Source organism: Rhizobium sp. WYCCWR 11146 (assembly GCF_013591995.1).
GTDB classification, from domain to species: domain Bacteria; phylum Pseudomonadota; class Alphaproteobacteria; order Rhizobiales; family Rhizobiaceae; genus Rhizobium; species Rhizobium indicum.
The window spans coordinates 327,664-384,119 of the sequence record NZ_JACCEY010000019.1 but is presented as its reverse complement, the minus strand read 5'-3'; the positions used below and the strand labels follow the sequence as shown (position 1 = coordinate 384,119).

General features: G+C 60.8%; 58 protein-coding genes and 1 pseudogene (1 of these 59 running past the window's edge). 41 read left to right on the top strand and 18 right to left on the bottom strand.

The annotated features are described in order from the left end of the window. Positions 1-53, bottom strand: the start of a protein-coding gene (sdhC, locus tag HX899_RS15035) for a succinate dehydrogenase, cytochrome b556 subunit (RefSeq protein WP_012559217.1). Its footprint begins 343 nt before the window's first position; 53 of the gene's 396 nt are visible here — the first part of the coding sequence; it begins with the start codon at positions 51-53; the stop codon falls past the left edge of the window. Between the two features lie 315 nt (positions 54-368). Here sdhC and HX899_RS15030 point away from each other — a divergent pair, with 315 nt between their 5' ends. Continuing rightward, a complete protein-coding gene (locus tag HX899_RS15030; protein WP_181292753.1) occupies positions 369-860 on the top strand; it encodes a hypothetical protein in 492 nt (163 codons plus the stop codon). Between the two features lie 122 nt (positions 861-982). On the opposite strand, the gene HX899_RS15025 is transcribed toward HX899_RS15030, so the two are convergent. From HX899_RS15025 to HX899_RS15000, 6 genes are all read right to left on the bottom strand, one after another. Continuing rightward, positions 983-1,336 (bottom strand): RidA family protein, encoded by a 354-nt coding sequence (locus HX899_RS15025; protein WP_138389497.1) that lies wholly within the window; start codon positions 1,334-1,336, stop codon positions 983-985. Positions 1,337-1,514: 178 nt separating this feature from the next. Next, positions 1,515-2,384 carry a LysR family transcriptional regulator gene (locus tag HX899_RS15020; protein WP_173883589.1) on the bottom strand — a complete coding sequence of 290 codons (870 nt, stop codon included), beginning with the start codon at positions 2,382-2,384 and terminating at the stop codon, positions 1,515-1,517. A gap of 131 nt (positions 2,385-2,515) precedes the next feature. Next, positions 2,516-3,580 carry an ABC transporter ATP-binding protein gene (locus HX899_RS15015; RefSeq protein ID WP_181292752.1) on the bottom strand — a complete coding sequence of 355 codons (1,065 nt, stop codon included), beginning with the start codon at positions 3,578-3,580 and terminating at the stop codon, positions 2,516-2,518. A 10-nt stretch (positions 3,581-3,590) separates the two neighbouring features. Next, positions 3,591-4,430, bottom strand: a complete 840-nt coding sequence (locus HX899_RS15010; RefSeq protein ID WP_138389495.1) for an ABC transporter permease — start codon at positions 4,428-4,430, stop codon at positions 3,591-3,593. Further along, positions 4,427-5,311 carry an ABC transporter permease gene (locus HX899_RS15005; protein WP_181292751.1) on the bottom strand — a complete coding sequence of 295 codons (885 nt, stop codon included), beginning with the start codon at positions 5,309-5,311 and terminating at the stop codon, positions 4,427-4,429. Before HX899_RS15005 ends, HX899_RS15010 begins: the two co-directional genes overlap by 4 nt. A 93-nt stretch (positions 5,312-5,404) precedes the next feature. After that, positions 5,405-6,481, bottom strand: a complete 1,077-nt coding sequence (locus tag HX899_RS15000; protein ID WP_064649722.1) for an extracellular solute-binding protein — start codon at positions 6,479-6,481, stop codon at positions 5,405-5,407. A 261-nt stretch (positions 6,482-6,742) separates the two neighbouring features. On the opposite strand from HX899_RS15000, the gene speB reads away from it, so the two are divergent. From speB to HX899_RS14905, 19 genes are all read left to right on the top strand, one after another. Beyond that, a complete protein-coding gene (speB, locus tag HX899_RS14995; RefSeq protein ID WP_181292750.1) occupies positions 6,743-7,804 on the top strand; it encodes an agmatinase in 1,062 nt (353 codons plus the stop codon). An 84-nt stretch (positions 7,805-7,888) separates the two neighbouring features. Then, positions 7,889-8,686, top strand: a complete 798-nt coding sequence (locus HX899_RS14990; protein WP_171600182.1) for a transporter substrate-binding domain-containing protein — start codon at positions 7,889-7,891, stop codon at positions 8,684-8,686. 143 nt (positions 8,687-8,829) lie between these two features. Beyond that, on the top strand, positions 8,830-9,498 hold the full coding sequence (locus HX899_RS14985) for an amino acid ABC transporter permease (protein ID WP_011653827.1): 669 nt from the start codon (positions 8,830-8,832) through the stop codon (positions 9,496-9,498). Next, entirely contained in the window at positions 9,495-10,142 is a 648-nt protein-coding gene (locus HX899_RS14980) for an amino acid ABC transporter permease (RefSeq protein WP_181292749.1), read from the top strand. The genes HX899_RS14985 and HX899_RS14980 overlap by 4 nt, the downstream gene beginning before the upstream one ends. Before the next feature lie 156 nt (positions 10,143-10,298). Then, positions 10,299-11,270 (top strand): ornithine cyclodeaminase family protein, encoded by a 972-nt coding sequence (locus HX899_RS14975; protein ID WP_181292748.1) that lies wholly within the window; start codon positions 10,299-10,301, stop codon positions 11,268-11,270. Positions 11,271-11,548: 278 nt separating this feature from the next. After that, positions 11,549-13,399: a LysR family transcriptional regulator gene (locus tag HX899_RS14970; RefSeq protein ID WP_180194827.1), complete on the top strand. Its 1,851-nt coding sequence runs from the start codon at positions 11,549-11,551 to the stop codon at positions 13,397-13,399. Positions 13,400-13,555: 156 nt separating this feature from the next. Beyond that, entirely contained in the window at positions 13,556-14,998 is a 1,443-nt protein-coding gene (locus HX899_RS14965; protein ID WP_180194828.1) for a UbiD family decarboxylase, read from the top strand. Further along, positions 14,995-15,570 (top strand): UbiX family flavin prenyltransferase, encoded by a 576-nt coding sequence (locus HX899_RS14960; protein WP_180194829.1) that lies wholly within the window; start codon positions 14,995-14,997, stop codon positions 15,568-15,570. Before HX899_RS14965 ends, HX899_RS14960 begins: the two co-directional genes overlap by 4 nt. Positions 15,571-15,677: 107 nt before the next feature. After that, complete coding sequence (locus tag HX899_RS14955) at positions 15,678-17,288, top strand: ABC transporter substrate-binding protein (protein WP_138389487.1); 1,611 nt, start codon at positions 15,678-15,680, stop codon at positions 17,286-17,288. Positions 17,289-17,432: 144 nt separating this feature from the next. Beyond that, the gene (locus HX899_RS14950; RefSeq protein WP_017989680.1) at positions 17,433-18,371 is read left to right on the top strand and encodes an oxaloacetate decarboxylase; all 939 of its coding nucleotides are present in this window, start codon (positions 17,433-17,435) and stop codon (positions 18,369-18,371) included. A gap of 67 nt (positions 18,372-18,438) precedes the next feature. After that, positions 18,439-19,434 carry an ABC transporter permease gene (locus HX899_RS14945; RefSeq protein WP_138331788.1) on the top strand — a complete coding sequence of 332 codons (996 nt, stop codon included), beginning with the start codon at positions 18,439-18,441 and terminating at the stop codon, positions 19,432-19,434. Next, the gene (locus HX899_RS14940) at positions 19,431-20,354 is read left to right on the top strand and encodes an ABC transporter permease (protein WP_138331789.1); all 924 of its coding nucleotides are present in this window, start codon (positions 19,431-19,433) and stop codon (positions 20,352-20,354) included. The genes HX899_RS14945 and HX899_RS14940 overlap by 4 nt, the downstream gene beginning before the upstream one ends. Position 20,355: 1 nt before the next feature. Next, a complete protein-coding gene (locus tag HX899_RS14935) occupies positions 20,356-21,387 on the top strand; it encodes an ABC transporter ATP-binding protein (RefSeq protein ID WP_181292747.1) in 1,032 nt (343 codons plus the stop codon). Then, complete coding sequence (locus HX899_RS14930) at positions 21,384-22,451, top strand: ABC transporter ATP-binding protein (protein ID WP_180194833.1); 1,068 nt, start codon at positions 21,384-21,386, stop codon at positions 22,449-22,451. The genes HX899_RS14935 and HX899_RS14930 overlap by 4 nt, the downstream gene beginning before the upstream one ends. After that, positions 22,451-23,047, top strand: a complete 597-nt coding sequence (locus HX899_RS14925) for a TIGR02444 family protein (RefSeq protein ID WP_181292746.1) — start codon at positions 22,451-22,453, stop codon at positions 23,045-23,047. Before HX899_RS14930 ends, HX899_RS14925 begins: the two co-directional genes overlap by 1 nt. Beyond that, positions 23,044-23,226 (top strand): hypothetical protein, encoded by a 183-nt coding sequence (locus HX899_RS14920; protein WP_181292745.1) that lies wholly within the window; start codon positions 23,044-23,046, stop codon positions 23,224-23,226. Before HX899_RS14925 ends, HX899_RS14920 begins: the two co-directional genes overlap by 4 nt. Next, entirely contained in the window at positions 23,223-24,836 is a 1,614-nt protein-coding gene (hutH, locus tag HX899_RS14915) for a histidine ammonia-lyase (RefSeq protein ID WP_138331793.1), read from the top strand. The genes HX899_RS14920 and hutH overlap by 4 nt, the downstream gene beginning before the upstream one ends. An 84-nt stretch (positions 24,837-24,920) precedes the next feature. Further along, the gene (locus HX899_RS14910) at positions 24,921-26,111 is read left to right on the top strand and encodes an amino acid aminotransferase (protein WP_181292744.1); all 1,191 of its coding nucleotides are present in this window, start codon (positions 24,921-24,923) and stop codon (positions 26,109-26,111) included. 108 nt (positions 26,112-26,219) lie between these two features. Further along, positions 26,220-28,022: an adenine deaminase gene (locus HX899_RS14905; protein WP_181292743.1), complete on the top strand. Its 1,803-nt coding sequence runs from the start codon at positions 26,220-26,222 to the stop codon at positions 28,020-28,022. A gap of 85 nt (positions 28,023-28,107) precedes the next feature. Here the strand turns inward: HX899_RS14905 and HX899_RS14900 are convergent, their stop codons facing one another. Beyond that, positions 28,108-28,365, bottom strand: a complete 258-nt coding sequence (locus HX899_RS14900; protein WP_181292742.1) for a CrpP-related protein — start codon at positions 28,363-28,365, stop codon at positions 28,108-28,110. Positions 28,366-28,586: 221 nt separating this feature from the next. Between HX899_RS14900 and HX899_RS14895 the strand changes: the two genes are divergently transcribed. The 4 genes from HX899_RS14895 (at position 28,587) to HX899_RS14880 (ending at position 32,697) form a co-directional block, all read left to right on the top strand. Next, positions 28,587-29,585 (top strand): TRAP transporter substrate-binding protein, encoded by a 999-nt coding sequence (locus HX899_RS14895; protein ID WP_180194840.1) that lies wholly within the window; start codon positions 28,587-28,589, stop codon positions 29,583-29,585. A gap of 93 nt (positions 29,586-29,678) precedes the next feature. Continuing rightward, a complete protein-coding gene (locus HX899_RS14890) occupies positions 29,679-30,143 on the top strand; it encodes a TRAP transporter small permease (protein ID WP_062941283.1) in 465 nt (154 codons plus the stop codon). Beyond that, complete coding sequence (locus HX899_RS14885; protein ID WP_138331798.1) at positions 30,140-31,426, top strand: TRAP transporter large permease; 1,287 nt, start codon at positions 30,140-30,142, stop codon at positions 31,424-31,426. The genes HX899_RS14890 and HX899_RS14885 overlap by 4 nt, the downstream gene beginning before the upstream one ends. After that, entirely contained in the window at positions 31,399-32,697 is a 1,299-nt protein-coding gene (locus HX899_RS14880) for an aminotransferase class III-fold pyridoxal phosphate-dependent enzyme (RefSeq protein ID WP_180194841.1), read from the top strand. Before HX899_RS14885 ends, HX899_RS14880 begins: the two co-directional genes overlap by 28 nt. Before the next feature lie 92 nt (positions 32,698-32,789). On the opposite strand, the gene HX899_RS14875 is transcribed toward HX899_RS14880, so the two are convergent. From HX899_RS14875 to HX899_RS14865, 3 genes and pseudogenes are all read right to left on the bottom strand, one after another. Continuing rightward, positions 32,790-33,647: a LysR substrate-binding domain-containing protein gene (locus HX899_RS14875; RefSeq protein WP_011653844.1), complete on the bottom strand. Its 858-nt coding sequence runs from the start codon at positions 33,645-33,647 to the stop codon at positions 32,790-32,792. 124 nt (positions 33,648-33,771) lie between these two features. After that, positions 33,772-34,071, bottom strand: a pseudogene (locus HX899_RS14870) (hypothetical protein); the annotation flags it as partial. A 29-nt stretch (positions 34,072-34,100) separates the two neighbouring features. Continuing rightward, positions 34,101-34,784: a GntR family transcriptional regulator gene (locus tag HX899_RS14865; protein WP_029870938.1), complete on the bottom strand. Its 684-nt coding sequence runs from the start codon at positions 34,782-34,784 to the stop codon at positions 34,101-34,103. A gap of 112 nt (positions 34,785-34,896) precedes the next feature. Here HX899_RS14865 and HX899_RS14860 point away from each other — a divergent pair, with 112 nt between their 5' ends. The 9 genes from HX899_RS14860 (at position 34,897) to HX899_RS14825 (ending at position 42,691) form a co-directional block, all read left to right on the top strand. Beyond that, positions 34,897-35,550 (top strand): GntR family transcriptional regulator, encoded by a 654-nt coding sequence (locus HX899_RS14860; RefSeq protein ID WP_173862980.1) that lies wholly within the window; start codon positions 34,897-34,899, stop codon positions 35,548-35,550. Between the two features lie 116 nt (positions 35,551-35,666). After that, the gene (locus tag HX899_RS14855) at positions 35,667-36,503 is read left to right on the top strand and encodes an ABC transporter substrate-binding protein (protein WP_181292741.1); all 837 of its coding nucleotides are present in this window, start codon (positions 35,667-35,669) and stop codon (positions 36,501-36,503) included. 77 nt (positions 36,504-36,580) lie between these two features. Further along, the gene (locus tag HX899_RS14850) at positions 36,581-37,273 is read left to right on the top strand and encodes an amino acid ABC transporter permease (RefSeq protein WP_138331804.1); all 693 of its coding nucleotides are present in this window, start codon (positions 36,581-36,583) and stop codon (positions 37,271-37,273) included. A 15-nt stretch (positions 37,274-37,288) separates the two neighbouring features. Continuing rightward, positions 37,289-38,179 (top strand): 4-hydroxy-tetrahydrodipicolinate synthase, encoded by an 891-nt coding sequence (gene dapA, locus HX899_RS14845; protein WP_181292740.1) that lies wholly within the window; start codon positions 37,289-37,291, stop codon positions 38,177-38,179. Between the two features lie 11 nt (positions 38,180-38,190). After that, positions 38,191-41,124, top strand: a complete 2,934-nt coding sequence (locus tag HX899_RS14840) for an FAD-dependent oxidoreductase (RefSeq protein WP_407073896.1) — start codon at positions 38,191-38,193, stop codon at positions 41,122-41,124. Continuing rightward, entirely contained in the window at positions 41,121-41,849 is a 729-nt protein-coding gene (locus HX899_RS14835) for an amino acid ABC transporter ATP-binding protein (protein ID WP_003543594.1), read from the top strand. Before HX899_RS14840 ends, HX899_RS14835 begins: the two co-directional genes overlap by 4 nt. Before the next feature lie 11 nt (positions 41,850-41,860). Further along, on the top strand, positions 41,861-42,073 hold the full coding sequence (locus HX899_RS35575) for a hypothetical protein (RefSeq protein ID WP_348647914.1): 213 nt from the start codon (positions 41,861-41,863) through the stop codon (positions 42,071-42,073). Beyond that, on the top strand, positions 41,979-42,281 hold the full coding sequence (locus HX899_RS14830) for a hypothetical protein (protein ID WP_246697107.1): 303 nt from the start codon (positions 41,979-41,981) through the stop codon (positions 42,279-42,281). Before HX899_RS35575 ends, HX899_RS14830 begins: the two co-directional genes overlap by 95 nt. Continuing rightward, a complete protein-coding gene (locus HX899_RS14825) occupies positions 42,278-42,691 on the top strand; it encodes a DUF3830 family protein (protein WP_138331806.1) in 414 nt (137 codons plus the stop codon). Before HX899_RS14830 ends, HX899_RS14825 begins: the two co-directional genes overlap by 4 nt. Before the next feature lie 596 nt (positions 42,692-43,287). Here HX899_RS14825 and HX899_RS14820 read toward each other — a convergent pair. From HX899_RS14820 to tsaD, 6 genes are all read right to left on the bottom strand, one after another. Next, positions 43,288-44,967: a glycoside hydrolase family 3 protein gene (locus HX899_RS14820; RefSeq protein ID WP_180194849.1), complete on the bottom strand. Its 1,680-nt coding sequence runs from the start codon at positions 44,965-44,967 to the stop codon at positions 43,288-43,290. An 80-nt stretch (positions 44,968-45,047) separates the two neighbouring features. Next, positions 45,048-45,731: a methyltransferase gene (locus HX899_RS14815; RefSeq protein ID WP_180194850.1), complete on the bottom strand. Its 684-nt coding sequence runs from the start codon at positions 45,729-45,731 to the stop codon at positions 45,048-45,050. Next, on the bottom strand, positions 45,728-46,159 hold the full coding sequence (locus HX899_RS14810) for an EVE domain-containing protein (RefSeq protein ID WP_003543603.1): 432 nt from the start codon (positions 46,157-46,159) through the stop codon (positions 45,728-45,730). Before HX899_RS14810 ends, HX899_RS14815 begins: the two co-directional genes overlap by 4 nt. A gap of 2 nt (positions 46,160-46,161) precedes the next feature. Next, on the bottom strand, positions 46,162-46,455 hold the full coding sequence (locus tag HX899_RS14805) for a YciI-like protein (protein ID WP_138331809.1): 294 nt from the start codon (positions 46,453-46,455) through the stop codon (positions 46,162-46,164). A 9-nt stretch (positions 46,456-46,464) separates the two neighbouring features. Further along, positions 46,465-47,448, bottom strand: a complete 984-nt coding sequence (locus tag HX899_RS14800) for an NAD(P)H-dependent glycerol-3-phosphate dehydrogenase (RefSeq protein WP_181292739.1) — start codon at positions 47,446-47,448, stop codon at positions 46,465-46,467. Further along, a complete protein-coding gene (gene tsaD / locus HX899_RS14795) occupies positions 47,445-48,554 on the bottom strand; it encodes a tRNA (adenosine(37)-N6)-threonylcarbamoyltransferase complex transferase subunit TsaD (RefSeq protein WP_181292738.1) in 1,110 nt (369 codons plus the stop codon). Before tsaD ends, HX899_RS14800 begins: the two co-directional genes overlap by 4 nt. A gap of 72 nt (positions 48,555-48,626) precedes the next feature. Between tsaD and hemC the strand changes: the two genes are divergently transcribed. The 6 genes from hemC (at position 48,627) to HX899_RS14765 (ending at position 54,486) form a co-directional block, all read left to right on the top strand. Beyond that, positions 48,627-49,556 (top strand): hydroxymethylbilane synthase, encoded by a 930-nt coding sequence (hemC, locus tag HX899_RS14790; protein WP_181292737.1) that lies wholly within the window; start codon positions 48,627-48,629, stop codon positions 49,554-49,556. A 7-nt stretch (positions 49,557-49,563) separates the two neighbouring features. After that, the gene (locus tag HX899_RS14785; protein WP_181292736.1) at positions 49,564-50,271 is read left to right on the top strand and encodes a uroporphyrinogen-III synthase; all 708 of its coding nucleotides are present in this window, start codon (positions 49,564-49,566) and stop codon (positions 50,269-50,271) included. Positions 50,272-50,339: 68 nt separating this feature from the next. After that, positions 50,340-51,608 (top strand): COG4223 family protein, encoded by a 1,269-nt coding sequence (locus HX899_RS14780; RefSeq protein ID WP_181292735.1) that lies wholly within the window; start codon positions 50,340-50,342, stop codon positions 51,606-51,608. 4 nt (positions 51,609-51,612) lie between these two features. After that, on the top strand, positions 51,613-53,241 hold the full coding sequence (locus tag HX899_RS14775; RefSeq protein WP_181292734.1) for a heme biosynthesis protein HemY: 1,629 nt from the start codon (positions 51,613-51,615) through the stop codon (positions 53,239-53,241). A gap of 17 nt (positions 53,242-53,258) precedes the next feature. Next, positions 53,259-53,744 (top strand): TerB family tellurite resistance protein, encoded by a 486-nt coding sequence (locus tag HX899_RS14770; RefSeq protein ID WP_062941301.1) that lies wholly within the window; start codon positions 53,259-53,261, stop codon positions 53,742-53,744. Continuing rightward, a complete protein-coding gene (locus tag HX899_RS14765; RefSeq protein WP_181292733.1) occupies positions 53,713-54,486 on the top strand; it encodes a glutamine amidotransferase in 774 nt (257 codons plus the stop codon). Before HX899_RS14770 ends, HX899_RS14765 begins: the two co-directional genes overlap by 32 nt. Positions 54,487-54,578: 92 nt before the next feature. Here HX899_RS14765 and HX899_RS14760 read toward each other — a convergent pair whose 3' ends face one another. Continuing rightward, a complete protein-coding gene (locus HX899_RS14760; RefSeq protein ID WP_180194856.1) occupies positions 54,579-55,829 on the bottom strand; it encodes an MFS transporter in 1,251 nt (416 codons plus the stop codon). A gap of 139 nt (positions 55,830-55,968) precedes the next feature. Here HX899_RS14760 and HX899_RS14755 point away from each other — a divergent pair, with 139 nt between their 5' ends. After that, a complete protein-coding gene (locus HX899_RS14755; RefSeq protein WP_018448228.1) occupies positions 55,969-56,259 on the top strand; it encodes a YggT family protein in 291 nt (96 codons plus the stop codon). Continuing rightward, on the top strand, positions 56,256-56,456 hold a 201-nt coding region (locus HX899_RS14750), incomplete at its 3' end, for a DUF167 family protein (protein WP_181292732.1). The genes HX899_RS14755 and HX899_RS14750, both read left to right, overlap by 4 nt.

The following is a 56,456-nucleotide window of genomic DNA, read 5'->3' as shown; positions in this document are numbered from 1 at the left end:
TTGTAGATTTGCAGATGCGGCGATAGGGGCCGGTTATTTGTCACGTTCGCCATCAGAACCTCGCGGCGGCTTCTCTGCGCTCCCGGATTTCGGAGCATGCTCAGTCAACCACACGAATGACAAAATTCTCTGTGTGCGTTGCATCAATTGCGACGTTTAATCACCGGGAACGCCGACGACAAGCACAATCGCTGTCTGCTTTTAATTTAATCGATTCGCGTTACCGGGAAGTTTGCAGGCTAACGAAACTGGTCTTTTCCGCTCAAATTTTGTGCCGCTTGTCCGACCTGAATGGACAAGCTCCGGCTTTTGGCGCAATCTGGCGTTAACGATTTGTTAGGGATCGGAATTCCGGAGGCCGGCCACCCATGTTTCGCAATCTGTCCGCAGTCGCCCTGCTTGCCCTGTCCGTGCTTGCGGCACTACCCGCCGAAGCCGGCGACCGCCGTCATGATCGTCGCTTTTCCGACCACCGCCACGCTTTTCATGGCGGACTGCTTCTCGGCGAACGTGTGAACTCGCGCAATCGCGGCATCCGTTTCGACAACGCCTATCGATATGGGAACCGCAAAGAACGGATGCCGTTCCTGAAACGTTTTTCATCGCCGGCGACCAATCGCGTCACCCGCAACAATATCATCGTCGTCGCACCCCAGGCACAGAGTGACGGCGGCGACACCTATGCCGGCACGTCTTACGTCTATCAGGCCGATGGCGGAACCTATGTCGGCGGCGAGCGCTATGGCTTCTATCCCTCTGCACGGCCAGAGCTGCTGGCCCCGAAAGCAAAGGTCATCGATATCGCAGTACAGGACGATCCCTGCACCTATGAGGCCAATGTCTGCGTCATCCGGCCTTAGAGCATGTCGCGCAAAAGTGTGCCGCGGTTTTGCGATAACGACATGCGCAACAACAAAGACCTAAAACGCGAGGAGCGTCTGAAAGATCGCGACGCACTTTAGAGCACGATGACGAACGCGGCTCAAATTTGCCCGGCCCCACTCTTTCGCGACGCGGCTACGTCGATACGGATGGCACACATCGGCGGGAGATTCTTGTCCTCAAACGTCGCCCGCCGTGGCGTTCCGCTATCCGGCATCCAAGCATCCCAGGCTCTGTTCATTTCCTCGAATGAGGCAAGGTCCCTGAGCCAGATATTGGCGAGAATGACCTCTGACTTGTCGGTACCTTCGCGCAGCAGCATGTCATTGATGCGCTCCAGTATTTCGTTGGTCTGCGCCGTCACGCTCGCTCCCCTCGTCAGGTTTGCGACCTGGCCGGGCAGATAGGCGGCGTCCGCAAGGAGAGTTTCGTCAACTTTGGCTTGCCCCATCATCGTATTCGCAGACTTCCATGAATGCTTGAGATTGGGTCGTCGACCCTTCATCCGATCACTGTGGGGCTTCGCTCGCAACTCCGGTAGAGGGAATTAAATTGACCCGATATAATGGAAGCTGAACGCTCCTAGAACATGATGTCTTCCGAAAACCGATCACACTTTTCGGCATCATGCTCTAGCTGGACAATATGGCCGTATGCCGCGAAATGAAGTCCACAAGGTAGCGCGCACCTTCGGCCGTCTCGGGTTGAGCATAGAGACCGATCTCGATACGCACCGGACCGGGCAGATCCGCCGATCTGTCAAGCGTCCGGCAACCCTCCGGTTTCGTGGTGAGCATCATTGGCGCGATACCGATACCGACGCGAACCGCGGTCGCCATAGCGACCAGCGTCGATGCGACGCACGCCGTCTTCCACTTGACGTTCCGCTGGGACAGAGCCGCAATCGTCGGGAGCGTCCAGGGACACTCCTCCTCGAACATAATGATGGGAAGCGGTTTTTCCGCATCCACCACGAAGTCGGATCTGACCGTCCACATCAAATATTCGGTCCAGATCAGGGTCGGTTTTCGCGAGAGGCAGGTGATGTCGCAAACCACGAGATCCAGCTTCCTGTCTTCAAACAGTTTGGCGAGGCGGCGATTCGGCTCGACAATGATGTCGATCTCGACCTTCGGGTTCTGGGCTCTGAAGGCACTAAGAATGTCGATCAGGTGGCCGGCTGCGAAGTCCTCAACGACGCCGAGGCGAATGCGGTCCTCGATCATCTTGCCTGTCAGCCTTTTCCCGACCTCGTCGCTGAGGGCGACCATTTCGCGGGCATAAGCCAGCATGATCTGCCCATGGCTCGTGAGCTCGAGGCCCTTTGACGAACGCGAAAACAGCGTAACGCCGACAAGCTCCTCCAGCTTGCGGATCTGCATGCTCACGGCCGCCTGCGTTCTGTTCAGCTTGACGGCTGCTCCATTGACGGTGCCGATCTCCGCGACGGTCAGAAATGCACGAAGCAGATAGGAATCAAGATCAAGCATCAGAGGCCGCATTCCATACTTTGTGGCGCTCGAGAGCCGAGGGCCTCTCCGCCTATAAGTGGATATTGGACGAACCATGTCCTTCCGGCAACTGGTGACCCTTAGCCCGGGCGCAGCGCAAGCTGCGCCCCATCAATGCCAGCCTATCGCGCGAAGAGAACGCATGCCTCGGGGGCAATGGAAACGCTGATCTCCTGCCCGCGAGCGAAGGCTATGTCTGGACGGTTCGGGCAAGCCGAGATTATGCGGTCGCCACTGGCAAGGTCCAGAACGACATGCCTGAAGGCACCGAGTGTCACGACGTCGGCGACACGTCCGGGCATGGCTCCGGCAGCCGGAGCGCCGGACGATATCTCGACGCTTTCCGGCCTCACGCAAATCTCGGCGGCACCTGAAAGACTTGCCGTGGAGGCGACCGGAAACTCCCAGCCGGATTCGGAGCGAAATTTGCCGGCCGTTCCGCCCGCGGCCGAAATCGAGCCATGAATCCAATTCGTCCGACCCATGAAATCCGCAACGAAACGCGAGTCTGGACGCCAATACACATCATCCGGCCTGCCGGATTGCATGATTGTTCCACGGTTCATCACGAATATACGCTCTCCCAGGCTCATCGCCTCCTCCTGGTCGTGGGTTACCACGATGGCGGTCGAGCCGACCGCGGCGAGCACATCCTTCAATTCGGTGCGCAGCTCATGGCGAAGTTTGGCGTCGAGGGCCGACAGCGGCTCATCCAGAAGAAGGAGGCTCGGATGAGTGGCAAGCGCCCGCGCAAGCGCAACGCGCTGCTGCTGGCCGCCGCTCAACTGGTGCGGCCGCCGCTGTCCGAAACCGACGAGCCGGACGAGCTCAAGCATCTCGGCAATGCGGCGCGGTATTTGCCCCGGCGGATGGTTGCGATGGCGAAGTCCGTAGCCGATGTTCTGTTCGACGGTCATATGCGGGAAAAGGGCGTAGTGCTGGAACAGCAGCCCGACATTGCGTTCATAGGGTTTCAATCCGGCCATCGGCTCGCCGTCGATCAGGATCGAGCCTTTGTCGGGCCGCTCGAATCCGGCAATGAGCCGAAGAATGGTGGTCTTGCCGCAGCCGCTCGGTCCAAGCAGTGCGATTGTTTCACCTGGGTTCACCGAGAAGGAGACATCACCGAGGGCGACAGTTTCGCCGAAGCGCTTGCTGACCCCTTGAAATTCCACGGCAGAAATCATCGTATTGTCCTCATGAACGAAACAGGCCTTGGCCGACGACTGTGTCGAAGCCGACGACACGGTCCAGCACGACGATCAGCAACGCGGTGACGGCAATCAGGACCACGGCCGCCGCAGCGATCGTCAGATCGAAAGCCGCGCGCATGTTGCTGACCAGCGTAACAGGCAAGGTCGTTGCGGATGGATCGCTCAGAAAGAGACTGATCGATACGTCATCCATCGAAATTGCGAAGGCGAAGATCGCGCCGGTGACGACGCCCGTCCGCATCAGCGGCAGGGTAATGGTCCAGAAGGCCTGGCGCTCGGTGGCGCCGAGAATCATTGCGGCTTCCGTCAATCGTTGGTCGCTACCGAGAAGGCTGGCGAGACTGGTCCTTATGCAATAGGGCAACGTAATGATCACGTGGCCGAGGAGCAGGCGCGCCATACCATTTGTGATACCGGCCTTGGACAGGAAAAGCAGCAGGCCGAATCCAATGACAACAGGCGGGACGATGAGCGGCGAGAGAAAGGCCGAAGTCAGCGCTGCCTTTCCTGGAAAATTGCCCCGGGCAAGACCGACAGCCGCCGCAGTTCCAATCGTGACGGACAGAACCGTCGTGAGTACCGCCAGGATGAGGCTGGTGCGCAGGCTGGCAAGGATATCCGCCTGGGAGACGAGCCGTTCGAACCAGTGAAGCGACAAGGCAGGTGGCGGCATCGGGCCGAGATAGGTCCTGGCGTCGAAAGCCATGACGCAGGTTATCACCAACGGGATGGCGAGGAACGCCAATCCAAGGCCGATGACACCGTAGGCAAGGGAACCGGCGATCCGGTCTCCGGTTCTCGCTGCAAAAGACTGCATGCTCATTGGGAAACCCTCCGCGCCTGCGCAAACGTTATGACAGCGACGACCGCCAAGGCCGCGGCAAGCATGACGAGCGAGATCGCCGCGCCGCTCGGATAGTTGGCGATATCGCTGAACCGGGTGTAGATGACGTTCGACATGAAAAGCACCCGGCCCCTCCCGAGCACCATGGGAATGACGAAGGCGCTGATCGCGAAAGTCAGCGACACGAGCGTGCTTGAGATCAGGGCCGGGAAGCTCAGGGGAAGCGTGATCGACAGATGGGCTTTCCATCCCGGCGCGCCGAGCGACTGGGCTGCATCGAGCAGACGCGGATCGATCGATTGCATCGCGCCAATCAACGTTAGCGTTGCGACCGGTATGATCGAGTGAACCAGACCCGCAATAACGACGATATTGATATATTCGCGGCTGTTGGGAGAGAGGCCCAGTGTCAAGAGGAAGGGTCGGAAGATGCCGACCGACCCGAAGGTCAGTTCGATCGCATACGTCTTGATCAGGACGCTGGAAAGAACAAGCGTAATCAAAAAGCCGAGGGTGAGCGTGCGCATCCGCGGCGAAATGCGCCGCACGATGAAATAGGCCAGCGGGAATGCCACAAGCTGGCCGATGATCGCGGCCACTCCACCGATCCAGAAGGTCGTCAGCAGGACGCTTGCAAACGCCTGGTTTGCAAGCTCGTAATAGTTTTGAACCGTCGCTGCGGCATTTTCCGCGGAGCCGACGCGCCCCGGCGTAAACTCCTTCAAGCTTTCGATTGCCAGGTTGATGAGCGGTGACAGAAAACCGAATGCGAACACCAGGAGGGCTGGCCCGAGCGTCAGGGCAGCATCTCGGCGATCCGGAATAGAAATGGCAACGGGTTGCCGCCTTACCTTGGTCATGGTGGAACAGCCTTTTCCTCGCCCTTGCGGGCCACGAGAAAGGGAGATTGTCGAAGCCGCGCCCGCGCCTTCGACAACCTGCCGCGACACGCTTTAGAGCAACGGGGCGATGTCCTGCTCCCAGCGCTTGGACCAGGCATCCTGCTGTTCGAGAACGACATTGTAGTCCGGCACATAGACGAAGCTCGAAAACTCGTCCGACGTGAAGGACAGATGCTTGAGGTTGTCGGGCGTGACCGCCTTGCTGTTCAATGGCGCTTCGCCAGCCACCTTGGCGTAGAGCGAATTCATGTCCGGGCTGATCGCGAAGTTGACGAAATCGAGGGTCGCCTTGGTGTTCGGTCTATTCTTCAGCACGCCGAAACCGCTCTGGTAGAGGAAGGCTTTGAAGTTGCTGTCCTTGGTGAAACGCGTAACCGGGAAGTTCTTCGCCACGGCCGCCCAGCCGGGCTCAGCGAAGAAGCCGACGGAGGTCTCGCCCGACGTTAGCGAATTGGTGAAGTCAATATCGGTGATGGCGACGCGGCCGATATTGCCGGATTTCGCCAATTCCGTCATGAGCTTCCACCCGGGTTCCATATTCGTTTCACTGCCGCCGGCGTGAAGGGCGAGCGCGACAATCTGGAGCATCATGCTCTGTGTCGGGCCCGGCCAGCAGATCGCACCCTTGAGATCGGGGCTCAGCAGATCATCGATGGTCTTCACGGCGATCGGAGCCGTGTCGGTTCGGGCGCCGAAATACATGCCGCCAACTGCGCGCGGGACCGCTTTGATGTTGCCCTTGCCGTCACGAATGATGATTTTCTCGGGAATATTCGCAAGATTGGGAATATCGGCAGGATTGATGGTCTCGAGCCAATCCTCCTTCACCATGCTGTTGAACGAGCCTTCCCAGCCGGCGACGTAGTCGTAGTCGACATTCGGCCAGACGGCCTTGATCTTTGGCAGGATCGCGCCCGCGCCGCCCTGATGAAGAACCCAGTTGAATGTCGCCGCATTCTGGTCGGCGGCAATCTGTTTCATCGCTTCGACGACATCGCCGCCCCATTCGACGGCGGTCAGATTGCCGCTGCCGGCTGCGGCGGATCTCGCAAACCCGGTCATCGTGCCGGCAATCCCCGCGGCAGCGGCGGATCCGAGGAAGCGGCGGCGTGTCATATCGTGCAACATGGTAGGTCCCCTTTGTTGTCGGCCCTCTGCCGGACCGTTCGCATCGGAGACTGCTTGGAGGTTACCAACCGCGGTAGTGGGAAAATTCTCGCCGGGTTATAAAGTTTTCTGAACGTCCGGATGAACGCATTACCCGCTTCGCGGAGCCTCGGCAGACCTGGTCTATCAAGAATCGTTATATCCCCTCTCGAATTTTCGCGGTTCCAAGAGAAGCGGGCGGCGCCGATGATGATGGCAGCATCAATACCGTGGGAGCCTGCCTTGACCATTGACCGGGATTTTCTGGAAGACTTGAGAAAGCGCTTCGGCAGCGCTGCAGGCGGGGAGATGGAAGATCCGCACTTCCGCGCCGTGGCGGCGAGCGTATTCAAGGACGGCGACAGCCGCAAATGGCCCTTCGCCGATCCTGCGACCTTTCTGGATGCCCGTTTCATCGAGAACGGCTTGCAGCCCGAGGTGCTTGAGGCGCTTGACGTGGCTTTGATCGGCGTGCCGATGGACCTCGGCGTCACCAATCGCGCAGGCGCGCGGCTGGGGCCGCGGGCCGTCCGGGCTGTCGAGCGTATAGGCCCTTACGAGCATGTTCTGCGTGTCGCGCCAATGGGAGGGCTAAAGGTCGCCGATGTCGGCGACGTGCCGATGCGCAGCCGGTTCGACCTGGCCGAATGCCATGCCGACATCGAGGCCTGCTACCGGATGATCGCGGCAACCGGGGTCATCCCGCTGTCGGTCGGCGGCGACCATTCGATCTCCGGCGCCATCCTCAAGGGCCTGGCGGCCGGCCAGCCGGTAGGCATGATCCACATCGACGCTCATTGCGACACCGCTGGTCCCTATGAGGGCTCGAAGTTCCATCACGGCGCGCCCTTCCGCGAGGCGGTTCTGGCAGGCGTGCTCGATCCGAAGCGTACGATCCAGATCGGCATCCGCGGCGGCGGCGAATATCTCTGGGAGTTCTCCTTTGCCTCCGGCATGACCGTCATTCACGCGGAAGAGGTGGTGGAGATGGGGCTCAAGGCGGTGATCGCAAAGGCTCTGGAGGTTGTCGGTGCCGGTCCGACCTATCTCAGTTTCGACGTGGACAGCCTCGATCCGGCCTTCGCTCCGGGAACCGGCACGCCGGAAGTCGGCGGGCTTCAGCCGAGGGAAGCCCTGACCCTGCTGCGCGGCTTCAAGGGCATCAACCTCATCGGCGGCGACGTCGTGGAAATCGCGCCGCAATACGACAACACCACCAACACCGCGCAGATCGCCGCCCAGGTCCTGTTCGAACTCCTGTGCCTCGCGATGTTCAGTCCCGCGGTCAGGACAAAGATCACCTGAGAACCAGCTTCACACCGGCAGCGTGCCTCGTGCCCGCTGCCATCCATCACCTGTCGCACAACACGTCTCAAAAAGGGGAACGACATGACTGCTCTTATGAAATTGCGCTACACTGCCACCGCGGCAATTGCTGTGTTCGGCATCCTGGCAGGGGCCGCGCAGGCCGACGAACTTGCCGATATCAAGGCCGCAGGCGAGATCAACATCGGCATCTTCTCCGATTTCCCGCCCTTCTCTTCGGCAAGCGCCGATATGAGCATCAAGGGCTATGACGTCGACGTCGCCCAGAAGATCGCCGACGGGCTCGGCGTGAAACTCAATCTGGTGAGCGTTACCGGCCAGAACAGGATCGCCTACCTGAACGACGACCGCGTCGACCTGCTGATGAGCGTCGGCTATTCGAAGGAGCGCGCCGAGGTTATCGATTATGCCGCCCCGTACGCCCCCTACTACATCGCCGTCATCGGTCCGGCAGCGCTGAAGGTGAGCGGCAAGGAAGACCTCGCCGACAAGACCGTTGCCGTCAATCGTGGGACGCTCGAAGACACGTCGCTGACGGCCGTCGCCCCCGGCTCGGCCGCGATCCAGCGTTTCGAGAACTATAATTCGGTCATCCAGGCCTTCATATCCGGCCAGACCCAGCTGATGGTCGTCGGCAACGATGTCGGCGCGCAGGTTCTGGCACGACAGGACGAACTGAAGCCAGAGCAGAAATTCCAGCTCCTCAGCTCCCCCTCGCACATCGCGCTCCGCAAGGGCGAGGAAGGCCTGAAGAAGGTCGTCAATGACAGCGTCGCCGCAATGATCGCCGATGGTTCGCTCGACGCAAGCTCGAAGAGCTGGCTGAAAGCGCCGCTCAACCCTGAGAACCTGAAGGACTGACGAAGACGGCCTCCCACTCACCAGAGCATGATGCCGAAACTGTAAGCGATTTCCGTGGCATCATGCTCCAATTCTTTGGTTGAGAGGCGGATCGAGATTTCGGGCCGACCCGGCCCAGATCATCCGGCTCCAAAGGACAAGCGATGAGATACAGCCTCGATTTCAATTGGCTTTGGGACGGAATGGGAGCTCTGGCTTATGGCGCAGGCACGACGCTTGCACTGACGGTCTCCACATCGGTCCTCGGGATCGTTCTCAGCATTCTCGGCGCAGCCGCGCGCCGGGGACCTTATCCTTGGTTGCGCAAGCTCGTCGGCCTGTATGTGGAAATCATGCGCAACACGCCATTCCTGGTGCAGCTGTTCTTCATCTTCTTTGGCTTGCCTAGTCTCGGCATTCGGCTCGATCCGATCACTGCCGCCGTCCTTGCCATGACCCTCAACATGGCGGCCTACACGATCGAGGTGGTCGGGGCCGGGCTCGATGCCATACCGAGAGGCCAGAAGGAGGCGGCGCAGGCACTCGGCCTCAGGCCTCGGCTGGTGTTCTTCAAGATCATCCTGCCGCAGGCGATCGCCATCATTTTTCCGGCGCTGACGAGCCAGATCATCATCATGATGCTGGAATCGGCGGTTGTTTCACAAATATCCGTCCGCGAGCTGGCGCAGGAGGCCGATCTGCTTCAATCGCGCACCTTCCGCTCCTTCGAGACCTATCTGGTGGCGACGTTGATCTACCTTTCGATGTCCGCCGCACTTCGCCGGCTGCTTTTCGCCGGGAAGCGCCGTTTTCTGGGAGCCGGTCTGGCATGATTGAGTTCACCTTCTGGGACATTCTGCGCAATCTTGTCTTCGCGACACGCTGGACCCTTATGCTTTCGCTCGCAGCCTTTGCCGGCGGCGCCATCGTTGGCCTGGCGATCCTGTCTGCACGGATATCGAAAACGCGCTGGCCGCGCCGCTTCGCGTCCGGCTACATTGCCCTGTTTCAGGGAACGCCGCTCCTCATGCAGCTCTTTCTGATGTTCTTCGGCCTGCCGATGCTCGGTTTCCGGATCGAATCATGGACCGCCGCCGTCTGCGGCCTGACGTTCTATGCCAGTGCTTATCTTGCGGAAATCTGGCGGAGCGGCGTCGAGGCGGTGCCGCGCGGGCAATGGGACGCTGCAGCCAGCCTGGGCTTGCATCGTCTCCTAGAACTTCGCCTTATCATCCTGCCGCAGGCTTTCCGGATCACCCGCGCGCCGACCGTCGGGTTCTTGGTCCAGTTGATCAAGAGCACCGCACTGGCCTCGATCCTCGGCTTCGACGAACTGCTGAAAACCGCAAACGCCATCAACAACGCGACCTTCGAACCTTTCAAGGTCTACGGTCTCGTCGCAGTGATCTTCTTCGCCCTGTGCTATCCGCTGACGCAATACGCCAGATTTCTGGAGAAGAAAGCGACGTTTGGCTGAGCGGTGTTCAATGCTCCGCATTCCGATCGCAACGACGTGTCCAAAGGGCCGATGCCGGTTGAAAGCTGGTACGCCGCGCAGCGGCGGCGCCGCTCTCGTTCAATTACAGAGAATTCGCCTTATCCAGCAGCCAGAACTTATCGGGAGATCGTTTCAATGACCGACACACAAATCCGTATTCTCGATGCCCGGACAACGGGCGAGCTCCTCCCTTTCGGTGCGCTGGTTGCGACCCTGCGGCAAGCATTTGCCGAAGGCTGTGTCGTGCCGGTGCGGCATCACCACACGATAGCCAATAGCGGTGAGCCAGATGCGACGCTGCTTCTGATGCCCGCCTGGAATGAAACGCACCGGTCGGAGCGCTACCTTGGCATCAAGATCGTCACCGTCTTTCCCGGCAACACGCTGCGCGGCATTCCCGGTTTGACCTCGACTTACATGCTCTATGATGGCCGGACCGGGATGCAGCTTGCGCTCCTTGACGGAAACACGATCACGGCGCGCCGTACGGTCGCGGCATCGGCCCTTGCCGCGGACTATCTTGCCCGAAAGGACGCCCGCCGCCTGCTGGTGATCGGCGCAGGCCGCGTCGCGAGCCTCATACCCGATGCCTACCGCGCCGTCCGGCCGATCGCAGATGTCGATATCTGGGATATCGATCCCGCCAGCGCCGAACGGCTGGCGCAGAGCCTCCGGCAACGTGGGCTCCAGGCCACTGCCGTCACGGATCTGGAAGCAGCAGTGCGGCGAGCCGATATCGTCAGCGCGGCGACGCTGGCGACAGCACCGCTTATCCGGGGCGAATGGCTGCGGCCGGGCACCCATGTCGATCTGATCGGCGGCTTCACCCCGGCGATGCGCGAGGCCGATGACGAGGCGCTTCGGCGCTCCTCGGTCTATATCGACACGCACGAAGCCCTTCACGAAGCGGGCGATCTGGTTCAGCCGATCAGGGCGGGCGTCATTGCTGCAGATGCGGTGCGTGCGACACTTGACGAGTTGTGCTGCCGGGATGTTCCAGCGCGAACGTCCAATGACGAGATCACTCTCTACAAGGCAGTCGGAACGGCGTTGGCTGATCTTGCCGCCGCGACAATGGTGTATGAGGCAGTCTTGAGCGCAGGTTGACGTCTTTTGATCCGGGCGATCGCGAATGATCGGGACGGGAGATTCTCGATTTTTCTAAGGAGGAATGAGCACCCTCAATAGACGGGCTCCCGGTTCGACGCTCCTGGCATGTCCAGGGATTCAATCGCCAGTGCTGCGCCCGACCAAAGTCCGAAACCGACCTATGTCGGTTCGGTGGGCGAAGGGGAAGCAACGGGCCGGCGCTGATATTCGTGCGGTATAGTGCTTTGTGTGCCATAGTCGGGTAAGCTCCTTGTGCAATCCGATATAGACCCGCAGTGAATACAAATCCGCCGCGCATCGAAATCCAGCAACTGGCCCATTTCGTGCTGGCCTGTCAGAGCCCGACGCTGGCAGAGACCGCGCGCGAGCTTGGGATTGCTCCTTCGGCGCTGACATCAAGTCTGCGTACTTTGGAAAATGAACTTCAACTCAAGCTCTTCATCCGGAAAAGCGGTCACCTCAGTCCTTTACCGGCAGCCTTCTGGCTGTTTCAGCAGGCAACGGCCATCCTTCATCGCGAAAGGTTCGTGCGCCGGATGAGGAATGGGGACACGGACCATCTTCGCATCGATATTCGTCTCGATCTCAGTTTCTCCATCGGTCGATTTTCGAAGGCGATCGGACGTACCGTCGAAGATATGGAACGCCAGCGGCCCGACCTGCTGATCGACGTGATATTTGCAGACGGGCGAGGAAAATCCCTTGTTGATGACAGGGCCGCGGAAATCCCGGGCAGCACGGGTTCGATGGAAATCGAAGTCGGCTATATGACCGGCGTGCCATCTGCGAACCTGCCTGCGATGACGCCCTTTTACGATGAGGTCTGGTTTTCCGTCGGAACGGCGGAGGCCGCGGTTGATCTTCGCTCCCCCAATCAGAAATTTGTCGTTTTGAAAATGCGTCAGGCACTTCGCGATGCCGTCATCCGATATGCGGACGAGCATGGCATCCACGATCGCATGATCCTGATGGATGAGGAGCCGGCAGACCTTCATCGGCTGCTCAACGAGTTTCCGCAGATGCGGTTCCTAATGCCCCGCAGCATGGTCGCCGACCGGCTCGGACTGGCGCGCCTGCATCTGGAGCCCCTCGTTCCGCCTTTGTCGAGCACCTTGGGCGTGCGCGCAAACGGGCCGGACCAGGAGGTCGTGTCCGCCCTGCTTTGTAGCCTCAAGAAAAATCTGGAGGCAACGGAGGCCAATATCGTCTTTCGACCGCAGTTGACGGCACGTCAATTGCACTACTTCAACCTTGCGCATCTCAGCGGAGGTATTTCGGCGGCGGCGCGCGCGGCGCATATTACGCAACCTTCCGTTTCGACTCAGATTCAGAAGATCGAGGCAGTTGTCGGGCAACCCCTGTTCGAACGGCGGCGCAACGGTGCCGAGAGCACGAAGGCCGGCAAGGCATTGCTTCCCTTCACCCTGGAGATCGAAGAGCGCATCGATAGCCTCGTTCGGGCTAGTCTGGATATTGCCGCCCACACACAGGCGACCATCTCAATCGGCATGCTGCCGAGTTCGGGGCATGACAGCGTCATGACCGACAAGGTGGCGCAGGCACTGACGGCAACCCGCCTTGGCCATCCCGAATACCGGCTGAGAATCATCGAAGGTTCCAACGCTGTGCTTCACGACCAGGTACGTGCGGGAGAGCTCAATCTGGCCATTGTCGGTGCCGTCCAGACGCAGATGACCCGGATCCATCTCGGGCCGAGCGAGCGCCTGTCGGTCATTGCCAATCCGGCCTTGGACCTTGCTGGTCGAACGGAGATTCCACTGGCCGAAGTTTGCGGATTTCCGCTGGTTCTCGGAATCAAGCATCTCAGTATCCATCAGGCGTTCATGGCAGCCGCCAGCGCGCGGCATCTGCGTGTCGAGCCGGTCATGGACGTCGGTTCTCTGCCATTGGCCATCGCCATGGTCCGCCGTTTGCCGGTCTGTACGGTCCTGCCGGTGTCCTCGGTCCAGCAGGATATCGACAGCGGGCGCCTCACCGCGGCGCCAATTACGGAAGACGTCATCGCCGGAAACCTCTCGGTGATTTTCTCCGGCGAAAGGACGCTGTCCGAGGCCGAACGGACGATGATCCAGTCACTCGTTGCCGTCTTCGGCCGACAGGTGTGATCTAAAAACATATCGTGTCGAATCGCGCTCATGCGCGGAGCATTCTGATTTTCCTATCCTCCAATTCATGATTTTCGAGCTACCCAGCCTCCGGCCTGCGGCTGATACTTGCCGCATCAAAACAGCCCTCGAAAATGACTTTCACAGGATTGCCGGATGAATGATCACCCTGATCCGCTTGAAAACGCGGCCATGACATCCAGGACGGCCGGCGCTGCAATGCCACGCAGCGAAAGCGATCAGTCGTGTCGGGGCATTCTTCAGGAGCTCGACCGTCGCGGTCGGCTGCTGGTGATTTCGGAGGAAGTCGACCCGATCCACGACGTATCGGCCATTCTTTCCATCGTCGATGAAAAGGCGGCGGTGCGGCTCGACTGCATCAAAGGTCACGACATGCCGATCTTCGGCAACATCCTGTCGGATCTCGATCGTGTCGCCCTGGCGCTTGACGTTGCGAAAAGCGATATCCAGGAAAAGCTGCTGTCCTCGATCGCGTCTCCGGTGCCGCCGGTATTCGTGGACGATGCACCGGTACAGCAACAGCTCTTCCAGGACGACGTCCTGACCCGGCTTCCAGTCCCAACGTTCTTTTCCAAGGAGACCGGTCCCTACATTACCGCGGGTCTGATCGTCGCGCGTGACCCTGAAACGGGCTTGGGCAACGCGTCCTATGCCCGCATCAAGGTGCTTGGTCCGAACGAGGCGATGATCGGAATTGCACCGAACCATCATCTCGCCATCATGGCCCGCAAGGCGGGCGCCAAAGGCGAGCCGCTCCCCTTCGCCGTCGTCCTCGGCGCGCATCCAGCCATTCAGCTTGCCGCCTGCTTTTATCTGGGGCTCGGTGACGACGAAATGCACTGCGCCGGATCGCTGCTCGGAGAGCCGGTGCGCCTTGTCCGCTGCAAGTCGATCGATCTTGCCGTGCCTGCAGAGGCGGAGATCGTGCTCGAAGGTCATATTCATATCGACGAGCCGATCCTTGAAGGGTTGGTCTCGGAATATCACGGCATGTACGAGGACTACGGTTCCGGGGTGCGCGTCAGATTTGAATGCATGACTTGCCGCTCCGACGCGATGTTGCAGGTGATCGAGCCCGGTTACCATATGGAGCACCTCTATCTCGGCGCGGTGCCGATCGCTGCCAGCCTCAAGGCCGTCATCCGGCGGTCCGTTCTCAATGTCGGCGAGGTTGCCGTCACCGCGTCAGGCAGCGGACGGAACAATGTGGTCGTGCAGATCGATGCGCCCCGCCCGGGACAGGCACGCCGCATCATGTCGATCTGCTGGGGTGCGGTCAGCATCGTCAAGAACATCACGATCGTCGACAGCGATGTCGACCCGTGGGATCTCGATGCCGTCGAATTGGCGAAGATGACGCGCATGCGCGCGGAGCGCGACATTCTCATCGTCACGGACCTTCCGGCAGACCGGTCCGAGCCTCAGGAAGACGGCGGCGTGATCGCCAAGGTCGGTTACGACGCCACGATGAAGGCAGGCGATCGAAGTGAAGGGTTCGACAAGGCGCTTCCGCCGCCGGATTCTTACGAACGGATGCGCCAGCTGCTGTTGCGCGTCAAGCCGGAGATACTGATTTGAGACGATTGATCATCGGCATATCAGGGGCTTCCGGTGCAATCTACGGACTGCGTGCACTGGAGATGCTCCGGGATTTCGACGATGTCGAGACGCATCTCGTCATATCGCCCTCGGCGATCCGCACGGCACTGGCCGAAGGGACGGGAAAGACCGCGGACGAAATCCGTGGCCTCGCCGACCGGGTCTACAGCCACGGCGATATCGGCGCCTCGATCGCCTCCGGCTCCTTCCGGTGCGACGGCATGTTGGTTGCGCCATGCTCGATCAAGACGCTGAGCGGGATCGCGCATTGTTATGCTGACGATCTGATTGTGCGCGCCGCCGATGTCTGCCTGAAGGAACGCCGCCGGCTGGTGCTGATGGTGCGGGAAACGCCGTTGCATGCGGGCCATATCGCGCTGATGGACCAAGCAACACGCAACGGCGCCGTCATCATGCCGCCGGTGCCGAGCTTTTACACGTTGCCGAAATCAATCGCCGAAATGGTCGACCAGACCGTGGGGCGTGCGCTGGATCAATTCGGGCTTCATCATCCGACGGTCAGGCGCTGGACGGAGGATTATAGCGACTGAGCCATGAAGAGCAGCGCTGAAAGCTGCCGGGCCATCATGTCAACCGCATGCAAAACAACGACGCACAATCACTCCCCCAGGGGAACTCAAAAAAAGGAGATAGAGTGATGTTGTCAGACAATCGTTCCAGAAGGTTGCAGAGCCTGTTCATGCGCGGCGCCGCCGCCTTGCTGTTGTCGCTGACGACGGCCGCACCCGTGATGCTCGCCGCGTCTCACGCGAGTGCGCAGACGGAAAAACCCGTGAGCGGCGGCACGATGACCATCATCAACGGTTCGGACATCAAGAGCTGGGATCCGGCGATCACCGCCGGCACCTATCCCGGCGGTCCGATGGATGTGCTCGACGCCGTCTACGGCTTCATCGTCTACGTCAACGACAAGGGCGTCGTGACCGGCGGCATGGCCGAAAGCCTGACCAGCAGCGACGCCGTGACCTGGACCCTGAAGCTTCGCAAGGACATGAAGTTCACGGACGGCGCGCCCTATGACGCGGAAGCCGTCAAATACAATTGGGACCGCGCCGCCGATCCGGCCACGCTTTCGCCGGCGCAACCGTTCATCTCTTCCTGGAACAAGGCGATCGCCGTCGTCGATCCACAGACGCTGACGATCAAGCTGTCCTCCCCGAACGCCAATTTCGCAGCCCAGGTCGCCGAGCTGTGCCCCTTCATCGCCTCGCCGGCAGCATTGAAGGCCGCCAAGGAAAAGACCGACATCAAGCCGGTGGGCGCCGGCGCCTTTACGCTGACCGAGTGGAACCAGGGCATATCGATGACCATGGCCCGCAATCCCGGTTATTGGGATCAGCCGCGCCCCTATCTGGATACGATCAAGTTTGCGATCATTCCCGAAACCAACAGCCGCATCGCCACCGTCGTGCAGGGCGGCGCAACGATGATGGCCGGTTATCCCTATCAGTTCGGCTCGAACGCAACGGCGCCGGGGGTTGCGACCCGCGAGATCCCGATCCGCGGCATCAACCGCGCCTATCTCAACCAGGCCAAGGGTATCTTCACGGATGTTCGCGCCCGCGAGGCCTTCTATTCCGCCATCGACCGCGCGCGGCTGATGCAGGCCTTCACGCAGATGCCCGGATACAAGGCACCCAGCAATTACTTTGGAGAGAATTCGCCCTATTTCGACAGCGCTTCATCTCTTCCAGCCTATGATCCGAAGAAGGCGCAGGAACTGTTCGATGCTCTGAAGGCGGACGGCAAGCCATTCTCGATCAAGATCGTCACCTATACCAACTCGGACCTGAAGCGTCTTGCCGCCTACATCCAGCAGGTGCTGACCGGCTATGAAGGCGCCTCGGCCGAGATCGTCGAGGTCGACCAGGCCTCGCTGATCCAGCGGTGCAAGACGCAGCTCGACTTCGACATCTGCGTCGAAGGCGGGGTGCTGGTGTCGAACGGTGCCGAGCCGAACATTTCCAATCTGCTGAGTTCCGGCGGAGCTTTCAACTGGGGACAGTACAAGAGCGCCGAGATGGACGCTGCATTGAAGGAGGCCAGCTCCACCCTCGACCCTGCTGCTGTCAAAGCCGCCTATGTCAAGGTTCAGAAGCTCGTTGCAACCGAAATGCCGGTCTACATCTTCGGGGAACAGACGCGCTCGCTGCTGCTGCGCAACAATACCGGCGGCGTCGTTCCCTCGAATGGCGGCATCCTGCAAAAGCAGTTCCTCTACGTCTGCGCGGATGCCTGCCAGAAATAGCAGGTCCCGGATCAAGACGCGCAGGCTCGCCCGGAAGATCCGGGCGGGCGGCGAAGGCCGGGCGATGGGCTGGACGACCGTACACGCCAGAGACGTGAAGACGACAGAATGAGCCCTGCGACGCGGGGCGATCGGAAAAGGTGGATGACGATGATCGGCAATCGCGAGAAGGTGAAGTTTCGGGATCTGGTTTCCCGCAAGCAGGTGTTCACGCCCTGCGTCTGGGATTGCTACTCCGCCAAGGCGGCGGAAATGGCCGGCTTCGAGGCGATCCTGCTCAGCGGCGCCTCACTGGGATTCAGCATGTCCGGCGTGCCGGATCTCGGCCTGCACAATCAGGAGGAACTGGTCTACGCGACCGACCGCATCGCCGACTACTCGCCTTTGCCGCTGGTCATCGATGCCGATGACGGCTTCGGCGATGTCGTCCAAACCTTCCGCACCTGTTATCGTCTCGCCAAAGCCGGCGCCGGAGCGATCCTGATCGAGGATACGCCCAATGAACGCGGCTATGCGCGGTTCGGCCGCGCCATGGAGGCGGCGACGCTGGCCGGCAAGGTCGATGGCAACGTGCCGCATGAGGTCGTCTCGCAGGAGCTCTGGCTCGCCAAGATCAAGGCCTCGATCGAAGCCTGTCAAGGCAGCGATTGCGTGGTGATAGCGCGCACCGAATCCAAGCTCGAAAAGGGGCTGGACGACGCAATCGAACGCTGCGTGCGCGCCGCAGCACTCGGTGCTGAAATGACCTATGTGCACGGCCTACGCACGCTGGAGGAATGCCGGAAGGTGGCCAAGGAATTGCCCGGCTGGAAGATGTTCGGCGATGTCGCGACCGTCAACGGCGTGCCCTTCGTGCGGCTTGAGGAAATCGAGGCGCTCGGCTTCAACCTGGTGACCATGCACTATCTCGAGAAGGGATCGATGTATGGCATGATGGATTACGGTCGGCATGTCTTCAAGGACCGCAGCACACGCTATGCGGACGAGCATAGCATGGGCGGCATGACGCCTGCCGAGCAGAAAGCCTCGCTGGAGCGGGACAGCGGCTGGCTCGATGCCGAGGACAGATGGAAGGCGCTCTGATCCCGGAGACCGGCCGCTCTGCCGTCTCGTTTTGCGAAATCCGGATGCCGGTCCAGTCCGGCATCGGATGTTCCACCTAACAATCGGAGTCCGATCGTTGCGAATTGCCAAGCTCTCCTATCTGAAAGCGGTTGGCGTCCGGCTTCTGGCCGGCATTCCGGTCTTCCTGCTGGTGACGTTCTCGGCGACGGCTCTGTCGAGCCTGATGCCGGGGTCGGCGGCGCAGCTGATCCTTGGAGAGAACGCGACGCAGGCGCAGATCGATGCGCTGAACAGCCGTTACGGTTACGATCTGCCGGTCTGGGAACGTTATCTCGGCTGGCTCGGGCGGCTTCTTCAGGGAGATCTCGGGCAAACCATGTTCAGCCAGCAGTCCGTGGCAAAACTCCTGGTCGACCGGGCGGCGGTGACGTTCGAGATTGCGCTGCTTGCGATGTTCGTCTCGCTCCTGATCGGCGTGCCGCTCGCCATGTATACGGCCAGCCGGTCGGGCGGCATCGTCGATACGGTGCTGCGTGCGGTCTCCTCGGTCATGCTGTCGATCCCGACTTTCGTCATCGTGGTTCTGCTCGGCTTCGTCTTCGCAATCGTGCTGCGCTGGCTGCCGGCGACCGGCTGGGTCACCTTCAGCGACGATCCGATCGGCAATCTCTATTACGTCGCCTTGCCGGTCATGTGCCTCAGCGTGCACCAGGCAGCCTATTTCTACAGGGTGAGCCGCAGCGAATTCGTCGCGATCCTCCAGGAGGACTATGTCCTCGTTGCCAGAGCCAAGGGCCTGCCGACGCGTTACATCCTGATGCGCCACGTGCTCCGCCCGGCCTCTCCCCAGGTGCTGACGGTGATGGGCCTGTCCATGACCTATCTGCTCGGCGGTTCCTTCATCGTCGAGAGCTATTTCGCGGTGCCCGGCATCGGCTGGACCGTTCTCAATGCGGTCAGCAGCCACGACCTGCCCGTCATGCAGGCCATTCTGTCGCTGACAGTGGTGATCTTCGTCGTGATCTTCATCCTGGTCGATCTCGGTTACGCGCTTATCGATCCGCGGGTGGACGTGTCATGAGCCGCCTCCAGCCGACACAAACGGACCTCGTGCCCGGCGAAGCGGCCGCATTGGCGGAGACGTTGAATGCCGCGATGCCGAAGACCGCGCGGTTCCGTATGCCGAGCGGCCATCCGATGGAATGGTTCGCCTTCGGGTTCCTGGCGGTCCTGATCATCTCCTCGGTTTTCGTGGAGTTCATTCCAGGCCTCGTTCGGGCAAGCTTTCCCTATGGCGATTTCTCGCAAGGTCCGGAATGGAGCCTGAACGGCCTGTTCGGAACCGATGCGCTCGGGCGCAGCATCCTGTCCCGTGTGCTCTACGGCGCGCGAACGACGCTCGCCATCGTCTCGGTCGCGACTCTGATCTCGCTGGTGATCGGCATGACCCTCGGAATGCTGGCCGGCTTCTATCGCGGTCCGGTCGAGCGGATCGTCGATCTCTATGCCAATTCCATGGCGTCGCTTCCGCCGATCCTCGTCATCCTGGCGCTGATATCGGTGACCGGAAATTCAGTTTTCACGATGATGCTGGCGCTTGGCCTACTCGACATCGGAACCTATGCACGCATCGCCAAAGGCGGCGTGATTGCCCAGAACGATCGTGATTACGTGTTGGCAGCACGCGCCATGGGCGCGTCGGACATGCGGCTTCTGCTACGCGAGATCCTGCCCAATCTCGTTCCGGCGTTGACGGCCATCGTTCCGCCGCTGATGGCGGGGCTGATCATCACGGAGGGGTCGCTGAGCTTTCTCGGTTACGGCATTCCGGCGCCGGCGCCAAGCTGGGGCGGGATGATCGCCAGCTCGACCGACCTGCTCAGCCGCTTTCCACTGCTGATCTTCGGACCGATCGTCGCCATCGTTCTAACAGTTTACTCGCTCAACACGGTCGGGGATTGTCTGGCCCGTCGCATGAACCATCGCGGCAGGGAACTCTGATATGAATGAGGCGGCAAACACCACCCCGGTCCTCGATTGTCACGAGCTCTCCTGTCATTTCAGGTCGCCGTTCGGGCCGATCCGAGTGCTGCATGACGTGAGCTTCAGCATCCCGCCGCGCACGACGCTCGGCATCGTCGGAGAATCCGGCGCGGGCAAATCCATGCTGGTCAAGACGATCATGAGCATTGCGCCGGAGGGCATGAAAACCAGCGGTCGCATCCTCGCCGACGGGACCGATCTTTCGACGCTTAACGAGACGAAACGCCGCGCCTTTCTCGGCCGCAAGTTCGGGATGGTTTTCCAGAACCCGATGACATCCCTCAACCCCTTCGTGCGGGTGGGGCGGCAGATCGAAGAGGCGAGCCGCTTCCATCTGCGGCTTGGAAAAGCGCAGGCTAAGGCACTTGCGATCGAACTGCTGGCAAGCGTCGGCATTCCCGATGCCGCGGAATGTTACGGGCATTATCCGCATCAGTTTTCGGGCGGCATGAAGCAGAGGATCATGATCGCCACGGCACTTGCCTGCCAGCCGGATCTGCTGATCGCCGACGAGGCGACGACCGCGCTGGATGTGACGGTTCAGAAGGAAATTCTCGATCTGCTGCAGGTTATCCAGCAGCAGCGGCAGATGTCGATGATCCTGGTGACGCACAATCTGGGCGTCGTCGCAGGCCGCACCGACGACATCCTCGTGCTCTATGGCGGGCATGTCGTGGAATACGGTCCGACGGACACCGTCTTTTCCCATCCGCGCCATCGCTATACCGAGGCTCTGCTTTCGGCGATGCCGCGCATGGACCAGCCGGCTCATACGAAACTGCGCACGATCCCGGGCCGTCCGCCCGATCTTGCCAACCCCGCGCCGGGATGCCCGTTCGCACCGCGCTGTCCCGCCGCCGAGGCCCGCTGCCATGTCTCGATGCCGCCGATGACGACCAGTGCGGACGGCAAGCACCGCTTCGCCTGCTATGTGCCTGTTCAAACCGGCGATGCAGCCGACACTGCGGTCGAAAGGAGGGCATTGTCATGAATGACGAGGCTTCCGGCCAGGCCGTCGATACAAGTGCCGCAACGCATGCCTTCGCTGCTTTCCTGCGCGACGACGCGCTTTTGAAGGTACGCGATCTCTCGGTCAGATACCGGCGCGGCGGCAAGATCTTTGTTGCGGTCGACGGCGTCTCCTTCGACGTGGCTCCTGGGGAAACGCTCGGTCTCGTCGGAGAGTCGGGCAGCGGCAAGACGACCATCGGCCGTGCCCTCCTGAAGCTTCTGCCGAAGGCGGACACGCGTATCGACGGCCACGTCGAATATGACGGCCTGAATCTTGCCGACCTGTCTGCTTCCGATCTTCGCGCCATCCGCAGCAAGCTGCAGATGATCTTCCAGGACCCGATTTCTTCCTTCAATCCGCGCCGCAAGGTGCAGGATATCGTCGGAGAAGGCCTCGAGATCCAGGGCATCCGCAAAGCGGAAAGACTGGAAAGGGTCGATCGTGCGCTCAACGATGTCGGCATGAGCCGGACGATGGTGGAGGGCCGCAGGCCGCATCAGTTTTCCGGCGGCCAGTGCCAACGCATTGCGATCGCGCGGGCGCTCGCCGTTGGGCCGGAGCTGATCGTCTGCGACGAGCCGGTTGCATCTCTTGATGTGTCGGTGCAGGCGCATGTGATCAATCTTCTGCAGGATATCCGCCAGAAGCGTAACCTGGCGCTGATCTTCATTTCCCACGATCTCGCCGTCGTGCGCAATGTCAGCGACAGGGTCGCCGTCCTCTACATGGGCAGGATCGTCGAGATCGGAACCGGCGATGCCATCTATCAGCGTCCGGCGCATCCCTATACCCGCATGCTGCTGGAAGCAGTCCCGGTTCCCGATGCCAGCCGGAAAATCGTGCCTAGCGCAACGCCGACGCAGGCCTTGTCGCGGAGCGCGCCGCCATCAGGTTGCCGGTTCCGCCTGCGTTGCCCACGCGCTCAGGCGGTCTGTGCAGCGCAGGAACCGAAGCTTGCGGCGATGCCCTACGGCCAATTCGCGGCCTGTCATTTCCCTCACGACGAGCCGGCGCCCGGAATGAAGACGGCGGAACAAGCGTGATGGAAAAAGCCCCTGATGCATTCGAAGAAAAAGGGCTGGCAAGCGGCAACGCGTGCTCGGAACAGGATACCGGAGCTGCGAGGCGCGCTGCTTTCTGTGCCAATGTGTTCGATGTCATGGTCCGGCTCTACGGCGAGCCCGGCATCGCGTCCTGGTGCCTCGAAGCCCAGAACAGTCATGCGGTGGACGTGCCGTCCCTGCTGTTCTTCGCTCTTGCGGATAGTGACGGACACGGCGCGGATGACGGCGAGATGCAGCAGCTTCTGGAACGTGCCGGCGAATGGCGCTCGCTTTTCGTCCTGCCGTTGCGGCATCTTCGGCTAACCCTGCGTCAAGGCCGCAGGAAGGTGGCAGAGATTGAATTTTACGAAAAGATCAAGGCAGCGGAGCTGGAGGCGGAACGGTTGCAGGTCCGGCGTCTGGCCGACGACTTTCTCCCGCTCGAAGGGCCGGGCGGGCTGGCGGCCCGTTATCTCGAAACGATTTCCATGCCGGAACCCGAAGCAGAGACGCTGGTCGGGCGGCTTCGAGCCGCCGCCAAAGCCATCTGCCACGGCTTCCCCATCATGCGCACTGAGGATCTGAAGACATCATGAGCGATTTCGACGCCGTCATGACAGCAACCATCGTCAGAAAAGAAGGTGTCGCGGAAAACTACGTCGCCGTCACTGATGGCATTGCCGCTGCGATCGAGACAGGCTGCGCTCCCGGCGCGCGTGTTCGATTTCGGCAGTTACTTTCTCACACTTATCGAGCTTCAAGGACATCGAGATGAACGCCATAATTCTAGACGGTGACAGCCTGACGATCAAAGATACCGTTCGCATCGCGCGCCAGGGTGCCAAGGTAGCGCTCGCCGATGCGGCGCGCGCCGAAATCATCAAGGTGAGAAACTATATCGAGGAAAACTGGCTGACCGAAAACGCGCCGCCAACCTACGGTTTCAACACCGGCGTCGGCAAGCTCAAGGATTATGCCATCAACCAGGCCGATAATGACCGCTTCCAGCGCAATATCGTGCTCTCTCATTGCTCCGGCATCGGAGAGCCGGCGTCGGAAGAAATCGTCCGCGCCATGATGGCCGTCCGCATCAACGCCTTCTGCCTCGGGGTTTCCGGCCTGCGGATCGAGGTGGTCGATCGTCTCGTTGAGATGCTGAACCGCGGCGTTCACCCTGTGGTGCCGATCCAGGGATCGGTCGGCGCGTCTGGCGATCTGGCGCCGCTCGCCCACATGGTTTCGGTGCTGATCGGCTATGAGGAGGCGGAAGCCTATTACCAGGGCGAACGCATGCCAGCGCCGCAGGCTCTGGAAAAGGCCGGCATCTCCCCGATTGCTTTCGATCTCAAGGCGAAGGACTGCCTTGCCCTCATCAATGGCAACAGCCTCTGCGCGGCCATGGCGGTTCTCAACCTCCACGACGCCGAGATGCTGATGAAGACCGCCGATGCGGCCGGCGCGCTCAGTCTGGAGGCGATCCGCGGCGAGCAGGCGGCATTCGATCCCCGCATTCATCTCGTGCGCAAGCAGCCCGGGCAGATCGCGACTGCGGAAAATATTCGTCGCATTATCGAGGGCAGCCGTCGCACGACCGAGGCAGCACGTGCGGTACGCCTCGAGGACGATATCCTACATCCGAAACACACCGCCCGGATCCAGGATCAGTATTCCTTCCGTTGCCTGCCGCAGGTGCATGGAAGCTGCCGCGACCAGTTGGAGCACGCCAAGGAGTTGATCACGCGCGAGCTCAACGCCGCGACCGATAATCCGCTCGTCTTCTGGAACGAACTCGGCGCGCTGGAATTCCTGTCCGGCGGCAATTTTCATTGCGAACCCATCGCTTTTGCCATGGACATCCTGACGATCGCTTTGGTGGAAATCGGCAATATTTCCGAGCGACGCCTGTTCTCGCTCTGCGACACGACGTTGAACTACGGCCTGCCGCCGAACCTTGCCGGCAAGCCGATTGGCCTGAATTACGGCTATGGCATCATCTCGACGGCTGCGGCGTCCGTCGCATCGGAAAACAAGACGCTGGCTTTCCCCGCCGTTGCCGATACCATCCCGACCAAGAGCAGCCAGGAAGACCATGTTTCGATGGCGACATGGGCATGCCGCAAGACGCGTCAGGTGGTCGACAACATGCCGAAGATCCTTGGTGTCGAATGCCTGCTTGCGGCCCGCGCCATCTTCCTGACCGAAGAGGCGCTCGGCGGCTACAAGCTCGGAGCCGGCAGCCAGGCGCTCTATGACGCGCTTCGCGACGCGATCCCGTTCCAGCAGGAGGACAGCTACATGCCCAAGCAGACCACACCGGCTCTCGAGATCGTGCGGTCCGGCGCATTTCTCGAGGCCATCGAGAACAAGATCGGCGCGCTGAAATAGGCGGGCCGGCTGATTTGGGCTGCGGCCGCATCATGAGGCGCCGGCATTTCATCGCCGCCTGCAATTCCCTGACCGGAGAGAACCATGTTCGATGATCTGATAATGCCGCCAGCCGACAAGATCCTGTCGTTGATGCCGATTTTCCGGCAGGACAGTCGTTCGAACAAGATCGATCTCGGCGTCGGAGTCTACCGGGACGCCTCCGGTACGACGCCGATCCCGCGGGCGGTGAGGGAGGCAGAAAAACGAATCCATACCGCGCAAACGACCAAAGCCTATGTCGGCCCGGCCGGAGATCCTGTTTTTTGCGATCTCATCGGCAGGCTTGTCTTCGGCGAGGCCGCGACGTGGGAGCGAATTCGCGGCATCCAGACGCCGGGCGGTGCAGGCGCCTTGACGGTGCTCGCCGGCCTGATCTCCCTGGCGCGCCCGGGTACAGTGGTCCATGTGTCCGATCCGACCTGGGTGAACCATGTGTCGATCCTTGAAGACAACGGGCTTCGGGTCGTCACTTACCCGTACCTGGATAGCCGAACAGGCGAGGTGGATTTCGACGCCCTGCTCGATCATTTCTCACGGTCGGAGCGGGGCGACATCGTGTTGCTGCACGGCTGCTGCCACAATCCGACGGGCGCCGACCCGAGCCGTTCGCAATGGCAGGCGCTGGCGGAGATCATCGCCGTACGCGGGCTCGTTCCGCTGGTCGATATCGCTTATCAGGGGTTTGGCGACGGTCTCGAGGACGACGCCTTCGTCGTGCGGCTGCTCGCCGGCATGGTTCCGGAAATGCTCGTCTCCTCGTCATGCTCGAAGAATTTCGGAATCTATCGCGAGCGGACAGGTGCTGCATTCATTCTCGCCGCCAACGCGGATCGGGCGGATGCAACCAAGGCGCAACTCACGGTGCGAGCCCGTGTCGTCTATTCGATGCCGCCGGATCATGGCTCGGCTATCGTTCGCGCCGTCCTGGAAGACCCTGCACTCGCGGCCGACTGGCGCGCCGAACTGGACGATATGCGCTCCAACATTCTGTCGCTGCGCCAGGGGCTTGCTGCCTCGTTCCGGCGTTTCACCAATGGCAGCGACTACGATTTCCTCGCCAGGAACAAAGGCATGTTTTCGCTGATCGGTCTGACACCCGGAGAAGCCGTGATGCTGCGCGAGCGCCACGCCATCTACATCGTCGAGGACGGACGCATCAATGTCGCCGGGCTGCAGGCCAGCCAGATCGACACCTTTGCGGAAGCCGTTCTGGCAGTTCGTGGGAAACGCTGATTGGCATCTGTTTGAGGCCAGAGACAAGAACTATTCGTGCTTCCTTCCGCCGACGGCGTTCCTTACAATCTCGCCAGTCCTCCCCCGAGCCCTGGAAATGAGGTTTTCATGAGCACGCTTACCCGCTTCTCCGTTCAGCCGCTCTCGACCATGACCCGCCGTCTTGCCGATGTCGCCTCCGCTCGTCGCGAACCCGACCTGGTCATCCAGGGCGCACGCGTCTTGTCCACCTATTCGGAGCGCTTTCTCGACGGACGCGAAGTCTGGATTTCGGGGGGCCGCATCGCAGCCGTTAAGCCGGCCGGCAGCTACAGAGGCGGGAGCGCCAAGCTCTACGACGCCAGGGGCGGCATCATCGCCCCGGGCCTGGTCGATCCGCATATCCATATCGAATCCTCGATGGTGACGGCCTGCGCCTATGCCGAAGCGGCGCTCCTCAACGGCACGACGACGATCTTCTGCGACAGCCACGAGATAGGCAATGTCATGGACGTCGCCGGCGTCGAGGCCATGCTTGAGGACGCACGGCAGGCGCCGCTGTCGATCTTCCTGACGGTGCCGAGCACCGTGCCGGCGACGACGCCGGATCTGGAAACAGCCGGCGGCGACCTGACGCCGGATAAGATCGCCGCCCTGTTCGACAAGTGGCCGGAAGCCGTGGCTCTCGGCGAGAAGATGGATTTCGTCCCCGTTGCGATGGGTGACGAGCGCAGCCATGCGATCCTGGCTGCAGCACTCGGGCGCGGCAGGCCGGTGTCGGGCCATGTCTACGGACGAGAGTTCGTTGCCGCCTATGCCGCATCCGGCGTTACCGACACGCATGAAGCCATCGACCGCGACATTGCCGACGACTTGCTGGAAGCCGGCGTGTGGCTCTTCCTGCGCGGCGGTCCGCCGACGACTCCCTGGCATTCGCTGCCGCAGGCGATCAAGACGATCACCGAGCTCGGCGCCTCCCACAAGCGCGTCGCCGTCTGCACCGACGACCGTGATGCCGAAGATCTGCTTGCCTTCGGCCTGGACTGGGTAACGCGCGAAGCCGTGAAATACGGCATGAGGCCGGAACAGGCCTGGGCGATGGGTTCGCTGCACGGCGCGACGCGGTTCGGCATGGAAGGCGAAATCGGCGGTCTAGGCGGCGGCCGCCGCGCCGACCTGGTGCTTCTCAGCGACGACCTTACGCCTGTTAGCACCTGGTATGGTGGCGAGCTCGTCGTCGACGGCAAGAAGATCACGCCGATCCTCGACGAAGCCCTGTCGAAACCGTACCGCTATCCGGATGCCGCCTACCACACGGTCAAGCTGCCAAAAAATCTCAAGCTGACACCGGACCTGCCGACGGAGACGGTCGTCGCTCATACGATCAAGACGGAGCTGCCCGGCATTACCCTCGGCCATGTCACCGTCACGCTGGAACCGGCCAATGACTGGCAGGCCCATTTCGACAAGCACGACCTCTGCTTCGTGACGGTGGTGGAACGTCACGGCAAGTCTGCCGGCAATGTCGCCCACGGACTGCTCAACGGCTTCGGGCTTAGACAAGGCGCGGTCGCATCCTCGGTCGGCCACGACAGCCACAACATCATCGTCGCCGGCACCAATGCCGCGGACATGCAGGTGGCGCTCGACGCGATCGAAGAAAAGCAGGGTGGCGTCTGTGTCGTCATGGACGGCAAGGTGACGGCCATGGTGCCGCTGCCGGTCGCCGGGCTTTTGTCCGACAAGCGCGTGCACCAGGTCGCGGACGAGGTAAAGGCCCTGAAGCTCGAATGGGAAAAGGCAGGCTGCACCATCGCCTATATGGGCTTCAACCTTATCCCGCTGTCGGTCATCCCGGAAATCCGGATAACCGACAAGGGCCTGGTGCTGGTGCCGGAAATGGTGATCTCACCGCTCTTCGAAAAGGCCTGAACGCTGGCAATCCGATGGTGAAAGAGGTTCGCCGTGACGGGGCAAGAAAACCGAACGCGTCGCGAGCGAACCACCATCAATAACGTTAGGCATCGAGCGCACCTCGTTTGGCAATCGAGATCAGCTCCTTGAAGTGCATAACAATCCTACCTTCGCGGCTAGCGTCCTCCGCTTCCCAACCGAACTTCCACGCGTCGTGGCGCGCAAGCCAATCTCCGAGGGCGCCGGTATCACCAGTAGGCATCCTATGGGCGGCGAGGTATGGGTTTTCGTGGGCCTTCAGGCCGAGCACCCGCGCCCTTGAGCCTGCTTCCTGCAGATCGATCAGCTCTTCAATTGTCATACGCGCGCCCCCACGATGTCGGCGACGGTAGCATCGTGGTCCGCGCATGCAAGTGAATGCTAATTAATGGGTTAATTTGGGACAGTTGCGTGACAAGCTGCGCAGCATAACGATCTGATATAGCAACATAACGTTTCCTGATCGAAGACGTTGCTTTACCGATTGTACCCCTGAGAAAGGCCGCACATACTCTTAGTCATAACAATGACAAAGAGGGTAACATGTTAGAATTCAATATCATGCGGGCTCACGCCGGTCGGCTTTCCATGTCCACCATCGCCGGCATCCTGTTGCTTTGCACCGGCCAAGCGAATGCCGAAACTCTTCGGCTCGCCCACGCGTCAAGCTCGAAGAGCCTCATTCAGGAGGCTGTCGTCATGTTCGCCGACAAGCTCGCCGGCGAAACCAAGGGCGGCCTCACCGTCCAGATTTTTCCAGATGGTCAGTTGGGCGATGAGGGACCGATCGCCGATGGTGTCGGCTCCGGCTCCATCGATATCGGCCTAGGCGGCGTTGCCGATGCGATCGATCCGAAGCTCAACGTCGTCACCTTGCCGTTCTTGTTTTCCGATGCAAACGCGGCGCACACCTTTCTCGACGGACCAGTCGGGAAGAAGGTCTTCGACACGGGTGCCGACAACGGCTTCAAGATGCTGGGAGCGCTTGATTCCGGTTTCCGTCAATTTGCAACCGTCAGCAAATCAATCGCCACACCGGAGGATATCAAGGGTCTGAAGCTGCGGACACCGCCCAACCCCGTCATTCTTGCAACCATCGAACAGCTGGGCGCCCTGCCGCAATCGATTCCATTCGGGGAGGTCTATACCTCGCTGCAATCGCATGTGGTCGACGGCGTGGAGCCGGAAATACGCGATTTCGCGGATCAGAAATGGTATGAGAGCGCGAAGTTCCTATCGGTCTCGAACTATATCTGGACGCCGAATTACTGGTTCATGAACAAGGAGCGCTTCGACGCTCTGAGCCCGGAAAACCAGGCTGCGGTGACCAAGGCAGTCGAAGAGACGACGATGTGGTACCGCGGAAAACTTGACGAGGTCTATGCCCAGGTCATCGAGGACCTCAAGTCGAAGGGCGTCACCGTAACGACGGTGGACACGACACCCTTCCGTGCGATGGTTGATCCTGTTTACGCGAAATTCGGGGCGGAATGGGGGGACGATCTGGTGTCGTCCGTGCGCTCGGCAGCAGCCGGAAAATAGGCAATGCCTACGGCGAGGATGCGATCGGTCCTCCGACGTGTCCTTGCCGCATTCGTTGCTCGTGCACCACTTCCTCCTTTGATGGAAAGCCCCATGAAACGCCTGGCTTCTTCAGCGGTCTTCGTGATGACGATCGTTGGTGTCCTCGTTGTCGTCGCCCTAATCCTTTCTACCGGGCTTGGCGCCGTGGGCCGCTATCTCGGTCTCTCCGGAATCACTTGGTCATTTGAAATGGTCGGCATCCTGTTTTTGTGGACGACCGCGATCGGTGCTGTTCTGTCGGAGGTCGCCGGCGAAAATGTTTCCATCGACGGCAACACGTCCACCAGTGGTCGGAACCGCTGGTTTCGCATCTATCACAATCTCATCCTGCTCACCGTTGCCGCCGCCTTTCTGTGGAGCGGCAAGGCCATGCTTGCGCGCACGGGATTTGTTCCCACTCCCGTCATGCGCGCGCCGAGTTGGACCGTTCAGAGCATCATCGTCTTCATGGGCGCCACTCTGGCTGTCATTGCGATTGCGCGCATCGTTTCAGCATTCCGGGAGCGTGGCCAATGACGCTTCTGGTTCTCTTCGGCGTCTTCGCCATCACGCTCTACACTGGTGTGCCGGTCGCATGGTCGATCGCGTTTTCCACTCTTGTCGTCATTTATTTCGGTCTGGTTCCGCTCCCACCCTCCTGGTTTGCGCAACAGGTCTATATGGGAGCCGATTCCATTTCATTGGCGTCCATCCCGCTGTTTCTCGTCGCCGGCGGCATCATGAACGAGGGTGGCCTGACACGCCGGATCATCGACCTTGCCAATGACATGGTCGGATGGGTGCGAGGAGGATTGGGTGTCGTCAATGTCGCGACCTGCATGATCTATGGCGGAATTACCGGATCGGCCACGGCCGACACGGGTGCTGTCGGCGCCATCATGATCCCGGCGATGGCCGAACGGGGCTATCCAAGAGACTTCGCTGCAGCAGTTACGGCCGCAGCCGGGACGCTCGGCATCATCCTGCCGCCGAGCGTTGTGATGATCATGTACGGGGTCATAACGGATACATCAATCGGTGGGCTATTTGCAGCAGGCATCATTCCGGGTCTTATGTTGGCGGTCACATTCATGCTCACGGCCTGGTGGGTCGGGGTGAAGGAGAACTTTCCAAAGTCGGAGACCCGTCCGACCGTAACAAGCTTCAGCAAGCACCTTTTGCGGGCACTTCCTGCGTTAATGATGCCTATTGCGGTTCTCAGTTCCATGCTGAGTGGGCTTGCGACAACGACGGAAGCTGCATTCGTCGCAGTGGTCTGGGCTCTTCTGGTTGGAGGCGTTCTCTACCGCGAAATCACCTTGGTCGGTCTTTGGAAGATCGGAGTGGAGACGGTGCGCATGACCGGCGCCATCATGATCATCATGGCTGTCTCGGTTCCATTTTCCTGGATATTGACCGTCGAGCAGATTCCCCAATGGACCGCCGGGCTCCTCCATGCCTGGGGAGCCGGCCCGACCATCACGATCCTACTGATTCTGGCGCTTTTGACCTTCGTCGGGACCTGGGCGGACCTTGGGCCTTCGCTGATTATCCTCGCACCGATATTACATCCGATCGGCATCGAAGCCGGATTACAGCCCTATCAGCTTGGTCTGATCTTCACCATGGCGCTGGGTATCGGATTGTTCACCCCACCGGTGGGCACCAACATCTTCGTCGTCTGCAACGTCGCCAAGGTCGGGGTGAACGCGGTTACGCGCAGGCTTATCCCCTTCTTCATTACCAGCAACATCTGCCTCCTGCTCGTCGCCTTCATTCCGGAGACGACGGAATGGCTGCCGCGCTACTTCGGGTTCTAGCAACCGTCCGTGGCCGCAACGAATGGACAAATACGATGACGACACATCTGGTTGGGGGAATCTCCAGCGCCGGGCGGGCCTTGCCACCCATGGACGGCAAACCCTTTGTCGCCCGACGGTCCCAAGGTGCCTATATCTGGGACGACAGACAGCGCCAGTATATCGATACGGCGCTCGGATTTGGGGCGACGGTGATCGGCCATGCGAATCCGCTGGTTGTCAAGGCAGTCACTGCCGCCCTGCGCAATGGGCCGATGCCGGCCTTTGCCCATGATGGAGAGGAGGAAGCTGCCAGCGTGCTGACCGCGGCGACGCAGCATTTGTCGCGGGCGATCTTTACCAATACCGGCAGTGAGGCTGTTCATCTCGCTTGCCGACTCGCTCGCGCTGCCACGGGCCGCTCCTATATCGCAAAAATGGCTGCGGGCTATGATGGCTGGTATGACGACGTCACGCTAGGCCAGGCGGGATCCGCCGATGCGGCAATGCTCACAAACGCAAGGCCGGTGCACGAGCGAACCACGCTGCTGCGCTTCAACGACTTCGATGACGTCGATCAACTGTTCGCGGAAAACAGTGGCATCGCTGCCGTCATCCTGGAACCGATGCTGGCCAATGCGGGATGCATCCCGGCAGCGCCCGGCTATCTTGCTCATGTGGAAGCGACGGCGCGGCGCCATGGCGCGCTTGTCATTCTCGACGAAGTGCTGATGGGATTTCGCACGCGATTCGGGCTGACGGGGCATAGCATGGAGGTGGAAGCAGATCTGGCCACCGTGGGCAAAGCCATCGGCAGTGGCGTCGCAGTGGCCGCAGTCGTCGGTCGACCCGACCTCATGGCGCTTGCAGAAGAGGGTACAGTCAACCGCGCCGGGACTTACAGCGGCAATCCTGTGGCCACAGCCGCCGTCACCGCAACGTTTCAGGTTCTGAGAGACCTCAATTACGCCGCCTTGCTGGCGCGCGGCGAGCGGTTAAGGCATGGCATAAATTCAGCTTTTGCCAGTTATGGTAGGGCGGTTACGACCTCGGGGGAAGGCTCTGTATTTACAATCTGGTTTGCCGATAGCCCGCCCTCGAACTACACAGAGACACTGAGCAGGGCAAATGCCGTCATGACCCTCAAACTTCATGAGGCGCTACGCCGCCGCGGGCTGTTGATCATGCCGTTTGCCTTCGGTCGTCTCTATCTTTCCGATGCCCACACCGATGGCGTTATCGACGACATGATCGGTATTTTTGAAGACGCGGCAAGAGACATGGCGGCTTAGCCAATTTGCTGTTTTGGGACCTTGAAACCCATATGCCTTGCAACTGGCCGTTCGCCGGATCGCGACCCTGATCACGGCGACAGTAGATAGTGTCAAAGCTGCTGAAAATGCGAGCGGACGAAGCTGGCGACCGTGCGAACAGCGGCGCGCGCGCCATGTGGAACGAGAAGGGCGATCTCAAGCGGTTTCAGCGACGGCAGGCCGTCGTCTTCCGCGGTCAGACGGCGGTGTCGCGAAGCGACAACCGAGGCCGGCAAAGCTGTAACCGCGGCACCCGCATCCAGCGCCGCCTGAATCGACGGCAGATGTGAGGATGTCCATGCCGCTCGCCATCCAATGCCGGCCTGGGTGAGAGCGTGGACGATATGGGGCCGTGCTCGACAATCCTTCTCCGGAAACAGGGCAAGAGGGAGAGGCCGCTGTCGCTCAATCTGCCCATCCGGAGGTCCGCACCAGACCAGCGGCTCGCGACGCAGCAACTCGCCGACGATTGAATCCGGGGCGCGAGTGATGATAGCGAGATTGATAGTGCCGTGTTCGACCATCGCCTCGAGGGAGCGAGAGAAATCGCACTGGATCTCGACTTGGATACGGGGATTGGCGCGCGAAAACTCTTCAATCAAAGGCTTGCCAAACAGCTCGATATAGTCGTCCGGCATTCCAAGACGGACATAGCCGCGCATGGCACCTGGATCGAGCGCTGCCAGCGCCTCGTCCTCGATCGCAATGATACGGCGGGCATAGCCAATCAGGATCTCGCCTGTTTCAGTCAGGTGCACGCCGCGTCTTGTCCGGTCAAATAGCTTCCGCCCGATCTGTTCTTCAAAACGGGCAATGATGAGACTGACGGCCGCTTGTGACTTGCCGATCCTCGTCCCTGCTGCAGTAAAGCCACCGGCGTCGGCCACTGCCACGAAGGTCGCGAGCGCATCTGTGTCGAAGTGCTGCATTTTGAACCTTGGAACTCGCTATGGGACGTGCGGCGATCTGATCGTTCCGACTAAGCGAGCTTCACCAAAAGACCGCCGGATTGCAGATATCATTCTCCCTTTCCTCAAGTGAGTAAAGCGCTGGCCATGATGCGAACACCTGGCAATTGGTGATCTTGCCCGCCGAACCTGCATATTGCCGGCCGGCCCCACAGCATGCCTTGCCTTGCTTGAGAAACCGTTCGACGGGCGAATGATTCACCGGATCATTCGCTTGTCCGTCTCACCGTCGATCACCAGGACCGCAAGATCAGCCAATGTCTCAAGGGCATGGACACACACGATGTCGCACAAACCAGCCGCGTCCCAATGACCACGCCCCAGAATAGCCTGCTGCCACCACAGGCCGGTGTCGCCCGCCGCCGCCCCGCATCCAACCCGTCTTGCCGTGACACACAAAATGCAACTGCAATACTAAAGGTCAGCGACTTGTAGATGCATTCGCGTAAATGCGATTAGGCTTTCGATGTGTTGGGCGACAGCTCGGCGAGTTTCCTCGACATCGCCCCGGTCGATCGCCTCGATAATAACGAGGTGTTCCGTGGAGTCCGGCTTCAAGCGATCTTTCAGGCGGTCGATTTCGAAGAGACGCGTGGTCGCCCGAAGCTCCCGCAGTACCTTTGCCATGACCGCGTTACCGCAATGATCGATGATCATGTTATGGAGATTGTCATCCGAGAACCAATGCGCGTCTGTGTGATACGCCGTCGCGCCCAAAAGGTCGTGAATTTCCTGCCGGACGCTCATCAAAAGACGTCGCGGAATGGCGTTGATCGACAATACCGCTGCTTCAGGTTCGATCAACAATCTCAGTTTCAAGCTTTGAAGATACTCGCCGACATCCACCTGTCGCACGACGTAGTTTCGGCCATCGCCCTTGCGAACCAGACCTTCGCCCTCTAGCCTCTGCAGCGCTTCGCGCAGCGGCGTCCTCGAAATCCCGAGTGTCTCGGCAAGCCTTGCCTCAACGATGACATGCCCGCCTTTCAGCCGGCGATGCCGGATCATGTCGGACACGGCCTTGTAGGTCAGCGATGCAAGATTGTGCTGCCCTTTCTCCGCGATTTTCCGACCCGGGGCCGCCAAAGCGTCTGTCACCGTTTGCCATTTCCTTGTTCTTTAGGGCGTTGGCCGCTCGACGCGGCATCGTGCTTTCCTTACGCGATCACTTGTTACATATGATAGCCGATTTGGAAAAGGACTGGAACGAGTGCAGATGGACGATGGTCTGAATGAAGTTGGCGACTCCAGCCTTGCTGACGAAACCTACCGTTCCCTGCTGGCCGATATTCTATCAGCCAGGCTCGCGGGGGGATCGGTCGTCCAGCAACGCCGCTTGGCGACGAAACATGCCGTTTCGCGTTCTCCCATGCGCCACGCGCTGGGACGTCTCGAAGGAGAGGGACTACTTGTCAGAAACGAAAAAGGCGTTCTCTCGGTCAGGGTCATCAGTCTCAAGGACTACCTTGACAGCCTCACCATGAGGATGCTGCTCGAACCAACTGCAGCCGCGCTCGCCAGTTCCCACGTTTCGCGACTTGAACTGGACTCTTTGACAAGGATGCTGGACGAGATCGAGGCCGACCCCGAACCTGACCCTGAGGTGGTCTGGGCGTTTGACGATGCGCTTCACAACTATATCGCAAGCGAAAGCCGCAACCCCTTTATGGCAACCACTATCGGGGAGATGCGACGCTACACAACGATCTTCGAGCGACAGCTGCCTGTCGTGCGCGCGAAGCCGGGCGTGCGGGAACATCGAGCGATCCTGCTTGCCTTGGCCTCCAGCGATGCCGAGGCGGCTCGCCGAGCCATGACCGATCATCTCGAAGTCGTCCGTCAGGGCGTCCTTGCGAACTACTGAATCCGATGAGTTGAGAACGCACTTGCATCTACGGCGAACTTTTGTATAAAAGTGGGATCCCACTTGAATGCAGGGTCGGGATCCAACGATAAAGAACCGAACTCCAGAGGCTCTCCATGCTCCGTTCTCACTTCTCTCGCAGCGTTCTTGCCGCGTCCTTCCTGTCGGTCACAGCGTCTTTTGCCTTCGCTCAATCCTGCGAACCCAAAGTCGCGGCAGGCGAGTTGATCAAGCCCGGCACGCTCGTCATGTCGACCAATCCAACGCTTCCGCCGCTCCAGTTCATCGACTCCACGGGCGATCTGAAGGGCATGCGCATCGACCTCGGCAAAGAGATCGCCAAGCGCCTTTGCCTTGAGCCCGAATATGTCCGAATCGAATTCTCCGCGATGGTTCCCGGTCTGCAGGCTGGCCGCTGGGACATGATCAACACGGGCATTTTCTTCACCGAAGAACGCGCCAAGATCATGCAGATGATCCCCTATGAAGATCAGGCCATCAGCGTCTCCGTGGCGCCGGATTCGAAGAAAAACGTCGCCACAAAAGATGATCTGGCCGGCATGACGATCGGTGTCGAAATCGGTGGTTTCGAGGAAACAAAGACACGCCTTCTCGACAAGGAACTGCGTGACGCGGGCAAAGAAGGCTTGACCATCCAGACGTTCGATAATTTCGCCTTGGCCTTCCAGGCTCTGCGGGCAGGCCAGGTCCAGGGTGTCGTGTCGATCGACGCGGTTGCCAAGGAGTACGATTCTCGCGGGGACTTCAAACGGGCAATTAGCGGCCTCTACCCCGCTCCGGTTTCTGTCGCATTCAAAAGCCCGGCTTTGGCTGACGCCGTGTCTGCGACGTTGAAGGACATGAAGGCGGATGGATCTCTGAAGGCGCTCTTTGACAAATACGGTCTGCCGATGGTCGCGGGTGACTATTCGGTCAAAGGTCCCGGTCGCTGAACTGATTTCAAAGATCGTTTAGAGATGAGGCGGGGCGCGACCACGTCGCGCCAAACCTCTTGCAGAAAGTCGTCTTCATGTCGCTTTGGAACTGGTCTGGCTTTTTCGGTTATCTGTTCAACCCCTTTATACTTGGCGGGGTGTTCACGACCGTTTGGCTCACCGTCGTCTCGTTGATTGCGGGGCTAATTCTGGGCTTTGCTCTTGCATTGATGCGGCGATCGTCGCGGCGGGTGCCATACTACATTGCCAAGGCGTATATCTGGCTTTTTCGCGGCACGCCGCTTCTTGTACAGTTGATTGCGATCTACACGGCGCTTCCACTGTTCGGCATCAAGTTCACCGTCATAGAGGCGGCGTTGCTCGGGTTGGCTCTCAACGAGGCGGCCTATCTCGCGGAGATCATTCGCGCCGGTATCGAAGCCGTGCCGGAAGGCCAGACCAGGGCAGCGCGCGCGCTCGGCATGACGGAGCGTCACATCATGCGCTACATCGTGATGCCGCAAGCCTTCAAAGTTATCGTTCCGCCTCTCGGCAATTCGGTGAACGGTCTCTTGAAAACGACCTCTGTCACCTCCGTCATCTCGGTCGAAGAACTCCTTCGCCGCACCCAGGTTCTCATCCAGGAGCGGTTCATGGTGCTCGAACTGTTTGCGGTCGCGGCGATTTATTACCTCCTCCTCACAACACTCTGGGACTTCTTCCAGAGCCATATCGAAAAGCGTCTCGGTCAAGCCGGATCTCGGCTTTCCATTAACGAGAAGCGCTAGAACCAGGATTTTCAAATGCAGAAGACATTCCGCGGTGTCTACACCGTGATGATTACTCCGTTGGATCCCAGCGGCGCGGTCGATCTGAAGGGGCTGGCTGCCTTTACCGACTGGCAGGTCAAGGAAGGTATCCATGGCCTGATCCCTCTTGGATCGACGGGTGAGTTTCTGTCGCTCAGCGAGGAAGAGCGCGATAGTGTGGCGAGGACCGTCATCGAAACTGTCGCGGGACGGGTGCCTGTTCTGATCGGCACAGGAGCGGAAGATACGCGGGAGTCCATTCGCCTTAGCGTCAAGGCCGAGGCAATGGGAGCTGACGGTGTCATGATTATTCCGCCGTTCTATTCCACCCCAACGGATGACGAACTCGTTCATCACTACAAGAGCATTGCGTCTGCCGTGGCTATCCCGATTATGGTCTACAACAATCCCGCGACCGCAAACGTCGATCTGACGCCGGAGTTGGTCAAGCGCATCGCCGAAATCGACGGCTGCGACTATATCAAGGAGTCCACCCTCGAAGTGACGCGCGTGCGCGATATCATCCGGCTGGCCGGCGACGATATGACTGTGTTCGGGGGCATACTCGGGTTCGAGTCTTTCGTTATGGGTGCGCAGGGGTGGGTGGCAGTGGCTTCAAATGTTGCGCCAGGACCGATGGCGCGGATCTTCGAACTTGTCGCAAATGAGAAAAAATTCGATGAGGCAAGAGAGCTTTACCTCAAATGGCTGCCTGTCATTCAGGCGGTCGGGGGCCAGGCCTATGTGGCAGGAACGAAGTCACTGCTGACCCACATGGGATTTGGAGCAGGCCTGCCGCGTCCGCCGCGCCTACCGTTGCCACCCGAGCAGAACGCCGCCATGAAGAGGCTGGTGGCCGATTTCGATCTGACGTTCAGCGTCTGAGGAATTCCATGATGCCCGTCGCTTCCATAAACCAGAGTTTGAGGCCCGACGATGCGCGGGTCAGGCTCTCGGTCGACGGTCTGCAGATATTTGCCGAAAAGGGCATGTCTGTTGCCGCCGCCATCGAGGCGACGGGGCGGCATGAATTTTCCCGAGGCATCAAAGGCGACGGCCGTGGCCTCTTCTGTGGAATGGGTGTCTGTCACGATTGCCTCGTGACGATCGACGGAAAAGTCAGCCAGCGGGCCTGCATGACCACTGTCGACAATGACATGCAGGTCCTGCGCCCTGCTGCGCGGCCAGATCTTGCCGCTGGTCAGATTGCCGATCTCTGCGGTGTGCCGCAGTCCTTGACGACAAGGACGATGGACGTTCTCATCGTCGGAGCGGGGCCTGCAGGGCTTGCCGCAGCGCAGGTCCTTGCTGCGGCCGGCGCCAAGGTGACTGTCATTGATGAACGGCCGTCCGCCGGCGGGCAGTATTTCAAACAACCCTCGACACGGAGCGCCGCCGAGCGATTGAGTGGCGACGAGCAGGCTTTATCCGGCGCAGCGCTTATAGGGGACGTGCGCGACCATGGCGTGACATTTCTAAGTGCTACAGTGGTGTGGGGTGCCGCACGTGACGACGACGGTTCGCTTATTATCGCCTGCTATGGGTCCGGCCATGCGTTTTACTGCAAGCCGAAAATACTCATCATCGCGACGGGGGCCTACGAACGCCCAACGCCGTTGAGGGGTTGGACACTTCCTGGTGCGATGACAACAGGGGCCGCCCAGACGTTGCTGAGGAGCTATGGCACCGTTCCCGGCCGAAGGATCATTGTCGCCGGAAACGGTCCTTTGAATATGCAGGTCGCAAACGAACTTCGAAAGGCAGGAGCCTCCATAGTCGCCTTGCTGGAAGCAGCCCCGCCACCCTGGTCTCGGCCGCGGGCAGCCCTCGGCCTCCTGACAACGGATCCCGCCCTCGCCCGCCACGGATTGCGCCAGATATCGACGCTTAGGTCCGCGGGCGTCAAGATAGGCTGGAATAGCGTGCTCACCTCGATCAACGGCTCGGAGCGTGTGGAGAGCGTCACGTTCGCCGGACCAGGCGGTGAGACCAATCTCGATGCTGACACCGTCCTTATCGGCGGTAATTTCACATCCTCCAATGAGCTGTCCCGGCTACTCGGCTGCAACCATGAGGTCATCGACGGCGATCTGCGGGCAGTGCGAGGTCTCGACGGTCAGACAACGCTTGCAAACGTGCATATTGTCGGTGAAGCGGCGCGTTTCGGCGGCGCGCATGTTGCGATGGCGGAAGGGCAGATCGCCGCCGCCGCGATTGCGCGAAAATTGGGCCTCCTTGTCCAATCCGACGAAAGCACAGCGAAAAGGCTCGCCCGCCATAGACGGTTTCAGGGGGCGCTTTGGCAGGTCTTTGCGCCGAAGGACGATGCAAAGACAAAGACGGCAATTCCGCCAGATGATGCATTGATCTGCCGTTGCGAAGGGGTGACTCACGGTGTCTTGAGGACGCTCAGCGCAGATAGTGCGCAGGACGTTTCGACATTAAAGCGCCTGTCGCGTGCAGGCATGGGGCGGTGTCAGAGCCGCTACTGCGGCAAAGCAATCGCCGACGTCGCGAAAGAACGGCACCTCACTGGCGAAACAAGCGGTTTTCTGGCTCCGCAAATGCCACTTCGACCTATTCCGCTGGCGGCGCTTGCGGTCGAAAAGCCGGAATGGGGCGGCCACAAGCGCGCACTTTTGCCGGAAAAGCCGCCAGTGGCGAGCCCTCAAGCTTTGTCGGTGGTGGAAACGTCCACGCTGGTAATCGGCGCCGGTATTGCAGGCCTTTCGACGGCGCTCTTCCTTGCCAGAGAAGGCGAGGACGTTGTGGTGGTGGAGCGCGCTTTTGCGAACTCGTTGGCATCAGGAGGGAATGCAGGCAGCCTTCATGCCCAATTGCTTTCCTTCGACCACGGTGCCCGTGCCGAAGGTGGCGGCGGAGCGGCCGCACAAACACTTCCCCTCCAGCGCGATTCAATCGCTCTTTGGGCGGCGCTACAAAGCGAGCTCGGACAGGATTTCGAGATGAAGGTCACTGGCGGTCTCATGGTGGCGGAAACCGATGATCACATGCGTTTTCTGGCGGAAAAGGTCGGCGTGGAGTGCAGGGCCGGGATTGATTGCCGCTTGATCGGGCAAGAGGAACTGCGCTCCCTGGAGCCTGCTCTGTCTTCTCACTTCGTCGGCGCTGCCTACTGCTCCCAGGAGGGGAAGATCAATCCTCTCGTCGCTACGCAATATATATTGGAGGCGGCGCGGCGAGACGGCGCTCAAGTCTTCGAAAATTGCGAGGTCACCGGAATAACGACCTCGGACGACGGGTTCGAGGTCAAGACATCGAGGGGCATAGTGCGGGCAAAACGGATCGTCAATGCAGCCGGAGCCTTCGCCTCAAGGATCGGCGCGATGCTCGGTGTCGACGTGCCGGTATTCGGTGCTCCGCTGCAGATGGTGGTTACCGAAGCCGCAGCACCTTTGATCTCGTGTCTCGTCGCCCATGCCGACCGACATTTGACCCTGAAGCAGGCGGCAAACGGAAACTTCATCATCGGCGGCGGCTGGACCGCAGGCCTCGATCCCGTCCATCAACATCCGCGCCCGCTACTGTCGAGCCTTGAGGGGAACCTTTGGGTTGCCCAGCATGTCGTTCCCGCTCTGCGCAAACTTCACGTCATCCGAAGCTGGGCGGCGATGAACATCAATATCGACGGTGCGCCAATCCTCGGCGAACATCCGTCAATGCCTGGGTTCTTCAACGCCGTCACTTCAAACGGCTACACGCTCGGCCCGATCGTCGGCCAGTTAACGTCTCGGCTCGTTCTCGGTCGCGAGACCGATAGAGCCTTGCAACCCTTTTCCATCTCGCGTTTCCAGAAAGGCCGGGCATGATTGAGATCACTGGCGTTACCAAATATTACGGTCAGTTCGCTGTCCTTAAGAACTGCTCGGTGAACGTCGAGCGCGGTGAGGTCGTGGTCGTCTGCGGTCCCTCGGGATCGGGCAAATCGACATTGATCAAATGCGTCAACGGGCTCGAGCAGTTTCAGGAAGGTTCGATCCGAGTGCATGGTATCGAAGTCGGCGACCCGAAGACCGACCTGCCGAACCTTCGCACACGAGTAGGGATGGTCTTCCAGAATTTCGAATTGTTTCCGCATCTGACGATCATCGGCAATATCATGCTGGCGCAGAAGATTGTCATTGGCCGCAGCGAAACGGCAGCCCACGCGAAGGCCATGGCGCTTCTTGATCGCGTCGGGCTGACGGACCACGCGAAAAAATATCCAAGCCAACTCTCCGGCGGGCAGCAGCAGCGCGTGGCCATCGCCCGGGCGCTCGCGATGGATCCGCTCGCCATGCTCTTCGACGAGCCGACATCCGCGCTTGATCCAGAGATGATTTCCGAAGTGCTCGACGTCATGACCGGACTGGCAAAGGACGGCATGACGATGATGGTCGTCACCCATGAGATGGGATTTGCCCGCCGGGTGGCGACTCGCGTCATTTTCATCGATCAGGGCGAGATCGTCGAGGATCGTCCGAGCGAGGAGTTTTTCGCGGGAAAACACAATCCGCGAACCGAAGCTTTCCTTGGCAAAATCCTGCAACACTGAAGGTCAGGCTTGTGAGCAACTACGATCTCATCATCCGGAGCGGCACGGTGGCGACTGCCGCGGAAGTTTTCCAGGCGGATATCGGCATTAAAGACGGCAAGATTGTCCAGATCGGGCAGAGCCTGTCGGGTGCTGCGCGCCCGATCGACGCCTCGGGCGGATGCGGACATCGCGATCTGGGATCCAGCCATCGAACGGACCATCCGTCATGCGGAACTGCATGATGGCGCAGACTATTCGCTCTACGAGGGGATCGAGATCACCCTCTACGAGGGGATCGAGATCACCGGCTGGCCGATAACGACAATTGTCGCCGGAAAGCCTGTCGTCGAAAACGGCGTCCAGGTGGGTACCAAGGGCCACGGCCAATATCGGAAAGCCGCGGCGAGACAAATCAACAAGCAGTCAAATCTAACAAGAGCGACATCATGAAACTGAAAATTACAGCAGGGCCATTCATCTTCGACGCTGTCCTGGAAACTGCCAGAGCGCCCAAAACCTGTGAAGCATTCATCAAGCAGATGCCGTTCGATGGTAAAATCGTGCACGTTCGCTGGTCTGGCGAGGGCGTTTGGATCCCGCTTGGCGACCATGATTTCGGCGTCGGTTATGAGAACCATACGAGCCATCCTGCCCCCGGTCATATCATCCTTTACCCGGGAGGCATTAGCGAAACGGAAATCCTGCTTGCCTACGGAGGCGTCGATTTTTCATCGAAAATGGGCCAACTGGCTGGCAATCATTTCATCACAATCACCTCCAATCTCGAGCAACTCGCCGAAATTGGGCGCCTCACGCTGTGGGAAGGCGCGCAATCCATTCGATTTGAGGCAGTATCCTAGAGCATGATGCCGAAAAGTGTGGGCGGTTTTCGGCTGAGATCATGCTCTAACTATATAATTTACAACAGGATTCAGATTTTAGGCCGACCCGGCCTAAAATCATCCTGTTCTAGGCGCAATAGCGCGAGGCGACAGGGTTGACGCCGGCGTGCCGGCACCGCCTGACGCTGCGGTTGGCACGTTTCCTGCATTCTAGTCTTCGAGATTTCCAAATGGTGGACGAGGCCCGAAATGTCTTTTGATTTTGACTTCGAACTTGCGAAAAGAGCGGCGCAAGAATTGCCTCCGTCGCAGAAGCAGCCCAAAACGCGTAAGATGTCTCTTCTGCAGAGGCTCATGGCTTCGCCGCCCATTCCTCCTCGCCCGTCTCTCAGCATTCTGCGCCCATATAGAGGTGGTGATGCGCAATGACGCTGTGATACCCCTGTCGAGCAGGTAAGGCGGTGCTGTGCCGACGGTCCTATTCCCGTCGAGGCGGCGTCATTTCTACAGATGCGGTGCGTGCGACACTTGACGAACTGTGTCGCCGGGATAGTCCATTGGAACGCGCCCGTTGCCCCGTTCCAATAGGCCGGCAGCCTCTGCTCCCAGCGACTTCAATAGCGCGCATCTTCAAGGCCACAGAAAGGGTCTACCGGGTTGGTGCCGAGGAAGGGCTTGCGACCGAGCATACAATCAACGACGGCTTCCTGGACGCTGTCCATGGTGGAGTACGCATTGATATAGGCCGGTACGCGCGGCGCATCGTAAAGGTGATAGGGATGCCCAAATGAGATCATTACGGAGGGAATATTCGTCCAGGGTCGGTACATGGCCTTGAAAAGGCTTCCACCTCCCATCCTATGCCAGTCGATGAATATCCGGCCTCGTACGAGCAGCGACTCGTCGCCTAGCGCGTAGAGGACGAGGTCGAAGTCGTCGGGGGTCGGCACGATGTCCGGTCGGTCGATCGTGATTTCGAAACCTTCCTTCCGCAACAGCGCGGGCAACAGGAATTCCAGTGGCTGCGGCATGAGCGGATGAATGATGCCGCCGTCGACCAGCAGCACGCGCTTTGTTTTCGCCGGATCGAGCGGAAAGATACCATTGACGTCCTTCACAAGCGTAGGCGAGCGGCCGATGTATTCCCTTGATGCAGCGACATTGTCTGGATGCGCAAGCAGATGGCGCGCTTCCGCCGCATCGGGGAGGACGTCTGACGGTTGAAAAAGTTTGAGATGCGCCTTGAGCGCCAGCACGCGAAGAACCGCTTCCTCAAGTCGCTCCTGAGTAATTCGCCCATCTTCGACGGCAGCCTTGACCGCCGCCATATCCTCCTCAGGTGCATCGCTGAAGAGGATCATGTCGCAGCCATTCGCGATGATATCAGGCAGCGTATCGAGGTGATGGCCCCAGGCGGACAGCCCTCCCATGGGTGTCGCGTCAGAGACGATGATGCCATTGAAGCCGAGTTCGTCTCGGAGAAGATCAACGTTCAGTAACCGTGAAACCGAGGCCGGTCGGAAGGCTTCAAGCCCGGCATCTGGCATCTTCGATCGAATATAGGCCGGAAGGGAAATGTGCCCGCTCATTATTGCCAACACGCCTTCGGTGATCAGCGTTCCGTAGAGCCGACCGAAGGTTTCCTTCCACTCGTCCATGGAAAGCGGATTGGTCGTCGTAACGAGGTGCTGATCGCGGTCGTCGTATCCCTCGCCCGGCCAGTGCTTTGCGGTAGCGGCAACGCCATTTCGTTGGAGACCGTGAACATGGGCAACCGCGTGCCGCTCAATCTTGTTGACATCGGAGCCGTATGAGCGTGTACCGACAATCGGCGATCGGAACGCGGCATTTATGTCGATGACTGGCGTGAAGGACCAACGCACGCCCATCGCGCGGCCCTCGCGCGCCAGGATTTCCGAACTTTTCTCGGTCGCCTGAACGTCGTCGACGGCGGCAAGACCAAGTTGGCCCAGCACCGGAGTGCCGAAAGCGAAGGAATGACGGCTGCCTTCGAGGTCTGCGCTGATGATGGGCGGGACTTTGCTCTTGGCCACGAGGTCAGAGATGACCCGCCGCTCGAACTCGAGGTCAGCCGTGAAGAAGCGGGTTACGCCGCCCGGCCTTAGTGAAGCAATGCGTTTGAAATCCTCCTCATCCGTCCCGATCATGATCAAGGTGAAGAGTTGGCCGATCTTGTCATCAAGATCGAGCGAGGCATAGGTGTCGTGGAGCCAGGATATCGCAGCGTCGTCGAGGTTGAACGGCGCTTTGCGAAGCTCGTCGTAGATCGTCATAAGTTCCCCCGTTGATCAACGCTCTGCGGATAGCCCGTGTGAATATGCACGCTATCCCGTCATAAGCCAGCGCGGTGATGTCAGGCTAAGTTCGTCGGGAACATCTTGGATATCTCGTGCCGAGCGAACCGCCACACCGTCGTCTTCTTGATTTCACTGTCCTCCAGCGCCCGCGTTACCGGCACCTCATAAACCGCGCAGAATTCCAGCCGATCTCTCGGCAGGTAACTGCGTCCGGGATCGCCGACCAGCACCCACTTGCCGTCGGCTGCCAGCTTCGCGAACCAGGGAACGAGCGCGTCGGCGAAAACGCGGTCGTAGAAGACGTCGCCGGCAAGCACGATATCCGCATCGACGGCCTGCCCGATCAGATCGGCGCCGGTAAATCCGAGTGAAACGCCATTGGCCTCGGCATTCAGCCGGACTGCCGTCTCCGCCCAGGGATCGATATCGGCAGCCATGACCTCCCGGGCACCGGCCATCACAGCCGCAATGCCGACAAGGCCGGAACCGCTGGCGAAATCGAGCACGCGCTTGCCGCGCACCGTTTCCGGATGATCGAGAACGTAGCGTGCCAGTCCCTGGCCGCCCGCCCAGGCAAAAGCCCAGAAGGGCGGCGGCAGGCCGATCGCTTCCAGCTCCTCCTCCGTCTTCAACCAGAGCTCATGCGCCTCGCTTGCCAGATGGAGCGAAATCTCCGGCACATGCGGCGGTGGCATCAGGCTGGTATTGGCGCGGATGAAAGCTTGCGGATCGGTCTTCAACGCGGCGGATTGTCCAGTCCGCCCATGCGGCAGACTTCGAGATATTCCTCCTCGGTCACCGGCTGCACCGAAAGCCGCATCGAGGTGACGAGCGCCATCTTGGCGAGCTTCTCGCTCGCCTTGACATCCTTCAGCGTCACCGGCTTCGGCACGTCCATGACGGCGCGGATATCGACGCAATCCCACTTCGGATCGCCCTTGGCGGAAGAATCGGGATGCGACAGGGCGCAGACTTCGACGATGCCGACGATCTCCAGCCCGTCATTGGAATGATAGAAGAAGCCTTTGTCGCCGATCTGCATCGCCCGCATGTTGTTGCGCGCCAGATAGTTGCGGACGCCAGTCCATTCTGTGCCCTTTTCGCCGGCAGCCTTCTGCTGCTCCCAGGACCAGGATGCGGGTTCGGATTTATAGAGCCAATGCGCCATGCTCACGCCTCCGGTTTGTTGAAGACCCAGTTGTAGGCCTTGACGTCGACGCTTTCGAATAGTCCGGCCTTGGCATAGGGATCGGCATCGGCAAGCGAACGCGCCGCCTCTTTCGATTCCGCTTCGACGATGATCAGGCTGCCGCAGGGCTTGCCGTCGTCATCGAGAAACGGGCCGGCGATCTTCAGCGTGCCCTCGGCATTCAGCTTGTTCAGATATTCGATATGCGTCGGACGCGTATCCATGCGCACGTTCAGATGTCCCGGTTTGTCCTTGCAGAGAAGGGCGAAAAGCATGTCTGTCTCCTATTCGGTGGTGATCGGACGCGTCATCAGCTGCTCTATCGCCTCTGATATATCGAGCTTGCCGTCGATGATGGCGGAAATGGCATCGGTGATCGGCATGCTGACCTTCAATTCCGCCGCAAGCCGCGAGGCGACGGAGGCGGCAAACGCGCCTTCCACCAGCGCACCCTGCAGGGGGTCGGTCTTTTCGCCGCGCCCGAGCGCGATGCCGAAGCGCAGGTTTCGCGATTGATGGCTCGTTGCCGTCAGCACCAGATCGCCGAGGCCGGAAAGCCCGCGCACCGTGTCCGCCTGCCCGCCCTTGGCGACGACGAAACGCGACATTTCCGCAAGCCCGCGCGCAATCAGCGCCGCGCGCGCGGAATCGCCGATGCCACGGCCTTCGACGATGCCGCAGGCGATCGCCAGCACATTCTTCAGCGCGCCGCCGAGCTGCACGCCGATCCGGTCGTTGGAAGCGTAGAGCCGGAAGGTCCGCCCGGAAATCGCCTGAGCGAGCCGCTCCGCAACTTCCATGTCGGCTGCAGCAATCGCCATCGCCGTCGGCAGGCCTTTGGCGATATCAGCGGCAAAACCCGGACCGGAGAGCACGGCGACGGAATGGTCCGGCAGTTCCCGTTCCAGCATGTCGGTCAGAAGATTGCCGGTCGCCCGTTCGATACCCTTGGCACAGGTGACGACGACAGCATCCCTGGAAAGATAAGGTCCGTATTGCCGCGCCGCATCGGCCTGCGCCTGCGACGGCATTGCAAACAGCACGATGGAGGCACCAGTGATCGCATCCGCCTCGGCAGAAAATTCCAGCGTATCGGGCAGGAGAATGCCGGGCAGTACCGCATCATGCAGCCGTTCGGCCTTCAGATCGGCAATCAGTGACGGATCGCGCCCGACGAGTGTCACGGCGCTGCGGCCGGCAAGCGCGATGACCGCGGCAAGCGCCGTGCCGAAAGCCCCCGATCCGACGACGGCGATGTTTTCGCTCATGCCTTGGCCCCTCGTTTTCCGAAACCGATCAGCGTTTCCGCATTGGAATCGAGCGGCCAGCGCGAGCGCGGCTGCACGTCGAGCGCATCGGGTGCGGCGCCGGTCGCCATCCGTTCCAGTCCCGCCCAGGCGATCATCACGGCATTGTCGGTGCAGAGCCTGAGCGGCGGCGCGACGAAGCGGAAACCATTCTTGTCACACAGCGCCTGCAGCGTGCCGCGCAGTTCGAGATTGGCGGCGACACCGCCGGCAACGACGAGCGCCGGCTTTTCGCCAGTCGCTGGGAATGTCGCTGGAAATTCCGTCTTGAATCGCTTCAGGCCGCGGCCGATACGGTCCTTCAGCGTCCGCGAAACCGCCTTCTGGAACGAGGCGCAGATATCCGCGACGTCCTGATCGCTGAGCGGCGCAATATCCTGCGCCGCCTGCCGTACCGCCGTCTTCAGGCCGGAGAAGGAGAAATCGAGCCTCGCCTCGCCGACCAGCGGCCGCGGAAAGTCGAAGCGATCGGGATTGCCGGCCTGCGCCATCCGCTCCACCGCCGGGCCGCCGGGATAGGGCAGGCCGAGCAGCTTTGCCGTCTTGTCGAAGGCTTCGCCGAGCGCATCGTCGATCGTCGTGCCCCAGCGTTCGTATTGCCCGACACCACGCACCAGGATGAGCTGGGTATGGCCGCCGGAGACGAGCAGCATCAGATAGGGAAAGGACAGCCCGTCCGTCAGCCGCGCCGTCAACGCATGGCCCTCGAGATGGTTGATCGCATAGAGCGGCTTGCCGGCGGCTCTGGCGATCGCCTTGCCGGTCATCAACCCGACCAGCAGCCCGCCGATCAGCCCCGGCCCCGACGTGGCGGCGATGGCGTCGACATCATCGAGCGACACATTGGCGCGCTTCAGCGCTTCCTCGATCAGCTCGTCCAGCGCTTCGACATGGGCGCGTGCGGCAATCTCTGGCACCACGCCGCCATAGGCGCTATGTTCGTCGAGCTGGGAAAGCACCACGTCCGACAGCACGTTGGAATGCCCCTCCGCATCGCGCTCGACGACCGCGGCGGCGGTCTCGTCGCAGCTCGTTTCGATGCCAAGGATGCGCAGAAAGGGAACCATGAAGCCTGTTCGTTGATTGCGATGGGATGGAAACCCGTTTACGAGAACTCCGGTAACAACGGAATAGAACGGATGCAAACAAAACCTTTCCGGATCGGCACACGAGGCAGCCCGCTGGCGCTTGCCCAGGCGCATGAAGCCCGCGACAGGCTGATGGCGGCGCATCATCTGCCCGAGGACATGTTCGAGATCGTCGTGCTGACGACCAAGGGCGACCGCATCACCGACCGGTCGCTGGCCGAGATCGGCGGCAAGGGCCTGTTCACCGAGGAGCTCGAACAGAAGCTTGCCGCCGGCGAGCTCGATTTCGCCGTGCATTCCGCCAAGGATATGGCAACGAAGCTGCCCGAGGAGCTTTATCTCTCCGCCTATCTGCCGCGCGAGGACATCCGCGACGCCGTCATCGGCCGTACCGCGCGCAAACTGATCGACCTGCCGCATGGCGCCACCGTCGGCTCCTCGTCGCTCCGTCGCCAGGCGCTGATCCGCCGCATGCGGCCTGACATCAACGTCATCACCTTCCGCGGCCTGGTCGAAACGCGCCTGCGCAAGCTCGAAGAGGGCGAGGTGGATGCGACCCTGCTGGCGCTTGCCGGCCTGAAACGGCTCGGCAAGGTCGACGTGCTGACCGATATCCTCGATCCCGACACCTTCCCGCCAGCGCCGGCGCAGGGGGCGATCTGCATCGAAAGCCGTATCGGCGATGCCAGGGTCGACGACCTGCTGGCGCCAGTTAACGATGGCCCGACCTTCGACACCGTCTCCTGCGAACGCGCCTTCCTTGCGGCACTCGACGGCTCCTGCCGCACGCCGATCGGCGGTTATGCCGTCTGCGAAGGCGACCTGATCCGGTTCTCCGGCCTCATCATCACCCCCGACGGCCGCAGCCAGCATGCGGTGACGACCGACGGCCACCGCCGCGATGCGGCAGCGCTCGGTACCCGTGCCGGCCAGGACGTGCGCGCCAGAGCCGGCAGCGCCTTTTTCGACGACTGGCACTGAAGCGGCCATGCGTGTGCTCGTCACCCGCCCCGCGCATTCGGCAACTAGAACCGCACAACGTCTGCGCGATATGGGCCACGAGCCGCTACTGCTGCCGCTGCGTCGGCCGCTGCACGACGGCAATGCCGCCGCAGATGCGCTTGCAACCACCAGCGGCGCAATCGCGGTGACCAGCGCCGAAGCCATCAGGGTCCTCTCCGCATTCGGCGAGCAACTTCACCCGCATCTTGCCCGCCCGCTTTTTGCGGTGGGCGAAACGACGGCCGAAGAAGCGCGCAGCCTCGGTTTCCGATCCGTCGCCTCATCCCGGGGCAACGGCGGCGATCTCGCCGATCTCGTCGCGGCAGAGAAACCGGGCACGCTGCTCTACCTCGCTGGCACCCCGCGTGCCGAAACTTTTGAAGGAAGATTGCGCGAGCTCGGCATCCATTTTTCCGTCGCCGAATGTTATCGTATGCAACCAGTCGTCCCCAGCCCGGCCGAGATCGAAGCGATTTTCTCCGGCCCTCACCCTGAGGCTATTCTCTTCTATTCCCGGCAGACCGCCGAGGATTTCTTTCGCGTGCCGGAACTGCGATCGGCCGTGCCGGAACACAGCGGGATCCGCCTTCTCTGCCTCAGCGAGGCGGTGGCGGAGGCCGTTCCGGCGGCACTCCGAAAAAACGTAGTAATTTCACCGATGCCGGATGAGAAAAGCCTTTTGTCGCTGCTTTGAAGGCTTTAGCTGCCCAAATTTGATCTAACCTCTTCCCTTAACTGGCATCACTGTCTAGTTTCGTTGCAATGCAGGATAAAGAGGACCTCATGGTATCGGGAAACCCGCCACGCCATTCGAAGAGCGCCGACGAGCCGGTCACGATCGACCTCGATGCACGGGAATTCGCCACTGCAGCCGATACCGAAAAGCCGGTAGAGAACCCAGCCGGTGATGCCGACGGCACCGCCGCCGCGGATGACGGCCTGCCGCCCGAAACCGAAGCTGCGTCGCATGCCGAACGTGAAGACGAGCTTGGAACGGATGTGCCGGAAGAGGAACCTGTAGCCCCGCAACCTTCCTTTACCCCTCCTGAACAGTCCGCGCCGAAGAGCGCCGGCACCTCCGGTCTGATTGCGGCCGGCATCTTCGGCGGCCTCGTGGCGCTGCTTGGCGCCGGCGCCATCCAGTATGCGGGTTACCTCCCGGGCTCGTCTGCGCCGCAGACGACCTCGCCGGAGACAGCCAATCTTGCCGGTGAGATCGACGGCCTGAAACAGGCCGTCGCCAACCTTGCCGCCAATCCGGCGAGCACGGATGACGGTGAGCTTGCGAAGCGCGTCGCTGCACTGGAAACGGCTGCGAAGGCCCCCGCAGTCGCCGCACCAGCCGATTCTGCTAACGTCGAGGCACTCAACCAGAAGATTGCGGAACTGACCGGTCAGCTCGACCAGCTGCGCGCCACACTTGCCCAGTCATCCGAGCAGCAGACGACGAACGGCGCCGATATCGCCAAGCGCCTCGAAGAGGCCGAAAAGAAGCTGAACGAGCCGCGCGAGGACGTCGCCGTTGCCCGGGCGATCGCCGCTGCCGCGCTGAAGGCGGCGATCGATCGCGGTGGCCCGTTCCTGGCCGAACTCGACACCTTCGCCGGCGTTGCCCCTGACGATCCGGCCGTCGCCGACCTTAAAGCGTTTGCCGAGACCGGCATCCCCTCCCGCACCGAGTTGGTGGGCGAGGTTCCCGATGTCGCCACCGCCATCGTCGAAGCCGTCAACCAGCCGGACCCGAACCAGAGCTGGTCGGACCGGCTGATGTCGAGCGCCAAGTCACTGGTGTCGGTCCGACCCGTCGGCAATATCGAGGGCGAAAGCGTCGAGGCCATCGCCGCCCGCATGGAGGAGAAGGTGAAGAGCGGCGACCTGCCCGGCGCTTCCGCCGAATGGAACAGCCTGCCCGCCCTCGGCAAACAGGCGTCCGCTGCCTTCAAGCAATCGCTTGAAGCGCGCATCCGCGTCGAGGAACTGGTCGGCGGCGCGCTGTCGAAAGCGGTCTCCGGCACCGGTAAGGAGGGATGAGACCATGCTGATCCGCCTTGTCGTCTTCGCCCTCTTCGTGCTGCTTCTTGCCTATGGCTTCTCCTGGCTCGCCGATCGTCCTGGTGACCTCTCGCTGATCTGGGAGGGCCAGATCTACCAGACGAAGCTGATCGTCGCCGCCAGCGCGATCATCGCCCTCGTCGCCGCCGTGATGATCGCCTGGTGGTTCGTCCGCCTGGTCTGGACTTCGCCGCATTCGGTGACGCGTTATTTCCGCGCCCGCAAGCGGGACCGTGGTTATCAGGCGCTGTCGACCGGCCTGATCGCCGCCGGCGCCGGCAACGCGCTGCTTGCCCGCAAGATGGCCGCCCGCTCGCGCGGCCTGATCCGCGCCGATCAGGAACCGCTGATCAACCTGCTCGAGGCCCAGGCCGCCCTGATCGAAGGCCGCCATGATGAGGCGCGCGCCAAGTTCGAGGCCATGGCCAACGATCCCGAGACGCGCGAACTCGGTCTGCGCGGCCTCTATCTGGAAGCCCGCCGTCTCGGGGCCAATGAGGCCGCCCGCCAATATGCCGAAAAGGCCGCCGACAACGCGCCCTATCTTCCCTGGGCCGCACAGGCGACGCTCGAATATCGCAGCCAGGCCGGCCGCTGGGATGATGCGATCCGCCTGCTCGAACAACAAAAGGCCGCCCGCGTCGTCGAAAAGGCCGAAGCCAACCGTCTGCACGCAGTCCTCCTGACGGCGCGCGCCGGCGAGAAGCTGGAAAGCAACCCGACAGGTGCCCGCGACGACGCTCTGCAGGCGCTGAAGCTTGCCGCCGATTTCATTCCGGCAGCCCTCATCGCCGCAAAGGCGCTGTTTCGCGAAGGCGGCGTGCGCAAGGCCGCCTCGATCCTCGAACAGGCATGGAAATCGGCCCCTCATCCTGAGATCGGACAAGCCTATGTCCGGGCCCGCAGCGGCGATTCCACGCTCGACCGGCTGAAGCGCGCCGAGCGACTGGAGGGGCAGCGCCCGAACAACGTCGAATCCCTTCTCGTTGTCGCCCAGGCAGCCCTTGATGCGCAGGAATTCGCCAAGGCTCGCGCCAAGGCGGAAGCGGCGGCGCGCATGCAGCCGCGTGAAGCCGCCTACCTGCTTTTGGCCGACATCGAAGAAGCCGAGACCGGAGACCAGGGCCGCGTGCGCCACTGGCTGGCCCAGGCGCTCAAGGCGCCGCGCGATCCGGCCTGGGTGGCTGACGGCTTCGTATCCGACAAGTGGCTGCCGGTGTCGCCGGTGACCGGCCGTCTCGACGCCTTCGAATGGAAGGCGCCCTTCGGCCAGATCGAGGGTGCACTCGAAGACGGTTCGGCGCCAGCCTCGATCGAAACGGCTTTGAAGACATTGCCGCCACTGCGTGACGTTAAGCCGGAAAGCCCGGTCAACGACCATCGCATCATTGAGCTGGAACGCGCCGCGACGATTGCCGAAGCTGTGCGCCCCACGCCGGCACCGGCACCAGCACCGACATCGGCAAAACCGAAACCCGTCGAACCGGCCGTGAGCGACAAAGCGCCGGCGCCAAGCGAGGCGAAACCTTTCTTTGGCGGACTGCCGGATGATCCCGGCGTTCGCGATCCCAGGGTGGAACCGGAACCCAAGACACGGCTCCGCCTTTTTTGAAATGGAACGAAAACCGCATGTTCGAACGCTTTCAGGCATTTTTCCAGAAGCTCACCGCCGACAACCCGAAGAAAGGTTTTGCCCCTGACGATCCCCGCATCGCAGTGGCAGCGCTCTGCATGCAGGTCATGGAGGCCGACGGCCAGATCAAAGCCAGCGAGAAGAAACGGCTGCGCAAGCTCCTGAAGGAGCAGTATGCGCTCGACGGCAAGCAGCTCGATGCTCTGATGGCCGCCGGCCTCGAGGCCGAAAGCTCCGCCGTCGACTATTATCGCTTTACCGCCGACCTGAAACGCCATCTCAATACCGAGCAACGGCTGGAGCTGATCGGCATCCTCTGGGACATCGTCTATGCCGATGGCGAACGCAGCGAGATGGAAGACCATGTGATCTGGCGTATTGCCGATCTGCTCGGCGTCTCCTCGCGCGAGCGCATCCAGAAACGGCAGGAGGCCGCCGCCAGGGTGACAGATGTCCAGGTTGCGCAAGATGATGCCGACTGAGCAAAACTTAAACCGCGACGGGCGCCCGATCCTCATCGTCCTGCATCAGGAGCGATCGAGCCCCGGCCGTGTCGGCCAATTGCTCGTCGAAAAGGGCTACCGCCTCGATATCCGTCGCCCGGTTCTCGGCCAGCCGCTTCCGACAACACTGAAAGACCATGCCGGCGCCGTCGTCTTCGGCGGGCCGATGAGCGCCAATGATCCCGATGACTTCGTCAAGAAGGAGATCGACTGGATCGACATTCCGCTGCGGGAAAAGCGCCCCTATCTCGGTATCTGCCTCGGCGCGCAGATGCTGGTCCGTCATCTCGGTGGCAAGGTGCAGTCGAATGCCGACGGCTCGACGGAGATCGGCTGGTATCCGCTGCACCCGACCGAGAAGGGTCGCCTGCTGATGCACTGGCCGAAGATGGTCTACCATTTCCACCGCGAGGGCTTCGAGCTGCCGCGCGGCGCCGACCTGCTGGCGGAAGGCGATGCCTATCCGAACCAGGCCTTTCGCTACGACGGCAACGCCTGGGGCCTGCAATTCCACGCCGAACTGACCCGGGTGATGATGCATCGCTGGGTCGTGCATGGCGCCCATCGCTTCATCCTGCCGAACGCCCAGCAGGGCCGCGAACATCTCGAAGGCCGCATGCTCTTCGACGCGCCGCTGAAAGCCTGGCTGACCGAATTTCTCGACATCGTCTTCGAGGGAAAGACGGCGAAGGCAGCGTCCTCTATCGCTCTTCGCGCCTAAAGCAATTCCAGGAAAAGTGCGAAGCGGTTTTCCGTCCGGAATTGTGACAAAACAAAGGTTAGAATAAAGCGCGTCGCGCTTAGAGCCTTTCCTTAAACCGATTCCGACGATGCGCTGGGCGCGTCGAGCGTGTCGATCCGGCGCAGTTTGGGGAAACTCGACGCCCAGATCGCCGCCACGACAAGCGTCCCGACCCCGCCGATGACGACCGCCGGCACCGCGCCGAAGATCGCCGCCATCGTGCCCGCCCTGAATTCCCCGAGTTCGTTCGAAGCGCCGACGAAGACCATATTGACCGCATTGACGCGGCCGCGCAGCTGATCCGGCGTCCAGAGCGCAATCAGGCTCTCGCGCACATAGACCGACACCATGTCGGCCGCTCCCATCAGCGCCAGCGCAGCGATCGAGACCTCGGTGTTGGTCGATATGCCGAAGATGATCGTTCCGATGCCGAACAGGGCAACGCCGATGAACATGTAGATGCCGGCGCGATGTCTGAGCGGATAGGCGGCAAGAAAGATCGCCATGACGATGGCGCCAAGTCCCGGTGCGGCGCGCAGCAGTCCGAGGCCCCAGGGACCGAGGGTGAGGATATCGCGTGCGAAGATCGGCATCAGCGCCGTGGCCCCGCCGAGCAGCACGGCGAAGAGATCGAGCGAGATCGCCCCGAGCACCACCTTTTCGGTGCGGATGAAACTGAAGCCGCCGAGGATCATCGCCCAGCTCTTGGTCTCGCCCGTCGTCTTCTGCACCGGTTTCGGGATCATGTAGAGAAGGGCGGCACCGAGCACGGAAAAGATCACCGCCACCGTATAGGCAGTCGGCGCACTGACACCGTAGAGCAGGCCGCCGAACACCGGCCCGGTGATTGCCGCGAGCTGCCAGGACGACGAATTCCAGGCGATCGCATTGGAGAGTGCCTCCTCCGGCACCAGATTGGGCGCCAGCGACTGCACTGCCGGCGACATGAAGGCGCGCTCGATGCCGAAGATCAAAAGCACCGCGAAGACAGGCAGCGGCGTGAAGCTTCCCATCAACGTCATGACGAGCAGCGCCAGCGTGCAGAGCGCGCTCACCAGCGAGCAGAGGGAGGCGATCGCCCGGCGATTGTACCGGTCGGCCACCGAACCGGTGACGAGGATGAGCAGCAGCGACGGCAGGAACTGCACGAGACCGATCAAGCCGAGATAGATCGCACTGCCCGTCTGGTCGTACATCTGCCAGCCGACCGCGACGCTGACGATCTGCTGCGAGAAGGAAAGCAGGAAGCGCGCGAAGAAGAACCGCGTGTAGGACGAATGCCGGAACGCGGCAAAACGGTCTCCGGTGGGCGAAAACGACATGGATGTTTTCCGAGGAGACGGGCGCCGGAAGAGCTGCAAAGCCGCCCGTTAAACATGATTCACCGTGCGTTTCCACACGGCACTTGCCCGTTTAGTCGCCAATGTCTACATGTCTGTCAACAACGAATTGGAGACGATGATGTTTGCGCTGTTTCAAACCATTGATTTGGCTTTGAATATTTACACCTGGATCCTGATTGCCAGTGCCATTTTTTCCTGGCTCTATGCTTTTAATGTTATCAATTCCAGCAATCAGTTCGTCAATTCGGTCGGCACATTCCTCTATAATGTCACCGAACCGGTGCTGAAGCCGATCCGCCGCCTGCTGCCGAACCTTGGCGGCATCGATATTTCGCCGATCATCCTGCTGCTGATCATCTTCTTCCTGCGCACCCTGCTTTGGACCACGCTGTACCCGCTGGTCGCTTGAGCCGTCCCTGGAGCCTTTTCGATGACCATCTGCGCCTCGCCGTCCGGTTGACGCCGAATGGCGGGCGTGATGCTCTCGACGGCGTTGAGGCTGACGGCGAGGGCGAAGCTTTCCTGAAGGCACGCGTCACTGCCGTGCCCGAGAAAGGCAAGGCCAACAAGGCGCTCATCCTTTTGATCGCAAGATCCCTGCGCATT

Excerpts from the sequence above, each read along its gene's own strand:
- HX899_RS15030 (WP_181292753.1), top strand. The coding sequence starts at position 369 with ATGTTTCGCAATCTGTCCGCAGTCGCCCTGCTTGCCCTGTCCGTGCTT.
- HX899_RS15025 (WP_138389497.1), bottom strand. The coding sequence starts at position 1,336 with ATGATGGGGCAAGCCAAAGTTGACGAAACTCTCCTTGCGGACGCCGCC.
- HX899_RS15020 (WP_173883589.1), bottom strand. The coding sequence starts at position 2,384 with ATGCGGCCTCTGATGCTTGATCTTGATTCCTATCTGCTTCGTGCATTT.
- HX899_RS15015 (WP_181292752.1), bottom strand. The coding sequence starts at position 3,580 with ATGATTTCTGCCGTGGAATTTCAAGGGGTCAGCAAGCGCTTCGGCGAA.
- HX899_RS15010 (WP_138389495.1), bottom strand. The coding sequence starts at position 4,430 with ATGAGCATGCAGTCTTTTGCAGCGAGAACCGGAGACCGGATCGCCGGT.
- HX899_RS15005 (WP_181292751.1), bottom strand. The coding sequence starts at position 5,311 with ATGACCAAGGTAAGGCGGCAACCCGTTGCCATTTCTATTCCGGATCGC.
- HX899_RS15000 (WP_064649722.1), bottom strand. The coding sequence starts at position 6,481 with ATGTTGCACGATATGACACGCCGCCGCTTCCTCGGATCCGCCGCTGCC.
- HX899_RS14990 (WP_171600182.1), top strand. The coding sequence starts at position 7,889 with ATGACTGCTCTTATGAAATTGCGCTACACTGCCACCGCGGCAATTGCT.
- HX899_RS14985 (WP_011653827.1), top strand. The coding sequence starts at position 8,830 with ATGAGATACAGCCTCGATTTCAATTGGCTTTGGGACGGAATGGGAGCT.
- HX899_RS14980 (WP_181292749.1), top strand. The coding sequence starts at position 9,495 with ATGATTGAGTTCACCTTCTGGGACATTCTGCGCAATCTTGTCTTCGCG.
- HX899_RS14975 (WP_181292748.1), top strand. The coding sequence starts at position 10,299 with ATGACCGACACACAAATCCGTATTCTCGATGCCCGGACAACGGGCGAG.
- HX899_RS14965 (WP_180194828.1), top strand. The coding sequence starts at position 13,556 with ATGAATGATCACCCTGATCCGCTTGAAAACGCGGCCATGACATCCAGG.
- HX899_RS14955 (WP_138389487.1), top strand. The coding sequence starts at position 15,678 with ATGTTGTCAGACAATCGTTCCAGAAGGTTGCAGAGCCTGTTCATGCGC.
- HX899_RS14950 (WP_017989680.1), top strand. The coding sequence starts at position 17,433 with ATGACGATGATCGGCAATCGCGAGAAGGTGAAGTTTCGGGATCTGGTT.
- HX899_RS14945 (WP_138331788.1), top strand. The coding sequence starts at position 18,439 with ATGTTCCACCTAACAATCGGAGTCCGATCGTTGCGAATTGCCAAGCTC.
- HX899_RS14940 (WP_138331789.1), top strand. The coding sequence starts at position 19,431 with ATGAGCCGCCTCCAGCCGACACAAACGGACCTCGTGCCCGGCGAAGCG.
- HX899_RS14935 (WP_181292747.1), top strand. The coding sequence starts at position 20,356 with ATGAATGAGGCGGCAAACACCACCCCGGTCCTCGATTGTCACGAGCTC.
- HX899_RS14930 (WP_180194833.1), top strand. The coding sequence starts at position 21,384 with ATGAATGACGAGGCTTCCGGCCAGGCCGTCGATACAAGTGCCGCAACG.
- HX899_RS14925 (WP_181292746.1), top strand. The coding sequence starts at position 22,451 with ATGGAAAAAGCCCCTGATGCATTCGAAGAAAAAGGGCTGGCAAGCGGC.
- HX899_RS14920 (WP_181292745.1), top strand. The coding sequence starts at position 23,044 with ATGAGCGATTTCGACGCCGTCATGACAGCAACCATCGTCAGAAAAGAA.
- hutH (WP_138331793.1), top strand. The coding sequence starts at position 23,223 with ATGAACGCCATAATTCTAGACGGTGACAGCCTGACGATCAAAGATACC.
- HX899_RS14910 (WP_181292744.1), top strand. The coding sequence starts at position 24,921 with ATGTTCGATGATCTGATAATGCCGCCAGCCGACAAGATCCTGTCGTTG.
- HX899_RS14905 (WP_181292743.1), top strand. The coding sequence starts at position 26,220 with ATGAGCACGCTTACCCGCTTCTCCGTTCAGCCGCTCTCGACCATGACC.
- HX899_RS14900 (WP_181292742.1), bottom strand. The coding sequence starts at position 28,365 with ATGACAATTGAAGAGCTGATCGATCTGCAGGAAGCAGGCTCAAGGGCG.
- HX899_RS14895 (WP_180194840.1), top strand. The coding sequence starts at position 28,587 with ATGTTAGAATTCAATATCATGCGGGCTCACGCCGGTCGGCTTTCCATG.
- HX899_RS14890 (WP_062941283.1), top strand. The coding sequence starts at position 29,679 with ATGAAACGCCTGGCTTCTTCAGCGGTCTTCGTGATGACGATCGTTGGT.
- HX899_RS14885 (WP_138331798.1), top strand. The coding sequence starts at position 30,140 with ATGACGCTTCTGGTTCTCTTCGGCGTCTTCGCCATCACGCTCTACACT.
- HX899_RS14880 (WP_180194841.1), top strand. The coding sequence starts at position 31,399 with ATGGCTGCCGCGCTACTTCGGGTTCTAGCAACCGTCCGTGGCCGCAAC.
- HX899_RS14875 (WP_011653844.1), bottom strand. The coding sequence starts at position 33,647 with ATGCAGCACTTCGACACAGATGCGCTCGCGACCTTCGTGGCAGTGGCC.
- HX899_RS14855 (WP_181292741.1), top strand. The coding sequence starts at position 35,667 with ATGCTCCGTTCTCACTTCTCTCGCAGCGTTCTTGCCGCGTCCTTCCTG.
- HX899_RS14850 (WP_138331804.1), top strand. The coding sequence starts at position 36,581 with ATGTCGCTTTGGAACTGGTCTGGCTTTTTCGGTTATCTGTTCAACCCC.
- dapA (WP_181292740.1), top strand. The coding sequence starts at position 37,289 with ATGCAGAAGACATTCCGCGGTGTCTACACCGTGATGATTACTCCGTTG.
- HX899_RS14840 (WP_407073896.1), top strand. The coding sequence starts at position 38,191 with ATGCCCGTCGCTTCCATAAACCAGAGTTTGAGGCCCGACGATGCGCGG.
- HX899_RS14835 (WP_003543594.1), top strand. The coding sequence starts at position 41,121 with ATGATTGAGATCACTGGCGTTACCAAATATTACGGTCAGTTCGCTGTC.
- HX899_RS14825 (WP_138331806.1), top strand. The coding sequence starts at position 42,278 with ATGAAACTGAAAATTACAGCAGGGCCATTCATCTTCGACGCTGTCCTG.
- HX899_RS14820 (WP_180194849.1), bottom strand. The coding sequence starts at position 44,967 with ATGACGATCTACGACGAGCTTCGCAAAGCGCCGTTCAACCTCGACGAC.
- HX899_RS14810 (WP_003543603.1), bottom strand. The coding sequence starts at position 46,159 with ATGGCGCATTGGCTCTATAAATCCGAACCCGCATCCTGGTCCTGGGAG.
- HX899_RS14805 (WP_138331809.1), bottom strand. The coding sequence starts at position 46,455 with ATGCTTTTCGCCCTTCTCTGCAAGGACAAACCGGGACATCTGAACGTG.
- HX899_RS14800 (WP_181292739.1), bottom strand. The coding sequence starts at position 47,448 with ATGAGCGAAAACATCGCCGTCGTCGGATCGGGGGCTTTCGGCACGGCG.
- tsaD (WP_181292738.1), bottom strand. The coding sequence starts at position 48,554 with ATGGTTCCCTTTCTGCGCATCCTTGGCATCGAAACGAGCTGCGACGAG.
- hemC (WP_181292737.1), top strand. The coding sequence starts at position 48,627 with ATGCAAACAAAACCTTTCCGGATCGGCACACGAGGCAGCCCGCTGGCG.
- HX899_RS14785 (WP_181292736.1), top strand. The coding sequence starts at position 49,564 with ATGCGTGTGCTCGTCACCCGCCCCGCGCATTCGGCAACTAGAACCGCA.
- HX899_RS14780 (WP_181292735.1), top strand. The coding sequence starts at position 50,340 with ATGCAGGATAAAGAGGACCTCATGGTATCGGGAAACCCGCCACGCCAT.
- HX899_RS14775 (WP_181292734.1), top strand. The coding sequence starts at position 51,613 with ATGCTGATCCGCCTTGTCGTCTTCGCCCTCTTCGTGCTGCTTCTTGCC.
- HX899_RS14770 (WP_062941301.1), top strand. The coding sequence starts at position 53,259 with ATGTTCGAACGCTTTCAGGCATTTTTCCAGAAGCTCACCGCCGACAAC.
- HX899_RS14765 (WP_181292733.1), top strand. The coding sequence starts at position 53,713 with ATGTCCAGGTTGCGCAAGATGATGCCGACTGAGCAAAACTTAAACCGC.
- HX899_RS14760 (WP_180194856.1), bottom strand. The coding sequence starts at position 55,829 with ATGTCGTTTTCGCCCACCGGAGACCGTTTTGCCGCGTTCCGGCATTCG.
- HX899_RS14755 (WP_018448228.1), top strand. The coding sequence starts at position 55,969 with ATGTTTGCGCTGTTTCAAACCATTGATTTGGCTTTGAATATTTACACC.